41 protein-coding genes (1 of these 41 running past the window's edge) are annotated in these 57,671 nt (G+C 50.0%); 16 read left to right on the top strand and 25 right to left on the bottom strand.

From position 1 onward, the window contains the following. On the top strand, window positions 1-99 hold the 3' portion of the coding sequence (gene fabA, locus EHW58_RS05235) for a bifunctional 3-hydroxydecanoyl-ACP dehydratase/trans-2-decenoyl-ACP isomerase (protein ID WP_046073221.1). It extends 417 nt beyond the left edge of the window; the window shows 99 of its 516 coding nt (coding positions 418-516); its start codon lies off the left edge, out of view; the stop codon is at window positions 97-99. A gap of 231 nt (window positions 100-330) precedes the next feature. Here fabA and rmf read toward each other — a convergent pair whose 3' ends face one another. The 9 genes from rmf to pepN form a co-directional block, all read right to left on the bottom strand. Continuing rightward, a complete protein-coding gene (gene rmf / locus EHW58_RS05230; RefSeq protein ID WP_077458712.1) occupies window positions 331-501 on the bottom strand; it encodes a ribosome modulation factor in 171 nt (56 codons plus the stop codon). Window positions 502-691: 190 nt separating this feature from the next. Then, window positions 692-2,602, bottom strand: coding sequence for an ABC transporter ATP-binding protein (locus EHW58_RS05225; protein WP_152795158.1), 1,911 nt, complete (start codon window positions 2,600-2,602; stop codon window positions 692-694). Continuing rightward, window positions 2,589-2,843 (bottom strand): glutaredoxin family protein, encoded by a 255-nt coding sequence (locus EHW58_RS05220; RefSeq protein WP_077606192.1) that lies wholly within the window; start codon window positions 2,841-2,843, stop codon window positions 2,589-2,591. The genes EHW58_RS05225 and EHW58_RS05220 overlap by 14 nt, the downstream gene beginning before the upstream one ends. Beyond that, a complete protein-coding gene (rlmKL, locus tag EHW58_RS05215; protein ID WP_152795156.1) occupies window positions 2,840-4,969 on the bottom strand; it encodes a bifunctional 23S rRNA (guanine(2069)-N(7))-methyltransferase RlmK/23S rRNA (guanine(2445)-N(2))-methyltransferase RlmL in 2,130 nt (709 codons plus the stop codon). Before rlmKL ends, EHW58_RS05220 begins: the two co-directional genes overlap by 4 nt. 647 nt (window positions 4,970-5,616) lie before the next feature. Next, window positions 5,617-6,171: a cell division protein ZapC gene (locus EHW58_RS05210; protein WP_046073217.1), complete on the bottom strand. Its 555-nt coding sequence runs from the start codon at window positions 6,169-6,171 to the stop codon at window positions 5,617-5,619. 139 nt (window positions 6,172-6,310) lie between these two features. Then, a complete protein-coding gene (gene pyrD, locus EHW58_RS05205) occupies window positions 6,311-7,324 on the bottom strand; it encodes a quinone-dependent dihydroorotate dehydrogenase (RefSeq protein WP_152795154.1) in 1,014 nt (337 codons plus the stop codon). Between the two features lie 65 nt (window positions 7,325-7,389). After that, window positions 7,390-12,210 (bottom strand): NAD-glutamate dehydrogenase, encoded by a 4,821-nt coding sequence (locus tag EHW58_RS05200; protein ID WP_046073215.1) that lies wholly within the window; start codon window positions 12,208-12,210, stop codon window positions 7,390-7,392. 203 nt (window positions 12,211-12,413) lie between these two features. Beyond that, complete coding sequence (locus EHW58_RS05195; protein WP_046073214.1) at window positions 12,414-12,632, bottom strand: DUF2835 domain-containing protein; 219 nt, start codon at window positions 12,630-12,632, stop codon at window positions 12,414-12,416. A gap of 124 nt (window positions 12,633-12,756) precedes the next feature. Next, the gene (gene pepN, locus EHW58_RS05190; protein ID WP_152795152.1) at window positions 12,757-15,366 is read right to left on the bottom strand and encodes an aminopeptidase N; all 2,610 of its coding nucleotides are present in this window, start codon (window positions 15,364-15,366) and stop codon (window positions 12,757-12,759) included. 278 nt (window positions 15,367-15,644) lie between these two features. Here pepN and pncB point away from each other — a divergent pair, with 278 nt between their 5' ends. After that, on the top strand, window positions 15,645-16,817 hold the full coding sequence (pncB, locus tag EHW58_RS05185; RefSeq protein ID WP_152795151.1) for a nicotinate phosphoribosyltransferase: 1,173 nt from the start codon (window positions 15,645-15,647) through the stop codon (window positions 16,815-16,817). A gap of 97 nt (window positions 16,818-16,914) precedes the next feature. On the opposite strand, the gene EHW58_RS05180 is transcribed toward pncB, so the two are convergent. From EHW58_RS05180 to EHW58_RS05165, 4 genes are all read right to left on the bottom strand, one after another. Continuing rightward, complete coding sequence (locus tag EHW58_RS05180; RefSeq protein ID WP_152795149.1) at window positions 16,915-17,565, bottom strand: hypothetical protein; 651 nt, start codon at window positions 17,563-17,565, stop codon at window positions 16,915-16,917. Window positions 17,566-17,767: 202 nt separating this feature from the next. Then, window positions 17,768-19,777 carry a carboxy terminal-processing peptidase gene (gene prc, locus EHW58_RS05175; RefSeq protein ID WP_152795147.1) on the bottom strand — a complete coding sequence of 670 codons (2,010 nt, stop codon included), beginning with the start codon at window positions 19,775-19,777 and terminating at the stop codon, window positions 17,768-17,770. Window positions 19,778-19,794: 17 nt separating this feature from the next. Further along, window positions 19,795-20,451 carry an RNA chaperone ProQ gene (gene proQ, locus EHW58_RS05170; RefSeq protein WP_152795145.1) on the bottom strand — a complete coding sequence of 219 codons (657 nt, stop codon included), beginning with the start codon at window positions 20,449-20,451 and terminating at the stop codon, window positions 19,795-19,797. A gap of 114 nt (window positions 20,452-20,565) precedes the next feature. Further along, window positions 20,566-21,024, bottom strand: a complete 459-nt coding sequence (locus tag EHW58_RS05165; RefSeq protein WP_046073208.1) for a GAF domain-containing protein — start codon at window positions 21,022-21,024, stop codon at window positions 20,566-20,568. A gap of 76 nt (window positions 21,025-21,100) precedes the next feature. On the opposite strand from EHW58_RS05165, the gene EHW58_RS05160 reads away from it, so the two are divergent. From EHW58_RS05160 to EHW58_RS05150, 3 genes are read left to right on the top strand one after another with little or no spacing between them, the layout of a single operon-like run. Next, on the top strand, window positions 21,101-22,900 hold the full coding sequence (locus EHW58_RS05160) for an ABC transporter ATP-binding protein (protein WP_152795143.1): 1,800 nt from the start codon (window positions 21,101-21,103) through the stop codon (window positions 22,898-22,900). Between the two features lie 3 nt (window positions 22,901-22,903). Beyond that, window positions 22,904-24,157 carry a paraquat-inducible protein A gene (locus EHW58_RS05155; protein ID WP_152795141.1) on the top strand — a complete coding sequence of 418 codons (1,254 nt, stop codon included), beginning with the start codon at window positions 22,904-22,906 and terminating at the stop codon, window positions 24,155-24,157. Next, entirely contained in the window at window positions 24,120-26,756 is a 2,637-nt protein-coding gene (locus tag EHW58_RS05150) for a PqiB family protein (protein ID WP_152795139.1), read from the top strand. The genes EHW58_RS05155 and EHW58_RS05150 overlap by 38 nt, the downstream gene beginning before the upstream one ends. Window positions 26,757-26,997: 241 nt before the next feature. Here EHW58_RS05150 and EHW58_RS05145 read toward each other — a convergent pair whose 3' ends face one another. Further along, on the bottom strand, window positions 26,998-27,831 hold the full coding sequence (locus EHW58_RS05145; RefSeq protein WP_046073204.1) for a S1 RNA-binding domain-containing protein: 834 nt from the start codon (window positions 27,829-27,831) through the stop codon (window positions 26,998-27,000). A 182-nt stretch (window positions 27,832-28,013) separates the two neighbouring features. On the opposite strand from EHW58_RS05145, the gene EHW58_RS05140 reads away from it, so the two are divergent. The 3 genes from EHW58_RS05140 (at window position 28,014) to EHW58_RS05130 (ending at window position 31,259) form a co-directional block, all read left to right on the top strand. Next, the gene (locus tag EHW58_RS05140) at window positions 28,014-29,483 is read left to right on the top strand and encodes a YdiU family protein (protein WP_152795137.1); all 1,470 of its coding nucleotides are present in this window, start codon (window positions 28,014-28,016) and stop codon (window positions 29,481-29,483) included. 185 nt (window positions 29,484-29,668) lie between these two features. Next, window positions 29,669-30,724 (top strand): 3-deoxy-7-phosphoheptulonate synthase, encoded by a 1,056-nt coding sequence (locus EHW58_RS05135; protein WP_152795135.1) that lies wholly within the window; start codon window positions 29,669-29,671, stop codon window positions 30,722-30,724. A 52-nt stretch (window positions 30,725-30,776) separates the two neighbouring features. After that, window positions 30,777-31,259, top strand: coding sequence for a YajQ family cyclic di-GMP-binding protein (locus tag EHW58_RS05130; RefSeq protein WP_046073201.1), 483 nt, complete (start codon window positions 30,777-30,779; stop codon window positions 31,257-31,259). 116 nt (window positions 31,260-31,375) lie between these two features. Here EHW58_RS05130 and EHW58_RS05125 read toward each other — a convergent pair whose 3' ends face one another. Then, complete coding sequence (locus tag EHW58_RS05125) at window positions 31,376-32,113, bottom strand: ABC transporter substrate-binding protein (protein WP_077577797.1); 738 nt, start codon at window positions 32,111-32,113, stop codon at window positions 31,376-31,378. A 480-nt stretch (window positions 32,114-32,593) separates the two neighbouring features. Between EHW58_RS05125 and EHW58_RS05120 the strand changes: the two genes are divergently transcribed. The 4 genes from EHW58_RS05120 (at window position 32,594) to EHW58_RS05105 (ending at window position 37,882) form a co-directional block, all read left to right on the top strand. Continuing rightward, window positions 32,594-34,285 carry an NAD-dependent malic enzyme gene (locus tag EHW58_RS05120; protein ID WP_077577796.1) on the top strand — a complete coding sequence of 564 codons (1,692 nt, stop codon included), beginning with the start codon at window positions 32,594-32,596 and terminating at the stop codon, window positions 34,283-34,285. Between the two features lie 119 nt (window positions 34,286-34,404). Further along, window positions 34,405-35,076 carry an ElyC/SanA/YdcF family protein gene (locus tag EHW58_RS05115; RefSeq protein WP_152795133.1) on the top strand — a complete coding sequence of 224 codons (672 nt, stop codon included), beginning with the start codon at window positions 34,405-34,407 and terminating at the stop codon, window positions 35,074-35,076. 229 nt (window positions 35,077-35,305) lie between these two features. Then, on the top strand, window positions 35,306-36,676 hold the full coding sequence (locus tag EHW58_RS05110) for a DASS family sodium-coupled anion symporter (protein WP_077577794.1): 1,371 nt from the start codon (window positions 35,306-35,308) through the stop codon (window positions 36,674-36,676). 117 nt (window positions 36,677-36,793) lie between these two features. Next, window positions 36,794-37,882, top strand: a complete 1,089-nt coding sequence (locus EHW58_RS05105; RefSeq protein WP_370517832.1) for a ketoacyl-ACP synthase III — start codon at window positions 36,794-36,796, stop codon at window positions 37,880-37,882. A 44-nt stretch (window positions 37,883-37,926) separates the two neighbouring features. Here the strand turns inward: EHW58_RS05105 and nagK are convergent, their stop codons facing one another. From nagK to EHW58_RS05090, 3 genes are all read right to left on the bottom strand, one after another. Further along, window positions 37,927-38,829 carry an N-acetylglucosamine kinase gene (gene nagK, locus EHW58_RS05100; RefSeq protein WP_152795129.1) on the bottom strand — a complete coding sequence of 301 codons (903 nt, stop codon included), beginning with the start codon at window positions 38,827-38,829 and terminating at the stop codon, window positions 37,927-37,929. A gap of 107 nt (window positions 38,830-38,936) precedes the next feature. Further along, window positions 38,937-39,686, bottom strand: a complete 750-nt coding sequence (locus tag EHW58_RS05095; RefSeq protein ID WP_152795127.1) for a tRNA-uridine aminocarboxypropyltransferase — start codon at window positions 39,684-39,686, stop codon at window positions 38,937-38,939. A gap of 127 nt (window positions 39,687-39,813) precedes the next feature. Continuing rightward, entirely contained in the window at window positions 39,814-40,158 is a 345-nt protein-coding gene (locus EHW58_RS05090; protein WP_046073196.1) for a DUF3802 family protein, read from the bottom strand. Window positions 40,159-40,507: 349 nt separating this feature from the next. Here EHW58_RS05090 and EHW58_RS05085 point away from each other — a divergent pair, with 349 nt between their 5' ends. The 3 genes from EHW58_RS05085 to EHW58_RS05075 all read left to right on the top strand — a co-directional run bounded on the left by EHW58_RS05085 (window position 40,508) and on the right by EHW58_RS05075 (window position 46,317). Further along, window positions 40,508-43,651: an ATP-binding protein gene (locus EHW58_RS05085; protein WP_194163205.1), complete on the top strand. Its 3,144-nt coding sequence runs from the start codon at window positions 40,508-40,510 to the stop codon at window positions 43,649-43,651. 128 nt (window positions 43,652-43,779) lie between these two features. Continuing rightward, window positions 43,780-44,466: a DUF3334 family protein gene (locus EHW58_RS05080; RefSeq protein WP_152795123.1), complete on the top strand. Its 687-nt coding sequence runs from the start codon at window positions 43,780-43,782 to the stop codon at window positions 44,464-44,466. Between the two features lie 402 nt (window positions 44,467-44,868). Beyond that, window positions 44,869-46,317 (top strand): glyceraldehyde-3-phosphate dehydrogenase, encoded by a 1,449-nt coding sequence (locus EHW58_RS05075; protein ID WP_046073194.1) that lies wholly within the window; start codon window positions 44,869-44,871, stop codon window positions 46,315-46,317. A 69-nt stretch (window positions 46,318-46,386) separates the two neighbouring features. Here the strand turns inward: EHW58_RS05075 and fruA are convergent, their stop codons facing one another. Genes fruA through fruB form a run of 3 tightly spaced genes read right to left on the bottom strand, consistent with a single transcriptional unit; the run spans window position 46,387 to window position 50,264 of the window. Then, window positions 46,387-48,114 (bottom strand): PTS fructose transporter subunit IIBC, encoded by a 1,728-nt coding sequence (gene fruA, locus EHW58_RS05070; RefSeq protein ID WP_077606173.1) that lies wholly within the window; start codon window positions 48,112-48,114, stop codon window positions 46,387-46,389. A gap of 30 nt (window positions 48,115-48,144) precedes the next feature. Further along, window positions 48,145-49,098 carry a 1-phosphofructokinase gene (pfkB, locus tag EHW58_RS05065; protein ID WP_152795121.1) on the bottom strand — a complete coding sequence of 318 codons (954 nt, stop codon included), beginning with the start codon at window positions 49,096-49,098 and terminating at the stop codon, window positions 48,145-48,147. Continuing rightward, complete coding sequence (gene fruB, locus EHW58_RS05060) at window positions 49,095-50,264, bottom strand: fused PTS fructose transporter subunit IIA/HPr protein (protein WP_152795119.1); 1,170 nt, start codon at window positions 50,262-50,264, stop codon at window positions 49,095-49,097. The genes pfkB and fruB overlap by 4 nt, the downstream gene beginning before the upstream one ends. A 428-nt stretch (window positions 50,265-50,692) precedes the next feature. On the opposite strand from fruB, the gene cra reads away from it, so the two are divergent. Then, the gene (gene cra / locus EHW58_RS05055; RefSeq protein ID WP_046073190.1) at window positions 50,693-51,706 is read left to right on the top strand and encodes a catabolite repressor/activator; all 1,014 of its coding nucleotides are present in this window, start codon (window positions 50,693-50,695) and stop codon (window positions 51,704-51,706) included. Here the strand turns inward: cra and EHW58_RS05050 are convergent. The 4 genes from EHW58_RS05050 to EHW58_RS05035 all read right to left on the bottom strand — a co-directional run bounded on the left by EHW58_RS05050 (window position 51,703) and on the right by EHW58_RS05035 (window position 57,472). Continuing rightward, window positions 51,703-52,791: a lipocalin-like domain-containing protein gene (locus tag EHW58_RS05050; protein WP_152795117.1), complete on the bottom strand. Its 1,089-nt coding sequence runs from the start codon at window positions 52,789-52,791 to the stop codon at window positions 51,703-51,705. The two genes, cra and EHW58_RS05050, sit on opposite strands and share 4 nt — an antisense overlap. 39 nt (window positions 52,792-52,830) lie before the next feature. Then, the gene (locus EHW58_RS05045; protein ID WP_370517828.1) at window positions 52,831-55,296 is read right to left on the bottom strand and encodes an FtsX-like permease family protein; all 2,466 of its coding nucleotides are present in this window, start codon (window positions 55,294-55,296) and stop codon (window positions 52,831-52,833) included. Next, window positions 55,277-55,948, bottom strand: coding sequence for an ABC transporter ATP-binding protein (locus tag EHW58_RS05040; RefSeq protein WP_046073188.1), 672 nt, complete (start codon window positions 55,946-55,948; stop codon window positions 55,277-55,279). Before EHW58_RS05040 ends, EHW58_RS05045 begins: the two co-directional genes overlap by 20 nt. A gap of 150 nt (window positions 55,949-56,098) precedes the next feature. Next, window positions 56,099-57,472 (bottom strand): MATE family efflux transporter, encoded by a 1,374-nt coding sequence (locus tag EHW58_RS05035; RefSeq protein ID WP_370517130.1) that lies wholly within the window; start codon window positions 57,470-57,472, stop codon window positions 56,099-56,101. Between the last annotated feature and the right edge of the window lie 199 nt (window positions 57,473-57,671).

Raw genomic sequence — 57,671 nt, 5'->3', positions numbered from 1 at the left:
ATGGGTGTCGGTGATGGCCGCGTCTACGTTGATGATAAAGAGATTTACGTCGCTAAAGATCTGAAAGTGGGTCTTTTCCAAGACACATCCGCGTTCTAATCCTCTCTGTCGAGCCGGTGAGATGACCATCGCCGGCTTCTATTACCCCTCCCTTCCTACTTATCAAGTACTTCTCCGCTTTTGGACAACTAAGAAGGAAATTGTTAGTGATTGGATAAATTGATTGCTGTACTTATGTCTATTTAGTGGCAAATAGACAAAGTTATAGTGCATTACGATGTATTTAAAAAGGCCTTACCAAAACGATAAGGCCGTAAATATAAAAAGAGGTTACTTCATCATTTCCGATTTACTGGTTCTGCCTTCGCGCCATCCGCCAAGCCAGCTACTTCTCGCATCCGTTTGTTGGTAAGGACATAGTTCAGACGATCGACCGTTTATCCCAGCTTGAAAGCCCTTTGACTGTGCGCGTTCCAAACGATCTCGCTTCTGTCTTTTCATAGGGTCGCCCTCTTTATTCCATTTTGTTCAATGCTGCTTGCCATTTGCAAGGATACTTCCGTCTATGACGTTTTTATGAAGCATCCTCTACAGCTTCGATCATGATTATTTTTTAAGCAAGCACTATCGAGCAACGACTAAACAAAATGTGAGTCATATCCCTCTATATGTGACAACGTCACTAACACAATTATTGCATAGCCTCTAATTCTTCCCAGCGTTCAAAGGCTTGCTCTAAAGCTTGTTCAGCCTCAGCTAATCGAGTCAGTTTAGGTTGAGTAATGTCCTGACTTTTCGAGAAAAAATCAGGATCGTTCATTTCTGATTGTAACGCTTCAATCTCTTCTTCTAACGCCTCAAGCCGCGCCGGCAGGGCTTCTAGCTCACGTTGCAGTTTATAAGATAGCTTGCGTGGCTTACTCTTAGGTTTTGCCGTCTTTTGTTCCGTATCACCCTCACCACTCATTGAATGGTTACGGCTATTGGGTGTGATGGCTTTGAGATACTGCTCACGCTGTTGTTGGGCATCGTGATACCCCCCAACAAATTTATTAATGGTGCCGTCGCCTTCAAATATCCAGCTGTGCGTCACTGTGTTGTCGACAAACTGACGGTCGTGGCTGACCAATAACAAGGTTCCCTGGAACTGTGAAAGTAAGTCTTCCAACAACTCGAGCGTTTCGATATCAAGATCGTTGGTCGGCTCGTCAAGTACCAGTAAGTTGGCAGGCTTGAGGAAAAGCTTGGCCAGCAATAGGCGGTTTTTCTCTCCTCCTGATAGCGCTTTCACCGGGGTTTGCGCACGGCGTGGATGAAACAAGAAGTCTTGCAAATAACCCATGACATGACGTTTTCGGCCACCTACTTCAACTTCTGTTTTGCCCCCTGCCAGGTTGTCGATCACCGTTTTTTCTGGATCCAGTTTCTCACGATATTGGTCAAAATAGGCCACGTCGAGCTTGGTCCCCACGTGCAAGTGCCCGCTGTCTGGGGTAAGTTTTTCAAGCATCAGCTTCAACAGCGTACTCTTACCGCATCCGTTGGGGCCAATTAGTGCAATGCGATCGCCGCGCATCACCGTAAAGCTAAATGGCTTAATCAGTGGCTGATCTTGATAGGTAAAGGCAACGTTTTCGGCTTCAAACACAATTTTCCCCGAGCGGTTGGCGTCATCGAGCTGCAGGTTTGCGTTACCCTGTAACTCAACACGACTCGCACGCTCTTGCCGTAACGCTTTCAATGCGCGTACACGTCCTTCATTGCGGGTGCGACGCGCTTTGATACCTTGACGAATCCAGGCCTCTTCTTGGGCAAGTTTTTTATCAAACTCGGCATTTTGCTCGGCTTCTACACGCAGAGCTTCTTCTTTACCGTCCAGATAGGTTTGATAATCACCTGGCCATGAGGTCAACTTGCCGCGGTCAAGATCCACGATACGCGTGGCCATTGCCCCGATAAACGAACGGTCATGCGAGATAAAGACGATCGCGCCTTTAAAGTCTTTCAAGAACTGCTCCAACCACAGAATCGTCGAAACATCCAGATGGTTAGTTGGCTCATCAAGAAGCAACACATCCGGCTCGCAGACAAGTGCGCGCGCTAAGGCGGCTTTGCGTTGCCAGCCACCCGATAGGGCTTTAAGCGCGGTGTTACCTTCCAGTCCTAATGCCCCTAATACCACCATTATTTGATTGTCAAAGCGCCAAGCGTCAGCATGGTCCAGTGCTTCTTGCACTTTGGCCAACTCGGCTATGTTGCGATCGCTAGGATCTGTTTCGATCTTCGCGATCAGTTGGTGATACTGCTTTAGCTTGTCCCCTGCCTCAGCGAGACCTTCGGCCACATAGTCAAACACAGTGCCTTGACTATCTCGTGGTGGATCTTGCTCAAGCCGAGAGACTTTAAGTTCAGATTGGCTTTGAATACTGCCATCATCGAGCTGTACCTGACCATCAAGGACTTTCATCAGCGTCGACTTGCCCGCACCATTGCGTCCAACAAGACACACGCGCTCACCTGGCTGAAGAATAAAGTCTGTTTTGTCCAGTAATGGGTTGTCGCCATACGCCAACTGGGCGGAGGTTATTTTAATCAATGCCATGTTGCGTTAACCAAGCTTGTAATTGTGTGTGATCAAACGGCCATCCTAATTCAGCCCTCACCTTTCCAGACTGATCGCGGATTGCAATCACAGGGATTGTGACGCCGTAACGCTCAAAGAGCGCATCGTCAAAGGCAATGTCTTGACTGTTGAGTGGCGTTTGATAACCGAGAGATTGATAGAGTGCCCACGCTTGTTCACAAAGGTGGCACCCTTCCGTGCTAAACAATACGAGTGTCATGCTGATACTGCCTGATGACGGATTATCCAGCAATTATGGATATGTGGGTTGCGGGCAAAATCTTCAGGAATCGAACGCTTGCTAATATTCTCCGCACGTAAGCCGGCCGCGGCTAACCCCTCACTATCCATCTTAAAGTGCCGTTTGTTGTTGGAAAAAATAATTTCCCCATCGGGACGCAAACGGTCCTTCAGTGCTAAAAGCACATCAAGGTGATCACGTTGAACATCAAAAGTACTCTGCATTCTTTTCGAGTTGGAGAATGTCGGCGGATCGATAAAGATCAAATCAAATTGCTGGTTAGACTGGCGAATCCATTGTAGACAGTCTGCCTGCTCAAAACGGTGCTGACGCCCGACAATGCCATTGAGCGCCATATTGCGTTCAGCCCACGCTATATAGGTTTTTGACATGTCGACAGTCGTTGTAGACCGTGCACCACCTGCCGCAGCATGAACGGACGCGCTGCCCGTGTAGGCAAAGAGATTAAGGAAATCTTTCCCTTGTGCTTTCTCACCAATTAGACGACGGGTATAGCGATGGTCGAGAAATAACCCTGTATCCAGGTAATCATAGAGATTAACTTCAAGCGCCACGCCATATTCATCGACCGTCATCGTTCTAGATGCGCCGGCGAGTTTTTGATATTGGTTATTGCCCTTTTGCTTTTCGCGCGTTTTTAGCACCACTTTATTGGCATCCACACCGGTCACCGCGATGGCTGCGCGCACCATATCCAGCAAGCGACGACGTGCTTTTTCTGGCTCAATTGTTTTCGGTGCCGCATATTCTTGGATGACCAAAAAGTCGCGATACCGATCAATCGCGGCTTTATAGTCCGGTAAGTCAGCATCATAGAGTCGATAACACTCTAGCCCTTGTTTCTTTGCCCATTTATCCAGTTTGGTCATGTTCTTGCGCAAGCGATTAGCAAAATCTGGGGCGACGTCCGCCTTTGCCGCCTCACTCTCCGATTTTTCACCACGCGCGGTGACCGCATAGGTTTTCATCACACAATCTAACGCACCATTGCGTAGATTAAATTTGTCATCCGCACGCATCCGCAAGCAACTAAGCAACTCTTCCGAACCTGAATACAAAGAAACCGTGTTCCCCGCAAATGCCTCTTTAAGGTGATCACCGAGCTGCGTGTAGAGGGCTATCAAGCCAGGCGTGGTTCCCAAGCGCTCCCCATACGGCGGATTAGAAAGAATATGTCCCCCTGAGAATCCCTCAGGCGGCGTCACTTGCGTGGCATCACCCGTTTCAAAGTCAATCAATTCACCAACGCCAGCACGTCGTGCATTCGCACGTGCTGTCTCAATGATACGGGCATCGTTATCAGTGCCATAAAAACGTGTCTGGCACTGACTTACACCTCGTTTCGCCTTGACACTCGCTTCAGCTTTGATCGCTTTAAAGGCTTCATCATCAAAGCCCAACAATGATTCAAAGCCCCAACGCTTGCGCTTTAATCCAGGCGCAATTTTCGCTGCCATCATCGCCGCTTCTATCAGCAAGGTGCCCGAGCCACACATGATGTCCATCAAAGGCTGATCGGGCTTCCAGCCACTCCTTGCCACCAAAGCCGCGGCATGGGTTTCTCGTAATGGTGCCGCGCCAGCCTGGGTGCGATAGCCACGCTGATGTAGGCCGCTCCCCACCATATCAATCCCAAGCAGGCCTTGATCTTTCGATAACCGCATATGGATACGTAAATCAGGCTGCTCGCGGTCGACGCTTGGACGGGGCAAATTCGACTTTTCAAATTTGTCTACAATCGCATCTTTGACTTTCAACGCCCCGTACTGGCTGTTACGTATCTCGCGATTGGTACCATTAAAGTCCACCGCAATCCGCTGACTGGCGTGAAAATAATCTGGCCAGTTAATGGCCGTTGCACCGAGGTAGAGATCCATATCATCGCGCACCGCAAACTCGCCCAGCACCAAGACGAACCGTGACGCAATCCGACTCCATAAACAGCATTGATACAGTGTTGAATCGTCGGCTTTAAATTTAACCCCTGCATGGACTTGTTTGAGGCTAGATACGCCAAGTTGTTCAAGCTCTTGAGCTAGCATGTGCTCGAGACCTCGAGCGGTTATTGCGAGATAGTGTTTCATTCAGTCTCTACACCCTTTGGGCGTCGTTGTCATCATGGCGGCGATTATACATCAATCTTACGCCTATCGTTGACCCAAGCGGCGACAATCTCATTGAGTGATGAATAAATCGCCGGATTGTTGTTTCCACTAAGAAACAGATATCTAGGCACCCTTGTTTCCAGTGGGAATCAATCACCCTAACTTGATGCGCATACCTGTTTCCCTCAGGAAACCACTTTGCTTTGTCACTCATCTCACCTCGCCAAATCCGTTTTGAGCTGAACGCGTGTAAGCATTTACTGTGACTATTACGCACATTATGTCTGATACTATTAAAACGAAAATGGCTTATCTTTCCCTTTGGGAATGAATCGCAAATTGCGTAAACTGGACTATACCAGGATGGATTTATTCAAGCATTTTAACGGCAAAAATAGGAAGAAAGGCGTCATTCATTGGCCTTATAAGGGTGAAAACATCCCCAAATCAATGAAAAAATGCGCAGGCATGTGCACACTTTTCGCTCACAAAATGAACTGATATCACATTTTTTATGCACATTTGTTTGGTATAAGAAACGTCAAGATACAGCTATAGCGCTGTAGTCTGTACAAGAAACAAGAAAAGTGAGGGAAGAAAGGAGGCGTGGGCTGAGTGAAAACCACTCAGCCCACTAACGCAAAGCGACCTTTTTGGCTATTTGTTTGAAGTATTGGTTGCGATAGCCGGTCGTTCATTACTTTAATCGCACCACAAAACGCCATTGTTTTATTCGCGCTCAGTTCAAAATCAGCCTCACGTGCGAGCATGCAGAGCGAGGCAGAACCGGCGTTCTCTATGATAATAAACGGCGCCCTATCCCCTGTTTGGCTGGTGAGCTCGACTATTTGCCCCCACTCAGGGGTGGCGATAGTGTCTTGTTGTGGCTCGAAAAACCAGCTTTTAGGTAAGACAGGTTTGTGGAAGCGATAGGCTGCCACTGCGTTCAAAGCGAGTTCGGCCTGACGAGGGCCGGAAAGAGAGAGGTTTGACAGGGGATCGGTCAAACGTTGAAAGAGTGATGCATCCTCAACAGAAAATGGGGATGATGAGAACGCATCGGGGATGAGATGTTTGGCGTTGACCGCCACGCGAAAAACCATGTCGTCGCCTAAATCCAGCATTAGTGAATTCGACGTATTATCGAAATACCATCTCCATGCATTGTTAGGTTTTAACATACTTCAGCTCCCGCGATGACTCACTAACTGGGTGTCTGGCGATACCAAAACTGCCATTGCCTGAAGTGTAATGGGCTGAAGCGAAAAAAAAAGGGGAAGAAAACGCCCCCTTTTATACCTTAAGACTTTATTTCCTAACTTAAATATGACGCACGATTTGTTTTATGAGCCCAGGGCCTTGGTAAATCAACCCAGAGTAGACTTGCACCAAATCCGCCCCTGCCTCCAACTTTTCACGCGCCGCCGTGACTGAGTCAATTCCCCCCACACCGATGATGGGCATCGCCCCATCGAGCGCACGATGTAGTTGACGAATAACCTCGGTGCTTTTTAGTTGAACAGGACGGCCACTTAGCCCACCCGCTTCACGATAATGAGGCATACCATCTACCAATGAGCGCTCAAGCGTGGTGTTGGTCGCAATCACACCATCGATCTGGTGACGAATCAGTGCTTGCGCCACTTGTTGAATTTCTTCTTCACTCAAATCTGGGGCAATCTTAACCGTCAGAGGCACGTATTTATCGTGAGTGTCTGCCAACTGTGCCTGTTCGGCTTTCAGTGTGCTCAGAAGTTCGTCGAACATCTCGCCATATTGCAACGTCCGTAATCCTGGCGTATTGGGCGACGAGATATTAACCGCGATATAGTCGGCATATGGGTACACTTTTCGCATACAGACGACATAGTCATCGGTGCCCTGCTCGATGGGTGTATCTTTGTTCTTGCCAATATTAATACCCAACACACCATCGAAGTTTTTCGCACGATTGACGTTTTCTACCAACGCATCAACCCCCAGGTTATTGAACCCCATACGGTTGATGATCCCCTCGGCGGCTTTAATACGAAAAAGTCGAGGTTTGTCGTTTCCCGGTTGTGGCCGGGGTGTCACTGTCCCCACTTCCACAAAACCAAAACCCATCGCACCAAAGGCTTCTATGCACTCGCCGTTTTTGTCCAATCCTGCCGCTAGACCAACGGGATTATTAAAGTTGAGTCCCATTACGGTAACTGGACGAGGAGGAAGCTGTTGGGAATAGAGAAAACGAAGCGGGGTGTGATGGAATCGAGAAAGGGTGTTGATGGTTAGATCATGTGCTTTTTCTGGATCTAACTGAAAGATAGCCGGTCTGGCGAGGCGGTAAAGCATTATCCCTCCTAATAAAAAAGCCCCGTATAAACGGGGCTAGATTATTGCGTTATTGGCGCTTTAATTCAATTTAAATTTAACAGCGACAATTCGCGTAACGCGACGGAGAACTTGGCAAACTCATGCACTGAGCCCACTTTGAACTCATCAACAATGCTCTGCCAACGCCCGAGAATGACTACGTGCTCATCCATCCACTGGGCTAATCCCGTCTCAGCATCTTGATCGGTTGCCATTTCGGACACGATACGGGCGGTGAGTAATCGTTGCTGCCAATCCAGATCTTCGCGGAAAGACGCACGCGCCAACGCTTGCCAGTGGTTATCCACCGGTTGGTTGTTGATTTGTTTCAAGAACCAGTGCAGTGACAAGCTATCCCCTAGCACATAGTACAAGCGTGCCACCAGCTCGAACGGTTTATTCAGCTGCTCTGACACCTGTGCTAAGTCCAATCCAGAGAACACGCTGGTTAGACGACAGACTCTATTCGCCAGTGCATCCGGCACCCCAGCTTGTCGTAGCGTCTCCGCTTGTTGATCATGCTCTTTGATTTCACTCTCAACCAGATAGTCATCCAAGTGCTCGACCAAGTTTTGCAGCGCCGGACGATAAAAGGCCACTTGTGCCTCGATACTTTCCCCTTTGCGTTTGTTACGTAGCATCCATCGGGTTGCTCGGCGTAGCATCCGGCGACAACGGAACAAGATATCGTATTGCACCTTGGCGCTGACCTGATTATCTAGCGCTCGCACATCGTCAAACAGTTGTTCAAAACCAAACACATCACGGGCAATCGCATACGATTTGGCAATATCACTGACACTTGCTCCCGTTTCATCTTGCATACGCGTAATGAAATTGAAGCCCATGTCGTTCGACATCTGGTTCGCCAAGGCGGTAGCAATGATCTCGCCTCTCAATGGATGGGATTCCATTTCTTTGCGATAGTGACGCTGTAACTCTTTCGGGAAATAACTGGGGAGTAGCTGGCCAAAGTGTGCATCTTGCGTCACTTCATCAACCACCAGTTGCTCTTTGAGCACCATTTTCCCGTACGCCACCAGCACAGCAATTTCTGGGCGAGTTAGGCCCGTGCCACGTAAGTTACGCTCAGACAAGGTCTCATCATCCGGCAAATATTCAAGAGCACGATCCAGCTTGCCCTCTTTTTCAAGATAATGAATAAAGCGGATCTGCTCTTTTAATAACGCCGCTTGCTGATTGTGGGTTACGGAAATTGACTCGCTCTGACTGTACGCATCTTCAAGCACAATATCAGACACTTCATCTTCCATCCGCTCCAAAAGCTCGTTGCGTTTTTTCATGGTCAAGTCACCGGCAGCGACCAGCCCATTGAGCAAGATCTTGATATTAACTTCGTTATCTGAGCAATCTACCCCGCCGACATTGTCAATGAAGTCGGTATTGACGCGGCCACCTTTGAGCGCATACTCAATACGCCCCAGTTGTGTCATCCCTAAGTTACCGCCTTCACCGATAATGCGCGCACCGACTTCATTGCCGTTAACACGTAACCCATCATTGGCGCGATCGCCAACAGAGGTATGGGTTTCATCGGACGATTTAACATAGGTGCCAATCCCACCATTCCATAGCAGATCGACTTTGGCTTTTAAGATCTGTTTGATCAGATCGTTCGGCGCCATCGATTGCTTGCGTGTACCAAGCAGTTTTTGTATTTCTGGCGTTAAGTTAATCGACTTCGCTCGACGGGAGAATATCCCCCCGCCTTTGGAAATCAACTCGCTGTCATAATCTTCCCAACTTGAGCGCGGCAGGTTGAAAAGGCGTTGGCGCTCTTTCCAGCTTTTCGCGGCATCAGGTTCAGGGTCAATGAAGATATGCATGTGGTTAAAGGCTGCCACTAAGCGAATATGTTTAGAGAGCAACATGCCATTACCAAACACGTCGCCTCCCATATCGCCAATCCCCACACAGGTAAAGTCTGTGGTTTGACAATTGATATCCACTTCGCGGAAATGACGCTTCACCGATTCCCAAGCACCCGCTGCGGTGATCCCCATTTTTTTGTGGTCATAACCGTTGGAGCCACCAGACGCGAAAGCATCGCCCAGCCAGAAGTTATATTGCGCTGAGACACTGTTAGCAAGGTCGGAGAAGGTCGCGGTACCTTTATCTGCAGCCACCACGAGATAGGCATCATCTTCGTCATGACGCACAACGTGTTGCGGCGGTGTCAGGGTGCCTTCCACGATATTATCGGTAATATCGAGCAACCCTTGGATGAAGATCCGATAGCAGCGCTTCCCTTCTGCAAAAATTGCATCTCGGCCCGAGAGCTGGTGCTGTCGCTTGCATACAAACCCACCTTTGGCTCCGACGGGCACAATCACCGTGTTTTTCACTTGCTGCGCTTTAACCAGCCCCAGCACTTCGGTGCGGAAGTCTTCTTGCCGATCGGACCACCGCAAGCCACCACGTGCGACTTTGCCGCCGCGTAAATGCACCCCTTCTACATCCGGTGAATACACGAAGATCTCGAACGCCGGAACAGGTTTAGGCATATCCGGGATCTCAGAGGCCTCGAGTTTTAACGACAAGTAAGGCTTGTCTTGGCCATTGTCCGGATCTTTTTGGAAAAAGTTCGTTCGCGTGGTCGCCAACATGATTTCCATGTAGCGGCGAATAATACGGTCATCATCAAGACTCTCGACATTATCGAGGGCTTCTTCGATATCATTGATGATAATGTCTTGTGCCCGCTTCGTTTGTTTACCAACCGGGTCAAAACGCGTATTGAATAGTTTTACCAAGAAACTGGCAAGTTGAGAGTGTGACGCTAGCGTCTCTTCAATATAGGCCTGGCTAAATGGAAAGCCAATTTGACGCATATAACGCGCATACGCACGTAAAATCGTCACTTCACGCCCCGACAAACCGGCATTAAGCACCAGGCGGTTGAAGCCATCGTTATCCAGACGGCCATGCCAGATATCCGCAAAGGCATGCTGAAAACGATCCCGGGCATTACCAAGATCAAACGCCGATCCAGCACTGTGCAACATCGAAAAGTCGAGGATCCAGTATACATCCCCTTGACTGGTTTCTACTTCATAAGGTGATTCACCAATCACGCGTAAGCCAAGGTTTTCTAGCATTGGCATCACATCAGACAAGTGAATAGGTTCGCCTTTTTGGAAGAGTTTCAGGCTGATCGCGTTCGATTGATGGCTTACCTCTTGGGGGCGATAAAGCAGCATATCGAGCTTGTTATCATCACTGAGTCCCTCAAGGCGCTCAATATCCGCCACCGCTGATCCAGGCAGCATGGCCTCTTTGTACGAACGTGGAAACGCCCGCAGGTAACGCTTGGCGATCGGTGTGCCTCGGTTTTCACCAAAGTTTGCGATCACAGCCTCTTGCAGACGATCGTCCCAAGACGAAGCCGCTTCTGTTAGATTGTGTTCGATCTTCTTCACATCAATATCGAAATTGTTGTTTTCTACTCGGACGATATAGTGCGTCCGCGCCAAGGGGCTTTCCGAGAAGAAAGTGGTAAATTCTACCGTCTGATCAGAGCCAAAGTACTGCTGAAGAATACGTTGGGTTTGACGACGGAACTCGGTGTTATAGCGCTCACGGGTGATATACACCATGCACGAGAAAAACCGCCCGAATGGATCGCGACGAACAAACACGCGCAGCATGTCACGATCTTGCATTTGCACCACGCCCATGCCAACGTCGCGCATTTCTTCTTCGGTCGCCTGAAAAAGCTCATCACGGGGATAGTTTTCCAAAATATTCGCCAGTGCTTTCCACGAGTGTGATTCACGATAAAAGCCACTGTTATCAAGAATGCGACGCACTTTGTTACGCAAGACGGGAATACTGGCGGTGGATTGGTTATACGCTGAAGATGCATAAAGACCGGTGAAACGGTGCTCACCAATCACATTGCCATCTTGATCAAATTTTTTGATCCCGATGTAATCCACATAAGCCGGACGATGAACACGAGATTTGGCATTGCTTTTCGTCAACACCAGTAATTCTTTTTTCAGCGCCTCGGCGCGCGCTGACTCTGGCATGTCTGATAGGCTAAGGACGGCGGGCGATTTATGCTTTTTGGCTAAGCCGAGTGCATTGCAATCTGCGCTAGCACGAAGCTCGTAATCCCCTTCCACCGCGACTAAGTCAAAACACTTATACCCCATAAAGGTAAAGTTGTTATCGGTAATCCAGCTCAAAAACTCGATCGCTTCTTGGCGACGTTCATCATCAATGGGTAACGGTGTATCTTTCAGCTCCGATACCAGCGCAAGCATTTGCTCACGCATCGGCTTCCAGTCGTTTACCACCATCACCACATCCATCAAGGTTTCAGACAATTCCGCCTCTAATGCAGCCATCTCTGACTCATCGGACATTTTGTCGATTTCGATGTGGAACGTACTTTGGAACTGCCCGTTGTCACCGCCAATCGCAATCACGTTACCCTGATCATTTTTTTGTGATTTTATCGGGGTATTAAGCATTAGGTGGGTCGTGATCCCCAAACGGTTGAGGGCCATGCGCACCGAGTCGACCAGGAAGGGGGCATCTGGTGCTAAGATCTCGACAATGGTGTGGGTGGACTGCCAGCCATTACCACTTAGGCTCGGGTTAAAGACTTTTACAAACACTTTGTCTTGTTCGAAGGTGTTTAGATGGTGCCACAAACTCATCACAGCACCATAAAGATCTGACTCATTGCGTTCCTGCAAGTCATCATCAGAGATTTGACCCAATATCCTTTTGGCTAATGCATCGACAAGTGGTTGTTGAGTATCATCCAGTTTATCGGCAATCAGCTGATAAACCTTCTCAAGTAACACAGGTACTATAGGGTCACGCGAGGTCATTCTGGAGCTCCGTTGTCCTTTTTAGAACATTATCGTTGTGAGTATTCAGAGGTAAACATTGCGTTAACAAACGCACTGTCTAGTGTAAGGCTTGGCAGGTAAAAACGTTATAGGTAAACGGCTGGATTTACGCGAATTTCGCCAGAATGTGACTGGTGTGGCTATTTAAACAGAAGAATTGGCGAGGCATCACTCGCGCCCCACTAGGCAACCCGCATTAGCGACTGGAACTTATGGTTGGCGTCGGTCACCAGTTTAAAACGCCCGCGTATACCAAGTTGCGATAGGAAAGGACGAAAACGCGAAGCCGGGATCTGAAGACGCAGACCCTGATCGGTCGTCACCACCACATTGGCCGCGGCACCACTGTAGTAGTGTTGATACTCTGAGTAAGCAATGTAAACGTTAAAATAGTACTCCATCTCTTCCGCTCAACCTATCACCGTGACACCGCAAACCAATCAACCACCGAAAACAAAAAGCCGCCCAAGGTGGACGGCTTTTCACACTTGTTAACGCTTGGCTGATTTTATCCCAAATCGTTTCTTACTGCTCAAGTGTTTTTTCTACTTTTTCATAGAGATCCGCAGCTAAGTTATCCATATCTGCCAACTCTTGCAGTACCTGTCGCATTTGCTGCTGGCGATGGTGATCGTAATAGGCCAGCTTGAGCATAGGATCAATCAATCGTGATGCCACCTGTGGATTCGACTGATTCAAGGTCACCAAGATCTCTTTTAAAAAGCGGTAGCCGCTACCATCTTGGGCATGAAAACGCGCCGGATTACGATTACAAAATGCCCCGACCAAACTGCGTACACGGTTGGGGTTTTTGAGCGTAAAGGCAGGGTGCGCCATCTGTGCTTTCACCTGCTCTAAGGCAGTCTCGGAAGGGTTCGCACCTTGGAGCATGAACCATTTGTCCATCACCAGTCCATCATGCTGCCATTTATCACTGAAATCTTTCATCAGTGGTTCACGACACGGTAATTGCGCATTGTTAGCGGCATTCAATGCTGCCATGGTGTCAGTCATATTGTTCGCGGCTTGGTAATGACGCTCTACATGCGTGTTGCCGTTTTCCGTGTGCGCGAGATAGCTCAAACAGGCATTACGTAAAGCGCGTTCACCGATCGCTTTGTGGGTGATCTGATATTCAGGTTGCGCATACTGCCGGTATACCGCGTCAAACTCATCAACCATATGATCGGCAAATTGTTGCTTGAACGCCGCCATGACTTGATGAATCGCATCAACGTCGACAATATCAAACCAGCCAGCCACTTCCGTCTCGGTCGGTAAGTTGATCACTTCCGCAATCAATGCCGGATCCGTGTTGTCGCTGAGCAATACGCCACGAAATGCATCAATCACTGACAAGGGCACATCAATAGGCTGTTCGTTTTGTACCCGTGCGACGTTCTCCTTAATATGCTTAGCCAGTAGACTCTGACCCGCATCCCACCGCGCGAAATCATTGCGCGCATGTTGCAGTAAGAATGCCAATTCATCGTCTTGATAGTCATGCTCAAGCTTCACTGGCGCGGAGAACTCCCTGAGCAGGGAAAGCACAGGTTGCTCATCCACCCCATCGAAAATAAAGGTCTGCTCAGCATCTGTCACCGCCAGGACGTTTGAGACCGACTCACCGTGACGTTGTAACTCAATCACACTGCCGTCGCGACGATAGAGTGCAATATCCAGTGGAATATATAGCGGCAACTTCTCTTGCTGATCCGCTGTTGGCGGCGTGTGCTGCGTGACATGTAACGCCAACTGTTTGCTATCGGGGTCATAGGTCGATGATACATTCAACACCGGCGTCCCAGATTGGCTGTACCAACGGCGGAACTGAGTCAGATCGACCCCAGACGCATCTTCCATTGCTTGAACAAAATCATCACAAGTGGCTGCTGTACCGTCATGACGTTCAAAGTAGAGTTTGACCCCTTTTTGAAACCCGGTTTCACCCAAAATGGTATGCATCATACGAATAACTTCACTGCCCTTTTCATACACCGTCAGGGTGTAAAAGTTATTCATTTCGATCACTTTTTCTGGCCGGATCGGATGAGACATAGGGCTGGCATCTTCAGCAAACTGGGGGCCACGCATAATACGCGCATTGCTGATACGGTTGACAGAGCGCGAGCCTAAGTCGGAGGAGAACTCTTGATCACGAAAAACAGTTAACCCTTCTTTCAGGCTAAGTTGGAACCAATCACGGCATGTCACTCGGTTCCCCGTCCAGTTATGGAAGTACTCATGCCCAATGACCGCTTCGATACCGAGATAATCGGTGTCGGTGGCGGTTTCGGCGTTTGCCAATACATACTTGGAGTTAAAGATGTTTAAGCCTTTATTCTCCATGGCACCCATGTTGAAGAAGTCAACGGCGACGATCATGTAAATATCTAGATCATATTCAAGATCAAACCGCTCTTCATCCCATTTCATTGCGTTCTTCAGTGAAGTCATCGCATGATCGGCACGATCTAAATTCCCTTTATGAACAAAGATTTCCAGTGCCACATCACGTCCAGAGCGGGTCACAAACGTATCACGTAACACATCAAAATCGCCGCCGACCAGTGCAAATAGGTAACTGGGTTTCGCGTACGGGTCATGCCATTCTACCCAGTGGCGGCCACCTTCCAACTCACCCGACGCAATCTTATTGCCGTTACTGAGTAAGTATGGGTATGTAGATTTATCCGCAATCACCTTGGTGGTAAAGCGAGCTAACACATCGGGACGGTCGAGATAATAAGTGATCCGGCGAAATCCTTCCGCCTCACACTGAGTACAATAAGCCCCGCCCGAAATATATAGCCCCTCGAGAGCGGTATTGTTTTCAGGATCGAGCTGAGTTTGGATGGTTAAAGTAAATGCGGCTGGGACGTCTCGGACAATCAATTTGCCCGCCTCTTCACTATAGGCTGTCCAGGGGTCGCCGTTGATATCTAGGCGCACTAACGTGAGCGCGTCCCCGTCTAACACCAGATCGGTGGCGTGATCATTCAGGCGTTTCACCTGGCTAACCGCCGTGACTAGGGTGTTGTTCGGATCAAGATCAAATTCAAGGTTGATATCCGTAATGGTAAAGTCCGGTGCACGGTAATCATCACGGTATTTGGCGGTGGGTTGTTGAGACATGTCGTTTCCTTTTTATCGAGTGTACCTCAGCCAACGAACTGTATTCATTCGCCCAAGGGCGATTTTGCATGCCATACCATACCGCGGCTCGGCATTAATGACTATAGATTTAACAGTTTGTTATCAAATGTTTGCGTTTACATTCAATAAGCGCAGTATAATGTCAACGCAGCCTGCCAATCCCGACTGAAATATAATGTGACGACGGTTAAATTTTCTAAAAATTGCGGTACTATGACGCTCATTTCGTTTTGTAACCCGTAAGGCGTTCACCACGCATGCACAATCCGATCATTACATCACTCTTGGATACTGATGCTTATAAAATCAACATGCAGCAGGCCGTATTTCATCATTATCCTGATGTCCATGTTACCGCTGACTTTTACTGCCGCAGTGATGAAGACCTCTCCTACTTATGTGAACAGGTGGTGGATCATGTCCACCATCTCGCGACATTACGGTTTCGTGAAGACGAGCTCAGCTATCTGGACTCACTAGGTCTGTATCAAGCAGACTTTCTCGCCTTTTTGTCAGGTTTTCAATTCGATCCTGACCAAGTCACTGTCGGTGTCGAAGACGGTCAATTGGCAATTCATATCGCCGGCCCTTGGCAAGAGGTGATTCTATGGGAAGTGCCGCTACTGGCAATTATTTGTGAGCTGAGAAACCGCGCTTGTTATGCTCAACTAAGTATCGATGACGCGATTGCACGTCTGGACGATAAGTTAGCCCACCTCCCTAAAGAGGGGTTTGCCGATGGGTTCCAGCTCGTTGACTTTGGCACGCGGCGGCGTTTTTCTCGTGAGGTCCATCAGGCGATAGTGACACGTCTGCACGCGGTCTATCCGCCTTTAAAAGGCACCTCTAACGTATGGCTAGCCAAACAGTTAGGGCTTGTGCCTGTCGGCACCCAAGCGCATGAGTGGTTTCAAGCCCATCAGCAGCTTGCAGGTCAGCTCGCTGACTCCCAGCAGCTTGCGTTACAAATGTGGTTGCAAGAGTATCCCGATAGCCTAGGGATAGCGTTAACCGACTGTATCAACATGGATGCCTTTTTACAGGACTTTGATCGTTCGCTCTGTCACGCCTTTAGCGGATTGCGTCATGACAGTGGTGACCCGATTGCATGGGGTGAGAAGGCGATCGCGCATTATCGGTATCATGGTATTGACCCCAAAGATAAGACACTTGTCTTTTCCGATAGCCTCACGCTGGCGAAAGCCGTGCACATCTATCAATACTTTGCCGACAAAGCTACGACCTCATTCGGTATTGGCACGCAGCTAACCTGTGATCTCCCTAATGTGAAAACCCTCAATGTGGTGATCAAATTAACCAGCTGCCAAGGGAAACCTGTTGCCAAAATTTCTGATGAGCCTAACAAAGCGATTTGTAAAGATGAAGCGCACCTCTCTGCACTAAAAGCCGCGTTCAAGTTGTCAGACTAAACGCTTCCCCAATAGAAAAGGGCCAGTTTATTTATCACCGGCCCTTTTCATCAATGTTTTATTGATGAGTTTTTATGATAACACGCTCTGTCATTGCTCACCGTTGCCGTTGTAACACCGCCTCCATACCAAACACCTCATTGGTCAAGCGCAAGGTATCTGAGACAAGTTGGTACTGGGATGAATGGCGTCCTTCTTCATAAATAAGCATCAGGTTGTCACCTTCCACCAAGTAAACGCCTCGGTGAGTAATTGAACGGCCGTTGTTGCCGCGAACTTGCATCGCAAAAAGAAAGTCTGGGCGAAGCTTCAGCGAGACACCATCCACCTCTTCACTCACATCTTCCCCTTCTATGCTGTTTGAACGCCACACCCCGGAGAGATCGTCAGGTAGCAGTTTAGTAAACACGGCTCCCTGAAGCTGCAATTGATTATGATTTAACTGGTAGGCATGCACTTGATCCGCCCCCTGCCCATCGTACAACCGCAATGCTTGATGATTCACCGCATAACTGCCTGCAGCCGTCTCGAGCTGCCCATCACGACGTAGCATATCAATACGGAACTCATAGTGAGAGTTAAACGAAAGATTAATCGCTTTATACGGATGGCTCGCCTCTGACTCTTCCTCAGCACTAAACCAATACCATTGACCAAGCAGTAACGGGACATCAAATCGTGCTAAATCGTCACCGCGCACTGGCAAGGCCATCACTAAGGCCAGAAAAACACCCAATAAGCAACGCATACCTTCCCCCTCATTGGCAGTGATGCCTTAACGATAAGGTTAGACTGACTTATCAGTTTTATGCAGTTTTTTGAGCAAGATCTCGTTTCATGTAGGTTGAATCCGCCTAGTCGTCACCATAACGTCATAAAAAAAGCCTAGGCGAATTGCCTAGGCTTGGGGGTGCGCTAACGTGCTAAAAGACCGTATGCCGACCTGACATTTAACGGTTGGCTGAAAGAAGGTTAGCCAAATCTTTTGTGATGCTCGCGGCTTCATCTAAGTATGCATCTGGCTCTTCATAGTCTTTAGGCACATCATCGAGCGTTTTGAAGGGCGGTTCACCCAACGCCTTCTGACGTACATTTAATCGCGCCAAGCGTTCTTGATCTTCTCGCTCCATTTCCTTGCGCCGTGCGTCTTCATTCAAGGAGATTGTGTTTTTATCTTTCTCTTCTTGATAGCGCGCAATGTCTTGGCGGATGAAATCAAACTCTCGATCATCTTTGATCCGCGCTTTGTGCTTTTCACTTATCGTATTAAGCACCGAATCAGGCAAGGATCTAGGCTGATAATCCGCTTTCTCAATTCGATCCCATGGCAAGGCATTTTCTTCCACACTCTCACCTGTTTCATCCGGTGAAACGGGAGAAGGGAAGACAATATCTGGCACCACACCCTTATTTTGGGTACTGCCACCGCTAATCCGATAAAACTTTTGGATCGTGTACTGCACATAACCTAACGGCTTATCAAATAAATCGTAGATATGATTCAAAGAGCGGTGCTGCTGTACGGTCCCTTTACCAAAAGATTGTTCGCCAATCACCACCGCACGCTCATAATCTTGCATGGCGGCCGCGAAAATCTCCGAAGCGGAGGCACTGTAGCGATTAATCAACACCGTCATCGGGCCATCATAGAAACGTTTACCGTCCGTATCACTGTTGACTTTCACTCGCCCATAGCTGTCTCTGACTTGTACAATGGGGCCTTGGTCAATAAACAACCCACTGAGCGCGGTTGCTTCACTCAGTGCCCCCCCTCCGTTATTTCGCAAGTCCACGACGATACCGCTAATGCCCTTTTCTTTCAGACTCGCGATCTCTTTTTTGGTGTCATCGGCCAGCCCAACATAGAATCCGGGGACCGTCAGTACGCCAACTTTTTCGTCACCGCGCTCAATCACTTCAGATTTTACTGCGCGATCTTCCAAACGAATCTTGTCACGGGTTAGCGTGACATTGTAACTTTTGGCATTTGCCCCTTCGGGCAAGATTTTCAGTTTAACTTCACTGCCTTTCGGGCCTTTAATCAGCTCGACCACATCGTCAAGTCGCCAGCCAATCACATCGACAATCGCTTCGTCTTCTTGGCCCACACCAATAATTCGATCACCGGGTGACAACTGTTTGGACTTGGATGCAGGGCCACCCGCAACGAGAGAACGAATCACTGTGTATTCATTTTTTATCTGCAATACCGCCCCTATCCCTTCGAGGGATAAATTCATTTCCGACTGGAATTGCTCAGCATTGCGTGGTGATAGGTAGCTAGTATGTGGGTCAACTTCACGCGCGAAGGCGTTCATGTAGACCTGGAACACATCTTCGCTATGGCTTTGCGTTAAACGCTTTAACGCGCTGTTATAACGCTTGCCCAAAGTCTCTCGGATTTCTTCATCCTCTTTCCCCGTTAAGCGCAGGTTCAAGGCATCATTTTTTACCCGCTTGTCCCAGATAGCATCCAGTTCAGCCTCGTTAGCCGCCCATGGCAGCTCAGTACGATCCAGCACCATGCTTTCGTCAGCAGAGAAATCAAAGGGTTTATCCAACACGTGCAGCGCGTACTGATAACGCTCAAAGCGTTTTTTCAGCACACGGTTGTAAATCGCATAGGCCGCTTGTGTCTCACCTTCTTTGAGCTGATCATCTAAACGCGTTTTCCAACGAGATAGACGTTCGACATCATCTTGGGTTAAAAACACACGATTATAATCCAGTGTTTCCAAGTAACGATCAAAAATCGCCGCCGAGAAGGCATCGTCGAGCGCGAACTGCTTATAGTGGGATCGAGTGAAACGAGAAGTTACACGCTTGGAAGCGGTTTCGTGTTGGGGTTCAGCGGACAGTGAAGGTAGTTCACTGAGTTGAAAATTGGCTTCTACGGCCTGGGCAGAGGCTGCCAGCATCAAGCTGGCAGCGATAGCCGAAACGCGGCGTCGACAAAACATGCGTCGAGGAGTCTCCTTTAGGCGCTGAGGTGCTCCGCTTTTACTAACATGGTTAACCCGTTAGTCAGGCGAACACGCACCTCATCCTTATTAATTTCAACAATGGTCGCTGGCAGATTACCGTTGCCCATGTTCACATTCACGTCTTTACCTACGACAACATCGTTGGCGTTGAGTTCGCGACGTGGCTCACTCTCTTTCTTAGTCATTTTAGCGGGCTTTGGTTTACTCGTACGGCCTTTCGCTGATTGCGCGGCCGCCTTCTTGCCTTTTGGTGCAGTCTTATCCGCACTTTTCGCCTGGCCTTCTGACTTTTTCGCTTGTTGCTGCTTACGACGCTCTGCCGCACGCGCTTTGCTTTCTGACAAGGTCTGCGCAGCATGGTCGATATGCTCTTGCTCAAGCTCGCCACACGCATTGCCATCAAGGTCAACACGTGACGCCCCTGGTTTCACGCTGTGCAGATAACGCCAGGAAGACGTGTACTGACGAAGCGCGGCGCGCAATTGGGTCTTGCTTACCTTGGGATCGCCTTCAAGACGTGTCGCAAGATCTTGAAAAATACCAATTTTTAATGGCTTGGCTTCGCCTTCAACAGTAAAACATTTAGGGAAACGTTCAGCAATGTAGGCAATGACTTCTTTGCTGTTCGCGAGCTTTTCAGTATTTTCCATGTTTTTTCCTGGCCTGCTGCGAGAAACCACAGCAGCGTATCTACGTGTATTTAAGTATGAAAGTGGTGCGTATTATAGATACCTGATATGAAAAAACTACCAAGATTGGCGAAATCACAAGTGTTTTTGCATTTCTTTGACCAAGGTAGCGAGTCCATGTTCATCTTCTTGGTCAAAGCGACCGATACTTGGACTATCAATATCCAGTACTGCCTGCAATTGATTATTGACCCGAACAGGCACCACAATTTCCGAGTTACTCGCCGCATCACACGCAATATGTCCTTCAAAGGCGTGCACATCTTCTACTCGCATTACGGTATCTTGACGATAGGCGGCCCCACATACCCCTTTATCATAGGGGATGCGTACACAGGCTGGTTGACCTTGAAACGGGCCAAGGACTAACTCTTCTCCCTCGTCGAGATAGAAACCCACCCAGTTAATATCTTCAAGCTGGCTATTGAGTAACGCACTTATATTGGCCAGTTTTGCAATAAGGTTGGGTTCCCCTTCGCACAACGCAACCGCTTGTTGGGTTAACAAGCGGTAAAAATCAGCTTTGTTTTCCATAAATCACTGCATCTCAAACAACAAGACCATTACAATAGAAATAATCCAAAGACTTTTCAATTGAGTATCCCTATTTATGATCACCTGGCGCTGGCTTCTTGACCAAGCTCGACCCCATCGCACCCGGCTCATTTGGGCTAACGTGGTAGCCATTGCCGCCACCTTGGTCAGTGTGCCTATCCCGTTGCTCATGCCGTTATTGGTCGATGAGGTGCTATTGGATAAGCCAGACTGGGGACTTGCGGTACTCAACACCCTCCTGCCTATAAGCTGGCAACAGGCGAGCGTTTACATTGCCGCTGTGCTGATCATTGTTGTTATCATGCGCATCGTCAGCCAAGGACTTAACATTCTACAAAGCCGCCAATTTACCCTGGTTGGTAAGGCAATCACCTACAAAATCCGCCAACACTTGATCGCCAAACTTGGGCGGATCAGTATGCGTGAGTACGAATTACGTGGGAGTGGCGGCCTCACCTCTCACCTTGTCACCGATGTCGAAACCATCGATAAGTTTATTGGTACCACACTAAGCAAGTTTATTATTGGTCTGTTGACGGTCACCGGCACCGCGGTCGTCTTACTTGGGATTGATTGGCGACTCGGCTTGTTCATCTTACTGATTAACCCTATTGTCGTGGCGTTAAGCCGCACCCTTGGCCAACGAGTTAAGCACCTTAAAACACAAGAGAATCAATCTTTTGAGCGCTTCCAGCAACGTCTCGTGGATACGTTAGACGGTTTGTATCAACTTCGTGCTGCCAATCGAGAACGTGAGTATTTGCGTCAGCTTGACCACAGTGCCAGTGAGATTAAAGACAGTGCTGACAAGTATGCCTGGCAGTCAGAAGCCGCGGGACGCTTATCATTTTTAATGTTCTTGATCGGTTTCGAGCTCTTTCGCGCTGTAGCAATGGGAATGGTCTTTTTCAGTGATTTGTCGATTGGTCTGATGTTCGCGGTGTTTGGTTATCTGTGGTTTATGCTAGGCCCAGTCCAAGAGCTGCTCGGGATTCAATTTGCTTGGTATAGTGCTAAAGCCGCGATGACGCGTATTAATGAGGTTTTACAACTGGCCGAAGAGCCGCGTCGACCCGCGGGCATTGACCCAAGTCGTATCGCCGCCCACACACAGGCCTCGGGCTTAACGGTCGAGATTGATAATCTATGTTTCTCCTACGATGAGGATAAGTCGGTACTCAATGGTTTAAGCATGCGTATCCCTGCCGGCCAGCGTGTGGCATTGGTTGGTGCCAGTGGCGGCGGAAAATCAACCCTTATTCAGTTGCTGTTAGGACTGTATCCGGTAGAACAAGGTGATATACGCTTTAACGGCCACTCGATTAACCATGTCGACATGGATGCTCTCCGTCATCAAATTGCCGTGGTATTGCAACAGCCAGTGCTGTTTAATGATACGTTGAGAAATAACTTATGCTTAGGCCGTCACCTTGCCGACACCGCGCTTTGGCAAGCTATCGAGCACGCCCAATTGGGGGATGTGGTGACACAACTCACCGACGGGCTAGATACACCGCTTGGACGACAAGGGATCCGTTTATCTGGCGGTCAGCGACAACGTGTGGCGATTGCACGAATGCTCCTGAGTGACCCTAAACTGGTTATTTTGGATGAAGCCACGTCCGCCCTAGACACGGCCACTGAGCGCGCGCTACATCAAGCAATGCAAACATTTTTGGCGGGACGGACGACCCTTATCGTGGCTCACCGCCTCTCTGCGGTTAAAGAAGCCGATGTGATTTATGTGTTGGATGAAGGACAAGTGACCCAACAAGGCACGCACACAGAGTTAGTCAATGCGCCCGGGGTATATCAAACCTTGTATGGGCAAATACAACAGGCGGCGGGAAAGTAGACCATGACACAGTCACCAGACAAACCGTTTGCGGCGTCCCCACCTGTAACGAGGTGCTCGGGGTGCGATCTGGTGTTACAACCGTGCCAAACTGACTCCGATCACCTTGCTATCTGCCCACGTTGCGCGACCAAGCTCGCGCACGGACGACGGCTGTCTTTTAATGGAGAGATAGCCTTGGCACTCACGATTTTGGTGCTGTTTCTTCCCGCTCACCTTCTGCCGCTCCTTTCCATCGATTTGTTGGGAAAAACCATCACCACATCCGTGCTTACCGGCGCCAAGATTCTCTGGTCTTCATTCCCGTTTGTCGCTAGCCTCGTCGTATTCTGTGCTTCATTTGCGCCGCTTTTGTTCACCTGTGCGTTATTGGTGATGCACCTGTCTCGACGCCAACAATCCATCCGCTGGTTTCGCCCAGCGGTACGCGTGATTGCGCACAGCCGACACTGGGTGATGGCGGATGTTTTAATGGTCAGCTTAGCCATCGCCTGTTTTAAAATTCAAGACTACGCCACCTTGCACTTTTCCGTGGGGCTTGCCTGCTATGCGACGATACAAATACTACTATCGGTTTTACTGGTGCGGGTAAACACGCAAAGATACTGGGATGCCTTTACTCGCCCAGCACCACAATCCGAGCCGTCCCCTCTTATCCGGTGCAGCCACTGCGGCTTAACACAAGGGCACCAGAAAAGCGCTCACTGTCGTCGATGTCATTTACCGCTTCACCGCCGAATGGTTCGAAGCGAGCAAAAAACCTGGGCCTGCTTAATTACCGCTACCATTTTTCTGTTTCCGGCCAACCTGTTCCCAATCTCCATTTTGTTCTCCAACGGCATTCGACTTGAAGACACCATTTTTTCGGGCGTCGCGAGTCTGATTAATAATGGGATGCCAGGCATCGCTGCGATCATTTTTACTGCCAGCATCGTCGTGCCCGTAGCAAAGATACTAGGGCTAGGTTTGATATTAATAAGCTTACGGTGCACCACCGCCATCACACCACGTCAGCATATGTGGCTATACCGAGGCGTGAAATGGATTGGAAAGTGGTCGATGATGGACTTATTTGTGATTGCGTTTATGGTCGCCTTAGTCGATCGTGGTCGCATTATGGACTTTATGCCTGGACCGGGTGCCATTGCATTCGGCTTGGTCGTGGTATTAACCATGCTTGCCACTGAATTTCTTGATACGCGTTTGATATGGGATCATCATGAGCGACAAACAAGACATACCCTCACCGATCGTTAAAAGCAGCTATGGCTTGTCTCCCCTATGGATACTGCCTGTATTGGCCTTGCTGATGGCCGCTTGGCTCCTGTTTCAATCCATCAGTGAAGCGGGGCAACGGATTCAAATTGTGTTCAGCGATGCGCAAGGCTTGGAGGCTGGCCAAACCACGATCCGTTACCAAGGGTTGGAAGTGGGTAAGGTGCGAAATATTACACTCGCGGATGACTTGGACGGCATTTATGTTGACGCCAATATCTATCCAGAGGCGACGCAACTGCTCACAAGTGGCACCGAGTTTTGGCTTGTGAAACCACGCGCCTCGATCACTGGGATCAGCGGCCTCGAAACCTTGGTCTCAGGCAACTATATTGCCTTACAGCCTGGCAGTGGTGACCCTAGCCTATCCTTCGTCGCGCGTGACGAACCACCGACAGATATCGCAGAAAAAGCCGGCACAACCGTCAAGCTACACGCACCGACATTAGGCTCACTGAATGTCGGTTCGCCGATTTACTATCGGAAAATTCGTGTCGGCGAAATTTACAGTTACCGGCTTGATCAAGATTCGCAAGGGGTGACGCTCTCCGCGTTAATTGAGCCGCAATTCTCGCATTTACTCAAACAAGACACACGCTTTTGGTCGATCAGCGGTGTAAAAGCCAATGTTGATGTGTCGGGTGTTGATGTGCAGCTCGAGAGTGTGGCGAGCTTGATTGCCGGTGGCATTGCATTCGACTCCCCGAAAGCAAGCCCAACACTTGAGGACAATCGCCCTTTTCAGCTCTACCAAAGCCTTTCGCAGGCCGCACGCGGTCAATCGATACAAATAGCGCTCCCTGAACAACATGGGCTGCCCGGCGCGGGGACGAAGATCACCTATCAAGGATTAGAAGTCGGTGAAATTACCCACATAGACGTCGCGGCACAGCAACAACGCCCAGTCGCGACCGCACACATTGACCCCAGCATGACCTGGCTGCTCAACCAAGACACCTACTTTCAGATAGAGCAGCCCCAAATTGGTTTTGATGGACTAAAGAACCTGGGTAATTTAGTCCTCGGCAACTACTTGACGATCCAACCTGGCTCGGCAGATGCTGATCCCGCGATGCCTGACAATGTGTTTACCGCCCGAACCTGGCACCAACAGCAAAAGCAACTGACCGGTGCCCTCACAGTAACCTTAACCGCAGACGATGCATACGGCTTAACCCCCCACACCAAAGTATTGCATCGCGGCATTCAAGTGGGCTTTATCGACCGTGTCGCGCTCAATGAAAGTGACACCGTCACTTTAAAGCTATTGATTTATCCAGAATACCGCCACTTGGTGAAACAACAATCGCAGTTTTTTATTCTCGGTGGGATCACGGGCGAGCTCAGTGGTGACGGTCTCAATGTGGTCGTGCCAGCGATGGAACAAATCGCCGACCCGGCTTTAAGCTTTACCAGCGAAGGGGCGAAAGGCATCAAGGAGACGTATCCACTGTACACCTCCCCTATTCAAGCGAAGCACGCCAAGCAAGATGCACGCGGTGAAACACGCTTTACCTTAGTGGCGAGTCGTATGCCTGGTGTGAGTGAAGGCAGTCCCGTGATGTACCGCAATTTTGTGGTCGGCCAAGTGGAAGGATATCAGCTTAACGGCAACACTGTCTCCATCGCCATTGCGGTGAGTAATCGCTATAAGCATCTGATTAATCCACAAACCGTATTTTGGAATCAATCTGGGCTGGATATCAAAGCCAACCTCAGCGGCGTCGAAATTAATACAGGCTCGTTGCGTTCACTGGTTAACGGCGGTATCGCCTTCGGCACCATGCCTGGTATTAGTAATAAACGAAACGGAGATTGGAAGCTTTACCCCTCAAAGCAAGAAGCCGCTCAGTACGGTGTAGATATTAGGCTAACGGTTGACCAGGCTAACGGGGTAAAAGTGGGCAGCGCGATCCGTTATCAAGGAGTCGATGTTGGCGAAGTGATCACCCTAAGCCCCGACTTCGACCACGAAAACGTGACCATTCAGGCTCGTCTCTACCCTGAATACAAAAATGCGCTTGCGCGCACCGGCAGCTATTTCTGGCTCACTCAACCCGTCCTCAGCCTGACCAAAACAGAGAACTTGGACTCACTATTTGGCACCTATATCTCGGTGGTCCCCGGCGAGGGTGACTTCACCCAACAGTTCACCCTCCATGACTCGCCCAAGTACCCAAAAGGGCTGACACTCATCCTGGAGAGCGACGCTCGCCACTCTATCGCCCCTGGCACACCGGTATTACATCGCGATATCGAAGTGGGTATTGTCTCTAGCGTTAGATTAGGCGAGCTGTCTGACCGAGTCATTTTCGAACTACAAATCGCGCCTCAATATGCACACCTAGTTCGTGAAAACACGGTCTTTTGGAACGAGTCCGGGGTCGATGTCTCCATTGGGCTAACGGGTGCAGATCTCAAAAGCGGCACGATTGATAGTTTGCTGAAAGGCGGTATTGCTTTCTCAACCCCGGACGATCAACCTTTGCAGCCAGTGGCCAATGATCATCGTCACTTCTTGCTGCACAGTGAGAGTAAAAAAGTATGGCAGGAATGGCGAACGGCTATTCCAACACCCTAAGCTGCTTGTACTAAGCGACTCTCGATACGCTCGCTAAAAAATCAGGGACCTCGATGCGCTCGCTAGGTCCCTGATAATACTTACCCTTTAACAAAATTGTGTCACAAACTGGCATGTCTTTATTGATAGACTACACTTTAGTAATCACAACCTAAATATTGGCATATGGCTCCTTGAGCCTTTTCCCTGAACCCGGAACAGGACGTTCCGGGTCTTTTTTTATCGGGAATTTGTGACACCGTCACTTGTTCAGGTAAATGCCGTCCTGTTCAATACGAATTTTACGTTGCTTATAAAGCCCACCCAGTGTTTTCTTAAAGGTCGCCTTGCTGGTACGAAAGAGAGAAAAAATAGCGTCAGGTGAGCTTTTATCATTAAGTGGTAAAAAGCCCCCTTTGCTCTCTAGCATCTTAATCACTTTGTCACTGAGATCGTCAACCCGCGCTTTACCATGTTTTTGTAATGCCAGATCAACTTTGCCATCCTCACGAACGGTTTTTACATAGGCACTGAGTTTTTTGCCGATAAACAGCTTACCGAACGCTTCAGCGCGATAGATAAGCCCCCAATGCTGGTTATTCACCACGCACTTAAAGCCAAGGTCGGTGATGTCAGTAATGATCACCGAGACCTTATCGCCGACTTTTACCTGAGGCGGCTCCTCACTGATAAACTTATTGAACTTGCGGCTCGCAACAATACGCCCGGATGCCTTGTCGGTATAAACCCGCACCACATAGGGTTTTCCCTCCTCCATGCGCGTACGTTGCTCGCTAAAGGGCACCAACAAATCTTTGCTTAACCCCCAGTCGACAAACGCCCCGACCGTATTGACGCCAACACAGCGCAATGATGCAAACTCACCCACTTGCGCATAGGGCGTTTCAGTCGTGGCAATAATCTCATCTTCGGAGTCAAAGTAGATGAACACATTGAGCGTATCACCAACACGGGTATTCTCAGGGACGTAACGGGTCGGCAGCAAAATATTGCCAAAGTCATCGCCATCAAGGAACACGCCAAAGTCTGCCTGTTTCACCACTGATAGTTTGTTGTATTGCCCTAGTTTAATCATTGTCTCAGCGCTGTAGAAAATAATGCCCGTGAGTATACGCAATTTGTCCTTTAGATGTGGAAGAAATACGGTTCGGGTGAGGAAAAAAACACCAACCCATGTCAACCAATACCCCTACATTCTATCCCTTGTTAGCGGCAGCCAGGCTGTTAGGCTTAAATGATTAACCTAAAGGGGGATGCATGGCAGTATTTGATGGTGAACATATTCGGTTTAGCTTTAGCCAATTAGGAAACGCATTGGGTAAAGCAGTGACCCCTACGCCTTTGGACAACGGCCGGCTTCTAACATACAACGCCGCGCTAGCTGATGAACTCGGCTTAACGACGGCAGACATTCACAGTGAACGCTTTCGTGCAATTCTGTCTGCGGAGACGCCGCTTGCGGGCCGCAAACCCTTTGCAATGAAATACACAGGGCACCAATTCGGCCAATACAACCCTGAGCTCGGTGATGGTCGTGGGGTGTTATTGGGAGAGTGGCGTGATGATAATGGCACACTCTGGGACTGGCATTTAAAAGGGGCGGGAAAAACCCCCTATAGCCGCCACGGCGACGGGCGAGCGGTGTTACGCTCCACCCTCCGTGAGTATCTCGCGAGCGCAGCCATGAAGGGACTCAACATCCCTACCACGCAGGCATTAGCCATGGCCACCAGCGATACCCCGGTGATGCGCGAGCGCATCGAGACGGCCGCAACCTTACTTCGGGTCTCGGAAAGCCACGTGCGTTTCGGCCATTTTGAGTACTTGTTTTACAGCCAACAGCACGATGCACTGGGTACGCTGGCCGACTATGTCATTGCACGCCATTTTCCTGAGCTTGCCGAGGCCGAGAAACCTTATGCCGCATTGCTACAAGAAATTGTCGAGCGCACAGCAGAAATGATTGCCAAGTGGCAAGCGGTTGGTTTTAACCATGGTGTCATGAATACCGACAATATGTCGATTTTAGGCCAGACCTTCGATTATGGCCCCTATGCTTTTTTGGATGATTTCAACCCGAGCAATATTTGTAACCACACTGATTACACGGGGCGATATGCCTTTAATCAGCAGCCTGCTATCGCGCTATGGAACCTCTCTGCGCTTGGCTACGCCTTTACCCCACTGCTTGAAAGTGACGTGATTAACGACATTCTAGGCGGTTATGAACACCATCTCCAGGTAGCTTACAGCAAAGCCATGCGCGACAAACTAGGGTTGTCCGATGCACAGCAAGGGGACAGTGATTTGTTCAACGCGCTTTTTTCATTGCTCGAATCTCAACAAGTCGACTACACCCTTTTCTTTCGCAGGCTCAGTGACATCAAGCAAGAGGCGCTATTAAGTGCAAAGACACTCAGCCAGTTTAACGACCTCGTATCAGATGCCGATGCCTTAACGGCTTGGTTAAGCGAATACCACCAACGGGTGGCAGATCATGACGACAACACTCGCCTCGCTGGCATGCAGGCAACCAATCCTAAGTTTATTTTACGTAATTATTTGGCCCAGCAGGCGATAGAGGCGGCAGAACAAGGTGACATGCAGCCAACTCACAATTTGATGACAGTACTGGCTTCTCCGTTTGCGTCACATTCCGCGCTTGACTCCCTCGCTCGGCGTCCAGCCGATGAAGAGAAAGATATGACCCTTAGCTGCTCCTCGTAACCTAAACGTGCGCCTGAGTCATGTGCCACTGAGGCGCTCATCATCACTTCACTAAAATACGCCTCGGTGATCACCGCTCTGACAAGAAAAATCCAACAGATGTCACATTGATGCTTTCATAGGCGGCGTTTTTTGCTATCTTACTGGCTTCGCAACAGAATAAGATGTGAGGAAGGCTGTCCTCTATGCCACTGAAAACCGATGAGCTTCGAACACGTGTGGTTGATACCATGCCTACGCCTGCAGAGGTGGAAGCTGCCCACCCCATCAACGACAATGTTGCTCACCATATTACCGCCGCACGACAGGCGATCAGTCGTATTCTCAATGGCGACGATACGAGGCTGCTAGCGATTGTTGGTCCCTGCTCTGTTCATGATCCCGACGCGGCCCGTGATTACGCAGCCAAGCTTAAACCGCTCGCCGATAAGTACAGCGACCAATTATTGGTGGTGATGCGCACGTATTTTGAAAAGCCACGTACGGTTGTCGGTTGGAAAGGCCTTATCAATGACCCGCACCTTGACGGAAGCGGTGATATTCGTGCAGGCCTGTTTACGGCGCGTGAGCTCCTACTCGATATCAACAAAATGGGACTGCCGACCGCTACCGAGTTTCTCGACATGATCACGGGTCAGTATATCGCTGACTTGATCAGCTGGGGAGCGATTGGCGCCCGCACGACAGAATCACAAATTCATCGTGAAATGGCCTCTGCACTCTCCAGCCCTGTTGGCTTTAAAAATGGCACAGACGGCAATATCCGTATTGCCGTCGATGCCATTCGCGCGAGTAGAGAGTCCCACCTTTTCTGCTCACCCGACAAAAATGGCAGCATGACCATTTATCGAACCGCAGGCAACCCAGATGGGCATGTCATTTTACGCGGCGGTTATCAGCCGAACTATTACGCCGACGATGTGAAAGCCGCCGCGCAAACGCTAAGCGATTTCAAACTGCCTGGTAAGCTTGTGGTAGACTTCAGCCACGGTAATTGCCAAAAGCAGCATCGCCGCCAGCTTGATGTATGCGCGAATGTTGCTGATCAGATCCGCCATGGCGAGCAAGCGATTGCCGGTATCATGGCTGAGAGCTTCTTACAAGAAGGCAGTCAAACCATGGGTGACGAGCAATCACGCGTTTATGGCCAGTCGATCACTGACCCCTGTCTGGGATGGGCCGATACCGAGCGCTTGCTCGAGCAACTGGCTGATGCCGTCGCGGCGCGCAACACCCCATAATGACTGACGATTTATCGGCGTGACTGGCTCACGCCCCAATTAGGAAAAGACTATGCCTTCATTTGATATTGTCTCTGAAATTGACAACGTTGAGCTAAAAAACGCAGTGGACAACGCCAACCGAGAGCTTGCAACTCGCTTTGATTTTCGTGGTGTTGAGGCCAGCTTCGAACTCGATAAAGAAACCGTGAAAGTAACGGCTGAAGCGGATTTTCAGGTTAACCAAATGATGGACATGTTGCGCAGTAACCTCGCCAAGCGTGGTGTTGATGCACGCGCAATGGATATCCAAGACATGGTTCACTCTGGCAAAACCTTTTATCAGCAGGTGAAATTTAAAAACGGTATTGAAACGCCTGTCGCGAAGAAGATCACCAAAGCGATTAAAGATGCCAAGATGAAAGTGCAAACCCAGATTCAGGGCGAGCAAGTGCGTGTCACCGGAAAGAAACGGGATGATTTGCAGGCAGTGATTCAATTAATCAAGGAAAGTGACTTTGAGCAGCCTTTCCAATTTGAAAACTTTCGCGACTAGCCCCGAGCACTTGTTATCAATAGCATAAAAAAACGGGCCTGTTAGACTTAGGCCCGTTTTATTCGGCAGCGCGTGTCAGTCGCTAAGCGCTTTTTCGTGACAACACTCGCGTCATACTACTTGTACTTGCTTTTGATTTCCTCAAGCGTGCCATCGGCGGTCGCTTGATCAATGCCCGCTTGTAGCTTTTCAACATAGCTATCTGGCGTGTTGTTACTAAAGCTATAGTAGAGCTGAGACTCATCCAAGACATGAACCACTTCAAACTGGCTAGTGTCAATATTGTTTTGGCTCATAATGAAGGCACTGACGTTTTCCTCGTACGCCCACATATCAACACGGCCCGCCGCCAATTGTTTGGCGAGTAAATCCGCTTTTGGCGAGAGGCGTAGCGCGCCTTCATCGACACCCATTGAGCGTAACAAGTGCTCACCGACGTCATCGCGTACAACGCCGACTTTATAGTTGGCAAAGTCACTCGCATTGTCGATAGTGATCCCTTTGCTTTTAGGGGCCCAGACAACAATTTTTGTGTCTGTAATCGGCCCTACCCATTTAAACTTATCTTCCCGTTCATCCGTCCGTGTGGTTGAAAACAATACGGTATTGGGCTCAGACAGTGCCGTGGCATAGCCACGTGCCCATGGCTGAATCTTCACTTGATCTCGGCTTACCGGATCACCTGCTGCTTCTGTTGCAGCTTCGAGAAAATCAACCGCAATTCCCTTTAACTCACCGCGCTCTTCATAGTTAAACGGCGGATACACCTCAGTGATATAATCAAGATCGCCTAAGTTTGCAGCGACTGTGGTGGTTGAGAAAACCAGCAAGCTGGCGGCAATGAGTGACTTCATTGGACTACCTCTTTTAACCTTCCATTAAATGTGCTCAGCCAACATTATTATTATTAGCTCATACCAAATTGGGGAAGCTGAATAGGATAAGGCGTGGCCTTGTCACTATTCGCTCACCACCTCTAGTGTAGTCAGCTTCCATGTCCCGTGCGCAGTTTTGCCGGAGGTTGTGATCTAACTTCCGTTTTTTCTATGTACAAACGTTTGAATAATCAGACAAAAATGAGCCGTTCAGCGCCGATAACAAATTTAAACGCTCTCTCAGATACCTCTGCCGATCCCGCACAATCAAGTAAAAAAGTTGAATTAGGTCACCATTCATGCCTAAACTTTGTCCCCAATTACAGCGTAATTATGGGCTATCGCAGACTGACGCCTTTAAAGCGTTTCGCAAGGGATCATTTTTGCCACGAAGGCACCAGATAACGCCCAATACTCATCATCGACCTAATTAAAAGACAACATCGAGTCTGATCATTCATGAATAACCAAAAACGTCCTCTCTATATTCCCTATGCGGGACCAGCCTTGCTAGAAACGCCATTGTTGAATAAAGGAAGCGCATTCAGCGTCGAAGAGCGTAAGTTTTTTAACCTCGAGGGCTTATTGCCTGACGCCATCGAAACGATTGAAGAACAAACTGAGCGTGCCTACCAACAGTATCAGCGCTTCGAGAACGATATCGACAAGCATATTTATCTACGCAACATCCAAGATACCAACGAAACGCTTTTTTACCGGTTAGTTTCCAACCATATTACCGAAATGATGCCCATCATCTATACTCCGACGGTAGGCGCAGCCTGTGAGAACTTCTCCAATATCTATCGCCGAGGCCGCGGGCTTTTCATTTCTTATCCTAACCGCGATCGCATTGATGATGTACTTAATAACGCCTCTCGTCATAACGTCAAAGTGATTGTTGTCACCGATGGGGAGCGTATTCTCGGACTCGGCGATCAGGGGATTGGCGGCATGGGCATCCCGATTGGTAAGCTATCGCTTTACACAGCTTGTGGCGGGATCAGTCCAGCCTACACACTCCCTATTGTGTTGGATGTCGGTACCAATAACCCACAACGCCTTTCTGATCCCATGTATATGGGCTGGCGTCACACCCGCATCAGCGGACAAGAATACGATGCCTTTATTGAAGAGTTTATCCAAGCGGTTCAACGCCGCTGGCCAGATGCCTTGATTCAATTTGAAGACTTTGCACAAAAAAATGCTATGCCGATCCTGGAGCGATATAAGGATAGAGTCTGCTGCTTTAATGACGATATTCAAGGTACTGCCGCGGTGACTGTTGGCTCTTTGATTGCAGCGTGTAAAGCCGCAGGTACTAAGCTCTCCGAGCAACGCATCACATTTTTAGGCGCTGGATCAGCCGGTTGTGGTATTGCCGAAGCGATCATCGCGCAAATGGTATCTGAAGGTATCTCCGATCAAGAGGCGCGCGCACGTGTCTACATGGTCGACCGTTGGGGGCTATTAATCGATGCCATGCCTAACTTACTCGACTTTCAGCAACGGCTGGTGCAAAAGAGCGAGGCGCTCAACCACTGGCAGTTAGAAGACAGTAACATTTCGTTGCTCGATGTCGTGCGGAATGCGAAACCGACCGTATTGGTCGGCGTCTCTGGCGCACCTGGATTATTTACCGAGGATGTGGTGAAAGAAATGCATGCCAATTGCCCACGTCCTATCGTTTTCCCTCTCTCTAACCCTACCAGCCGTGTGGAGGCAACGCCCTTTGATATTTTGCGCTGGACTGACGGCCAAGCGCTGGTTGCAACAGGGAGTCCGTTCGAGCCTGTTCGTTTAGACAATGGCAAGACCTTTCCTATTGCACAGTGTAATAACAGCTATATTTTCCCAGGTATTGGGCTGGGCGTGTTAGCGGTTGCTGCATCCCGGGTGACAGATGGCATGCTGATGGCCTCATCGCGCGCTTTAGCTGAGTGCTCGCCATTAGCCAAGCGTGGCACAGGCGCCCTGCTACCGTCGTTGGAAGATATCACGCAGGTATCAAAACGCATCGCGTTTGCGGTTGCGAAAGAGGCTATTGCTGAGGGGGTTGCCTCAGAACTGTCTGACGAGGCCCTTAAAAAGCGTATTGAAGAGAGCTTCTGGTCACCACAGTATCGTGCTTACAAACGGACCTCTTTTTAACGCGAGCCTAACAGAAAAAAGCGTCTACCCAGGCGCTTTTTTTGCTATTATTCCACCTACTTGCCCGCACACGTGACCCCGAGTGCGGCTTAATTCGCGCAAAGGTAATAAAACGCACCATGGCTCTCCAGCGCCTTTTTCGTCGGGCGATTTTCACATTGATTGGTTTTACTGTGGTCACCGCTATCGTGATGGCTGCCAGTGATATCGCGATCACAGTTAACGCTAAAGGCCGGGTTTATCAACACGCTGAGACGCTACCCGCTCGGCAAGTCGGCTTGGTTCTGGGAACCAGCAAGTACATTGGTAAAACCCCCAATCCCTATTACACCTACCGGATTGAAGCGGCGGAGTCGTTATACCATGCAGGTAAGATTCAGCACCTTTTGCTCAGTGGCGACAACGCGCACCGCTCGTATAATGAGCCCTGGACGATGAAGCGAGATTTACGTCAAGCAGGGATCCCGGAAGAGACAATTCACCTAGACTATGCGGGCTTTCGAACGCTGGACTCTGTTGTCCGTGCGAAAACCGTTTTCAGTTTGGCGCGCTACACGGTGATCAGCCAACAATTTCATTGCGAGCGTGCGTTATTTCTCGCCGATGTAAACAATATTGATGCTATTTGTTACGCCGTACCGAGTCCGCAAGGCTGGGCAGGTGTCAAAATTCGCGCACGTGAAGTATTAGCAAGAACCAAAGCGGTACTTGATAGCTTTATTCTCAACGTCAAACCCAAGTTTACCGGCCCAAAAGAGCCAATCAGTGGCGTCTCAACGTCGAACGACTAACCCCAATATTGACCAGTGCCGACCCAATCACAATTTTCACATTACTTTAATCATTTGTTTAAAAACCTGCCTGCAATCGATTAACACGCGGACTATTTAGGCGTATATTAGCCGTCGCTTGGAGGCCCACTGTCGCCCAAATGGCAGTAACCCTACCCCTATCAAGCACCTAAAAACTCAAAGCAAAACATTATAAAAATACTCAATAACGTTTAAAAAAGGACGCCCTATGGATGTGCAAACCCTTTCCTCCCGTGCGTCGGGGCTGGATAGAAAAGCGTGGATCTTGTTTGCTGACATTGCCCTGTTTTTCATCTTGTATAACACCCTGCCGTTTGAAACAGATGTCACAACCGGCCTAAGCTTACTGATATTCATTGCCGTGTTATGGCTTACTGAAGCGATTCATGTCAGCATCACCGCGATCCTGGTTCCCATTATGGCCGTCGCGCTTGGTGTGTTTGAAACACCGGCAGCGATGTCAAATTTCGCCAATCCCATCATTTTTCTCTTTCTCGGTGGTTTTGCCTTGGCAGCCGCGCTGCAAGCACAAGGCCTCGATCAAGCCATCGCCAATAAAGTGCTCACCATTGCCCAAGGCAAAATGTCGGTGGCCGTCATGATGTTATTTGGGGTCACGGCCGCTCTATCCATGTGGATCAGTAACACCGCGACAACCGCTATGATGCTGCCACTGGTGTTAGGCATTTTACACAAGGTGAATAATCAAAAAGATCATGGCACCTATGTGTTTGTGCTGTTGGGTATTGCCTATTGCGCGAGCATCGGCGGCATAGCGACCATTGTCGGTAGTCCCCCAAATGCGATTGCGGCGGCTGAAGCTGGGCTTAGCTTTGCAGATTGGATGAAATTAGGCCTGCCTGTCACTCTGATATTGCTCCCCATCGCCGTTGCCGTCTTGTATGTGCTCACCAAGCCGAACCTTAACCATAGTTTTAAAGCGGATCAGCGTGACTTCACCTGGAGCAAACCTCGCGTGATCACGCTTGTGATTTTCGCACTGACCGTCAGTGCCTGGATATTCAGTAAACCATTGAATGCCATGCTTGGTGGCCTTAGCAAGTTTGACTCTATTGTGGCGTTATCCGCGATTGTCTTGCTGGGGGCAACGCGAGTGGTGAAATGGAAAGAAGTCGAAAAAACCGCTGACTGGGGCGTGCTGCTACTCTTCGGTGGGGGAATTTGTTTGAGCAATGTCCTCAAAGCAACCGGCACGAGTTTGTTTCTCGCCAACCACCTGAGCAATGCACTGACAGGATCTGGGCTGTTTTTCACTATGCTAGGCGTGGTGGCATTCGTCATTTTCTTGACTGAGTTTGCGAGTAATACCGCCAGCGCTGCACTCCTAGTACCGGTTTTTGCTACCATCGCCGAAGCATTGGGTGTGTCACCCGTTGCACTCTCTGCGCTGATCGCTATTGCCGCGTCATGTGCCTTTATGCTGCCGGTCGCCACGCCACCAAACGCCATTGTGTTTGGTTCAGGCCATATAGAACAACGTGATATGATGCGTGTCGGCTTATATCTCAACATTGTTTGTATTGCTGTCTTGGCGATTTTCACTCGCCTGTTCTGGTAATCACTCTCCCACTACCTGGTGTTTGCGCCAGGTAGTGTTTTTCACGCCTTATCAACCATCAAAATTGTTTCATCCGAGTTTCAGGTTTACACTAGCGCAACGCTAAACAACCCGTAAATTACTATGGCATTTGCAGAAATTACAGGCTGGGGGAAGTGCCTTCCGCCCGCGGTGTTGAGCAATGACGATCTCAGCACAATTTTAGAGACCAATGATGAATGGATTCGCTCACGCACAGGTATTGAAGCGCGCCGAGTGAGTCATGTAGAAACCTCAGAGCTCGCCACCGTTGCCGCCCAACGCGCGTTAGCGGCAGCAGGCATTGAGGCAAGCCAGCTCGATCTGTTGATTGTAGCGACCTGCTCACCAGATACCCTGATCCCTAATATTGCCTCCAAAGTGCAAGGCAACTTGGGGGCACTTCGTGCCGCGGCATTTGATATGAATGCCGCTTGTACCGGTTTTTTATACGGGTTAGAGACCGCAACCAAGATGCTCCAAGCTGGCCATTATCAGCATGCGCTCATTATCGGCGCAGAGCATTTAACCTGGTATTTGGATTGGAGCAAACGCGATACCGCCGTGCTATTTGGTGATGGTGCCGGCGCCGTCGTGGTAAGCAAAAGCGAGCAGGAAGTGGGGTTACTTGATGCACAACTTGGTTGCGACCCAGCAGGCCGTGACGTGTTAGCGATCCCCGCTTTCGGGACGGCAATGGATCGCTTCGACCCGGATAATGGCTATTTTGCGTTTGATTTTATCGGCCGTGATATTTTTAAGCGTGCGGTCAAAGGCATGGGATCAGCGGCAAATCAGGTATTAACACGGAATCAGCTCAATGCCGACGGTATTGATCTGGTCGTGCCGCATCAAGCCAACAAACGGATTATCGAAACCTTATGTGAGCACGCTGGCATCGAGTTAGACAAGGCGTTTATTAATATCCAGCGCTATGGCAATACCTCAGCAGCCACCATCCCTATCGCCTTGTGCGAAGCGGTTGAGCAAGGGGCCGTTAAGCCACATAGCCAGCTGCTCACCGCGGCATTTGGCGCTGGCCTGACATGGGGCGCAGGATTAATCCGTTGGGGCGAGCGTACAACACCGATCACCGAGTCTGATGCGGCGTTACCGCCAACGGACAAAACGGCACTGGAATTACTCGACAACGCCATCCGCCATTGTCAGAACAAAAAACCAGAATAAAATCGCTCACACAAAGCCGACGTTCGTCGGCTTTGTTATTGCCATCAGGTTAAATGTAAGAAGGCAGCGCCACGCACCCCTCCCGCATCACCGTGCTGCGCTTTGACAATATCAGGGGCGTTAGCCGCAGACAGCAGATGTGCCGGTAAGCGCTCAGGCATCGCTTGATACAGCTCATCAAAGTTAGAGAGACCGCCACCAAGCACGACCATGTCTGGATCAAACGCGGTTAATACGCCTCCCAGTGCCATGGCTAATACATCAAAAAAGCAGTCAACAAATGCCACCGCATCCGGTTCACCTTGGCGATACTTTTCGATGATTTCGATCGCTGACAACGGCTGATAGAAGTGAGCATAAAGCTGTTCAAACCCACGCCCAGATAAATAATTGTCCAGGCAGCCTTTATTGCCACAGCCACAATCAAACATCGGCGGGTTATCACCCAACCGTAACCAGGCATCAATCGGCATACGCATGTGCCCGACTTCGCCCGCCATTTGGTTTTTACCATTAATGACCTTGCCATTGATCACCAAACCACCACCGAAGCCGGTGCCCAAAATTAACCCTAAAACGGTTTTCGCCGATTGCGCTTGCGCATCCCATGCTTCCGACAACGCAAAACAATTGGCGTCATTGCTAATCCGCACTTCTCGCCCCACACGTGCTTGTAAATCATCTCGCAAAGACTGTCCATTTGCCGCGGGAACATTGACCGTCAGCACCGTTCCATCTTCTGCTTGAGAGCCTGGAATACCAATACCAATGGTTCCTTTTTGCCCTAACTCCGCATCATACTTTTCCACCAACCGCACCAATGTGTCGATTAATGCGGGGTAATCTTGCGTTGGTGTTGGGTGACGCTCGGTCGCAACACGATTGAGTTGTTTATCGAAGGCGCCAAATTCAATTTTTGTGCCGCCCACATCAAAGCCGTAATACATGGCTAAGTCACCTTAAATTGTCGTTATTTAACCAGATTATTCAGCAAACCAAGGCAAAAGTCCGTGATTAGCCCCAAGTTTCGTTGTTTTCCAACCAGACTTTTCACTCAGGTGTTGGCATCACTCACAAGGGGTCGGTCATCAAGAAAGCGCGTCAACGCATTGTCTTCCGCAAGGTGTTTTTGTCGTTTGCCTGCGAGGTATCGCTCACGAAAGACATCGAACCATTGGTTTAAGTAATCTGCCGCCTTGTGCTCTTGATTGACAGCAAGCACTTCCGCAGCCACTTCTGCTGTCGCCAGTTGGTTTTCACCGTGAGCATCGCGCACGCGATACCGAGATAATGCCTGAGGTTCAATACTTAAAACCGGAAAGTGATCAAGCCAAGGGCTTTTACGAAAGATTTTTTTCGCCTCCCGCCAAGTGCCGTCAATGATGATAAATAACGGCCGCTTCGCGCTGTCATGGATACGTGCTGGCGCCGTCATACGCGTCGGGGTTGTGTACTGAGCAGGAAAGACAACATAGGGTTGAAACGCTGAGCGGGATAACAACGCCAACATATCAGGATCAGGTTGCGTACGTGACCAGATAAACGCGTAGGTATCCGCGACGCAGTCAGCAATCAAACGCCCTGTATTACTGGGTTTTAGCACCTCATCATCGTACATGAGTAACATGAACGCGGCATGGGTCTGGCACGCTGCTCGGTACTCACACACACAGAAATGACGAACTAACATGCATGATGGGCAGCGGTCTACACCGGCGCCACGTGCGAGATAGGGACGCGTTGCACGAGCCAAACGGGCGGAATAAAGCGCATGAATAGCGTGACGCGGGGCGGATTGGCACATGGTAAAATCTGAGGTTGTAAATGGACCGCCTAGTATACCGAACTGAGGTTTGCTGTCAGTATCGCGCGGCCAAGATCACAAAAGCAGAGGAAGACAGGCATTAAACGGTAACCGCCAGGGCTTGTCACTAGCGCAGCTCGACCATGGCACCATCAAAAAGGTTTTTTACCAAGGCAACGTACTCTTCGAGAAAGCCTACCTGCTCTGCGGTCACTGGTTGCTCCCACCGACCCGCCAGCACTTCTTCCATATCTTCAACCACACGGTCAGCCTCTCGTAATATGGTGAAGCGCAATGCAGACGAAAGCCCAGGATTTTGCTCGCAAATGGTCATAATATTAGAGGCGACCAGATCGTGCACAATATCGGCAATGGTATCATCGCCAATGGCTTCACCCGGTTTTTCAAACACAGAGAGATTAAACGCAAAATGTTCGATCAGTGCTTGATACCCGTCTGAGTCTACTACCATGATTACTTGTCCTTAGACTATTCAACTATCGCTATTGTACCGTGCCCGTCGGCTATTTGCGCCTATTGAAGGCGAAATTAGAAAGCGAGTCACGCTTCGCAGTGCTTAGCGCACTGTATACTATAAACTGATCATCGTTCTATGACATGGTGTCTGCTCACATCGTCCTCTTCCCTTTTAGTCTGGCTCGAATAAGGGGGCCGAGTGGCAACGTCAAATCATACAAACGACTGACGCCAGTCTCCTTGCAGTATAGTCTGGCTTCACTGTGATGAAAGCAAACAACACAACGCGCAATTTAACACGGATCACGCCCAAATCAATCGTTGACAAGGATGTAGGAATCGTCATGAAGGTAAATCACCCTCGCCCATTTGGTAAGAGTATCGTCAGCAAGATTGGGTTGATCATGACCTTCATCACCTTGATGGTGCTGGGCCTGTCAGTCTCGAGCTACATCATGCAGGAGCGCGTCAACCGCGATGTTGGCCGCGCCACTCATCAAGAAATCCCGAGCGCAATTATCACCATGCGCATGCAGCGTGCCGCCAGTGATATGAATGCCAGCATGCTCAAATATGTCATGGGCCGTCATGAATCACTCGCGGTTTTTCTAGAAAGTCAGCAAGACTTTGAACAATTGCTGGCTCGCCTACGTGAGGTAAAACCCGACGCAGAGCAGCGACTTTCATTGATCAGCCAGCTTTATGAGCGCTTTCAACGTATCGCTCATCAAAAAGTCTTAACAGAGTTTGATCCGGTCGCTGAGCAATGGGCACGTAAACAGGTAATGCGACTATCCATTGATGTGGTGCGACCGATTGATAACTTGATTGCCGAATTAAAGGCCTCACAATCGCTCACACAGCCCGATAACCTGGCCGTGTTGCAATACCTTGATGAGCTGGTCGATGAAAATGGCGATATGCTGACTGAGCTTAACCAATATCTAGATGGGCGAGAAAGTAGCCGACAACGCTTTATGGAAGATATGGCAACATTCGAGCGCTATCTTTCCTTGGCGCAGTTCGAGCTCAACGACCCTGCCTCATTGAAAAAACTGTCCAACATCCGCCACCATTTCACCAGTTTAAAGCGCAGTGGTATCGCCATTTTTAATAACTATCAGCCCAGTGCCAAAGTCGGCGCCATGACCGCAGTGCGAACCTTGAGTGATCAAGAATACCAAGCGCTTGAGGATGCGCTCTCAACGTTCGCACAACAGACAGGAAAAGTGGTTACCCGCTCAATGGTTGATTTGCGTTCAATACTCCACTCAAATCAGCTCAACCTTGGCTATTTACTGATTTTTATCTTGTTCGTCAGTGGCGCGATGTACTTTTATATTTACCGCACATTCACTCAGCCGATTGCCAAACTCGCCGATTCCATGCAGCGCCTAGTGGCTGGCGATATGACCCCACCGGCCAGTAATTTTCAAGATCGGACGGATGAAGTTGGTAAGATCGCCCATGGTCTGGTGATATTTCGTGCGCATATCATTTCTCGTAATCAGGCTCGAGAGCAATTAATGGCCGAAAAAGAGCGCGCAGAAAGTGCCTCTCGCGCCAAAGCGCAATTTCTCGCCACCATGAGTCATGAAATCCGCACACCAATGAATGGTGTGATTGGGATGCTCGATATGCTCCGTCGCTCGTCGTTAACGCCCTCTCAGCAAAGCCTGATTAGCACGGTGCGCGAATCCGCTCTTTCTCTGCTCTCCATCATTAACGACATCCTCGACTTTTCACGCACCGAGGCCGGAAAGCTGCAATTTGAACGTGTCACCTTTTCTTTGTCCGACACCGTAGAGCAAGTGATGGACACCGTCAGCCATCATGCCAATAAGCGAAAGGTGACACTGTCACTATTCATTAACCCTCACCTCCCCGATCAACTGGTGGGCGATCCCAACCGATTAAAACAGGTGCTGTTTAATCTGGTTGGTAATGCGATTAAGTTCTCTGGTGGCCAGCACCGTCAGCCTGGTTTTGTAACAGTTAATATTGACGCGATAGATAACCCTCAGGCGCAAAAAGCACAGCTGGTGTTTACCATCACCGATAACGGGATCGGCATTGCACCAGATAAACTCGACACTATCTTCCAGCCATTCAGCCAAGCGGAGTCGTCTACCACCCGAGAGTTTGGAGGCTCAGGGCTCGGCTTAGCCATTTGTAAGAATATTATCGATCTCCTCGGCGGTGAGATTGACATTGAGAGTGAGCAGGGAAACGGCACACGATTTACCGTGCGTATCGATTATACGGTAAACCCATTGGCAGAACCTGCAGAGCGACCGATTAGTCGCGAGCATGCGCAACAATTATCAGTTGCAGTGCATATTCCTCAAGACGCACTCAATCACGCGGTGTGCCGCTATCTGGAGCACTTGCATATCGCTTATCACCATGATTCATCGCCGTCGAAAATGGACAAGCAACTGGCCACACACCGGTTATTGATTACCACCCACGCCGAGCCAAGTACATTAATCGCTGAACGCGCGGTCGATCATGTGATTGCGCTCAAACATACCTTATCGCTGGCAACCCACCCTGATAAACGCATCGTAGAGCTGTTTGCCTCACCATTAACCTATCGTCGTCTGGTCCACGGTCTACGAGTATGCCTTGGGCTTGAAAGTCCCGATATCAGTATGTTGGCGGAATCTGACGCTATGTTGCCTCTTCCTGACGAGGCAGAAGCCAAAGCACGAGATCCCGAACGCACTCGCGGGTGTATTTTAGTCGCAGAGGATAACCCCACGAACCAACAGGTACTCACCCAGCAACTCCATTATCTTGGCTATGAGGTGGTGATGGCGGATGATGGTGACCAGGCACTCACAGCGTATCAACACCATCAGGTGGATCTTGTCCTGACCGACTGCCATATGCCCAACAAGGATGGCTATGCGCTCACCGCGGCTTTACGCGAGATCCAAGGGGCATCGGGTTGGGTGCCTATTATCGCCATTACCGCCAATGCGCTCAGTGGTGAAGAAACACGGTGTTTTGAAGCAGGCATGGACGATTACATTACCAAGCCCATTGAGCTGGATCCGCTTGACGAACGCTTAACCTATTGGATTAACCGTCCACACGCGACGACGCGACCTACTCCATCCCCTGTGACAGCCAGCGCCGACGCGCCATCTATACTCGATCCAACGGTGGTTGAGCGTTTATATGGCGGACAGCAACACGCCTATCAAGACATTGTGAATGTTTTCCTCAAACGTAGCGTCCCTGGCCTACGCGCCCTCGCGCAATCGCAACCGCCTTTTGAACACTGGCAAGCATTAAAAGAGGCGGCACACAAACAAAAATCTGCCGCAGGCAGCATTGGTGCGACAGCGCTTCACCAAGCCTGTCTTGAGGCCGAACAAGCCGCTAACAACCAGCAAACAGAAGCACTTGTTCAGGCATTAACCCGTATCAACACGGTACTTGATCATTTGCTGGAGGTATTACCGCGTGATCCTCAATGACCCAATATACGCGGTCACAGACAGATGAATGTGATCCCTTATCCGGATATCCGGAAAATCGGTGTACAAATCGCGCAATCCAGTGCCACACTGACAGTAAGTTTTATCAACCATGACGGTAGTGAATAATGAGAAAAACCAAAGTAGTCACCTCCGAGGACATTCTGCTCAAACTGTGTCAGTCCGCCACGGCAGTATTAACCAAAGCGACTGACTCTCCCGTACACCATGCTGCTATGGTACAAAAGATTGCCAAAACCAGCCTCAAGCCTGACCTCGGCTGTTTTGTGCTGTTTGATGGTGGCTTCTCTGGCCTTGTTGTAATCAACTTCTCCTCCGCCGCGGCGTTAGAAATTTACCGCAATTACATGCAGCATATGGGGATCCCCGAAGAAGAGTTAGCCAGCTTACACACCGCAGATGAAGTGGGCGATGTGCTCGGTGAGCTCATGAACCAGATTATTGGCGATTTCACCGGTAAGGTTAAGCGTTCAATCCAAACCTCTATCACCCAAAACCAGCCGAAGATGATGGCGGTCAACAAAAATCTTACGGTGTCAGTCGATAGCAACATCGACAAGCCACAAGCGCGCCGCGTGAGCTTTACCACTGAGCACAACAATATCTTCTATCTTGAGCTTGCCATGGAGCGTACCGAATTTATTCAGCTTCAGGACTTTGAAGAAGGGGAAGAGGTTGATCCTGATTCCATTCTGGAAGCAGAAACGGTTCGCCAATTAGAAGAAAAGTCTAACGACAAAAGCGATAAAAAAGACAGCGGTAGTAATGACTTACTTGACGAACTAGGGATTTAAACCTCTCTCCTCTTACTGTCGCTAAGACATAAACACAAGTTGCTATCGATTTGTAACGCTTCGCTGCAAAGGCGAGTGTAACTTGTGTTTTTTCTTCTTTGCTTGCTTTTTTCTTGACGATTATTAAGACAATTCAACGGACACAGCACTTCACAGTTATAAGTGCCCAATTTGATTTGTTTCATATGAGTTACAATCTTGATCACATTTGATAGATATTGTGGTCGTCGTTTCCCCACCTCTCGCCCTCATAAGTTTTTATCTCTGCCCACTTTTTTTTAGTAGGTGAATAATTCCGCATCATTTAGACTGCGCGGCAAAATCAAAAGGCTGGCGACGATCAGCCAAATACCCTACTGGGCACCCTGCCCACCCACTATCATTCGTGAAAAAGGTCGATTCATGAGTCCAGAAAGCTACCTACTCGATTGGCAAACCAGTCAAACTCACTCTGAAACCATGTATCCGCTGCTTAGCCAGCTTTACCGCCAAAAAGGCGTTGAAATTCAACTGTTCGGTCGTCAACTGATCAACGCTAGCACCATTGATATCATTAAGGCACACCGCGTGGCGCGCCGCTATACGGGGGGCACCTTATCGCCCAGCCAAACGTTGCCGTTGATCGAAGTGATGGCTGAATTAGATCTTGCTCCCAGTAAAATCGATATCGGTCAGCTCGCATGGACCTACTGGCAACAGCATGACAGTGAGAACGGCATTCCTGATTTTCTACATCACCAATTGGGGCATTTATTGGGAACGGGTAATCGAGTCGACCCTAAAGACGTAGTACTTTATGGCTTTGGTCGTATCGGTCGCTTACTCGCGCGCTTACTGATTGAAAAAAGCGGTCCCGGCTATCCCTTACGTTTACGCGCGATCGTGGTGCGTGGCGGAAAAGAAGGCGACCTGGAAAAGCGCGCCAGCCTGCTGCGTCGCGATTCTGTCCACGGCCCATTCAATGGCAGCATTACCGTTGATGAATCACGCAATGCGTTGATCGCCAATGGTAATTTTATCCAAGTCATTTATGCCAATAACCCAACAGAAGTCGATTACACCCAATTCGGTATTCATGATGCACTGGTGGTCGATAACACAGGCATGTGGCGTGATGAACAAGGCTTGCGTCAACACCTTGACAGCAAAGGCGCCAAGAAGGTGCTACTCACCGCGCCGGGCAAAGGCGAACTTAAAAATGTCGTATTCGGTGTTAATCATGACGTGATTAACGAAGATGATCGAATTATTTCTGCCGCTAGCTGTACCACCAATGCAATCACACCCGTGCTCAAAGCCATGCACGATAAATTTGGTATTGATGGCGGACACATTGAGACAGTTCACTCGTTTACCAATGATCAAAACCTCATTGATAATTACCACAAGGGCGATCGCCGTGGTCGTTCTGCCTCATTGAATATGGTTCTCACGTCCACCGGTGCCGCCAGTGCGGTCGCGAAAGCTTTGCCTGCGCTAAAAGGTAAGTTAACGGGGAACTCTGTACGTGTACCCACGCCAAATGTCTCCATGGCTATCGCCAACCTGAATTTAGATAACCCAACTCACAAAGACGAAATCAACGCCTATTTGCAAGATGTGGCCTTGTACTCACCACTTTCTGGGCAAATAGACTTTACCCAGTCGACGGAGTTGGTATCAAGTGACTTGGTGGGATCGCGCTTTGCCGGCGTGGTGGACAGCCAAGCGACGATCGCCGAGGGAAACCGTTGTGTGCTATACATCTGGTATGACAACGAATTTGGCTACAGCTGCCAGGTTGTTCACTGCATGGAACAAATGATGGGAGTACGCTATCCGATGGTTCCCGAGCCAGAAGCGCTTTCTTAACCCGTTTTACCGCCATAAAAAAGGCCCTGATGGGCCTTTTTTATTACGTGTCCGTCACTCAATGTAAGGTTAAGATTGTTCAGCCGCCGTCAAGGGTGACGGTTGGCTGACGGGCTTAAGCACCGCATAAACCAAACCAGTTACCAGCGTACCTGCGGCAATGGCGGCTAAATACATCAACACCGGACTGATTGCATTCGGGATCAACAGCACAAAGAGGCCACCGTGTGGCGCCATCAGTTTTGCACCAATTAGCATAGATATCGCACCTGTCAGTGCACCACCTGCGATGCACGATGGGATCACTCGCATTGGGTCTTTGGCCGCAAATGGAATCGCCCCCTCCGAGATAAAACACAGCCCAAGCACAAACGATGCTTTACCCGCCTCTTGCTCTGCATCATTAAATTTACGCTTGGCTAAGAACGTCGATAGCCCCATCCCTAGCGCCGGCACCATACCTGCCGCCATGATCGCTGCCATCGGCATATAGGTACCACTCTCAATCAGGCCGACGCCAAAGGTATACGCCGCTTTGTTGACGGGACCGCCAAGGTCAAAGCACATCATCGCGCCCAAAACGACGCCAAGGATCACCGCATTGGTCGAGTTCATACCCTGCAAGAAGCTGGTAAGACTTTCCATGGCAACAGAGACAGGCCCGCCCACGACATAGATCATCACCAAACCGGTAAACAAACTGGCTAATAAAGGGATCACGAGAATGGGTTTAAGGGCTTCCATTGAGGCCGGCAAACTGACTTTGTCTGCCACAAATTTAGCACTGTAACCGGCGATAAAACCTGCCAGTATCCCCCCTAAGAACCCAGCACCGGTAGACGCGGCAAGCATACCACCAATCAAGCCGGGCGCCAGACCAGGGCGATCTGCAATTGAGAAGGCAATAAACCCGGCCAATACCGGTACCATCAGCGCGAATGCACTGCCGCCACCAATTTGCATTAATGCCGCCGCAAGCGTCCCTTCTTCTTTGAACGCCTCGATGCCAAAGACGAACGAGAGCGCGATAGCCAACCCGCCGGCGACGACCAGAGGGAGCATATGTGATACGCCTGTCATCAAGTGCTTATAGACACCGGTACGTTCACCTTGGTTAGCACTGCTGTTCGATGAACTCGCTTGCGTTGTTTGATAGACCTCTGCGTTAGCAAGCGCATCATCGATCGTCTGCGACGCTTTTTTCAACGCCGTGCCCGTACTGGTTTTGTATAAACGTTTACCCGCAAACCGGCTCAAGTCGACCTCAATATCCGCCGCGATAAAGACGAGATCCGCCGCTTCAATTTCCTCATCTGTTAATGCATTTTTCGCACCTACCGAGCCACGTGTCTCAATTTTTACCTGATAACCTTTCGCTTTAGCCGCTTCTTCAACCGCTTCCGCCGCCATAAAGGTATGCGCAACACCGGTAGGACACGCCGTAATACCCACAATGCTGACGGTGCTGCTCTCGCTTTGAGTCTGCGCGTGATACGGCTGTGCATGATTCGCGGCGGCATCCAATACTGCTTGGGTATCGGCCATCACTTCATTCAAGCTTGCTTGATAGACAGGCTTGCCGTTAAAGCGAGCCGACTCTTTTGGCTCCCCCACCAAAAGAACACGGTCAGCGTTTTCAATATCAGTTGTCGATACCGCCTGGGTTGGTTGTACACTGGACTGACACTCGATCTGTGCCGTCCATCCTTTTAACATCACGGCCTTTTCTAACAGGCCAGCCGCGATAACGGTATTGGCGACGCCACTTGGGCACGCCGTCACAATCACCAGATTCATACCTTTTACCCCACTCATGGATTGGTTTTATTACGCGTGCACTGACAGCTCAACAGGCGACACGCTGATTTTTTCGATTAATTGGTTCACGTCTTTACGATTGCGCACACCGACCCCCACTTGGGTGACAGCAAGCGCAGAGATAGCGACCGCGCGACACAGCGCCGCCTCTTTGCTTAGGCCGGCCTGGCATCCTGATACCAGCCCTGCCACTAAAGAATCCCCCGCCCCAACGGTACTCACCACTGATTGCTCAGGCGCCACAGCCTTAAGCCAGCCTTCCTTATCGCGCCAAAGCACCCCATCGACGCCGCGAGAAATAACCACATTCGCGATCCCCTGGTTAAACAATTGCTCACCGCGCGCCAGCAACACGGCTTGCTCATTGCTAATCGGCGCGTTGAGGCATTGAGCCAGTTCAGCTTCATTAGGCTTAACCAACCAAGGGGTTGCCTCAACGGCTGCGCGTAAGGCATGCTGACTGGTATCAACAACCACTTTTTTCCCTGCATCGCGCAAGGTGGTTATCCAAGTGGTCAACTGCTCGGTCGAGACACCGGGAGGTAAACTGCCCGCAAGCACGATCCACTCATGGTGCTCAGCCAGACTAAGCAAGCGCGCCGTCAATGCCTCAATATCGGCCTGTTCAACCGCCATACCAGGAAAATTCAAATCAGTGACACGTCCCGCTTTTTCAACCAGCTTGACGTTGGTGCGGCTAACGCCCGGCACACGCAAAAAGTGATCGGCAATGCCGTGCTCGGTAAAAAGGTGGGCAAACGGGTCTTGGTTATCTGCGCCAAGAAAACCTGACGCTGCGACCGTCGCGCCCAAATCCGTTAAGACACGTGCGACATTGACGCCTTTTCCCGCCGGGTGCAGTGTATAGTTTTGCACCAAATTGACATCACCAGGCTGCAACGCACTCACTGAGCCTGTCATGTCGAGTGCGGGATTGAAGGTTACGGTCAGAATGGCACTCATGCGTTCTCTCCCAACCCATCTTTAATAGCATCACCCAGTGCCGCAATCGCTTGTTCGGCGTCGCTTCCTTGGGCGGAAAACTGTAACTGGTGCCCATGTTTCACCCCAAGCGCGATCACTTTCATCAAGCTTTTTGCGTTAACCGGCTCCGACTGGGTGGAAGCGTTGGCAACCTGTATATCAGCACTGAATTTTTTCGCCGTATTGACCAACATCGCCCCAGGACGAGCGTGCAAACCATGCGCATTCGTCACCGTATACAGGCCTGTTGGCCCCTCTGCGGTGGACGCTTCAGACGGCGCCGCTGTATGAGGTTGTACAGGGGCGGGTTCAGCAGACAACGCATCAACCAGCGCTTGTGGCGAGTAACGGCCAGATTCCGCCAGTTGTTTATCAAGCTTCCATTGCATCAAGGTATTGAGCACAGGAAGATGCGCACGGTTGTTGGCTGCGACACACCAAAGCGCACTGACCGACAGGGATTGGTGAGACAATGACGTCGCAGGCATCACCAACGACAACCCGCTCTGCAGCACACCGTCTCCCACACCGAGCAACCAATGCCCTTCACCAAGGTGCACCGGCTGGCCAGCGACGGCTTGGCTTACGCCATCGCTATCTAAACAGTGATGATTTTTGAGCAATCCCGCGCCCACGGCTTGCAAGGTGGTGATATCTGACGCTGGAAAGCCAGTTAACACCATGTCGCTGCTAAACGTGAAGGTCTGAGTATCCGCCGTTTGCCCATTGAGCAAAGCAACCAGTTGCTCTGCCGCCGACGCCGTTTTTAGTTGTTGCTCTATGCCGTCTTGTGACAGCACACGCGTCAACTGACGTAAGATACTCAAGTGTTCATCTGATTTAGCGGCGATACCAATGGCCACGTAAGCGAGGTTTCCCTCTCCCCAGTCAACACCCTGGGGAAAATGAAACACTTGTACCCCTGTTTGTTTAACTTGATCGCGGGTATCCGTTGTGCCATGCGGGATGGCAATACCGTTGCCCAGATAGGTACTGGTTTGGGCTTCTCGCGCCAGCATACCGTCTTGATAGCCCGCTTCGACTAGCCCTTTTTGGGTGAGTGCTGCGGCCATGGCTTTGATAGCCTCGTGCTTAGACGCCGCGTGTTGCTGCATATGAATATCGTGTACGTTAAGTGCCAACATGAGGTCGTTCCTCTTTTTTCAGTGCCGCGGCACGGGTTGATGTTGTCGTCGGCCACATCAGTATCACTTAGACATGGCGGACATATTGGTTGGTCGCAAGTCACCGGTCATTGGCCGTGTTCGCGTTTGACTTGCCACATTCGCTTTACCTAAAAACTGAAACGATTCAGCTTTTAAGTAAAGCGATAGACGTTGCTCCCGGCGTTTGGTCAATCTCTTCCACTTATAAGCGCCGGAAGAGATAAGCCGCATCGTCTTTACAGCATCTTGAGATCAGCCGCCAATAATTGACACAAGCTGAAACCTTTCAGCTTTAAGGCTGAATCGTTTTAGCTTATAATGCAAATAAATTATGGATCTGAAGTGCGTAAACTTTGATCGCATTCACAAAGCCATCAGTAACGATCGGCCTACTTAAGGATCGCTTTATGAAGCTTGATGAAATTGCCCGTCTTGCCGGTGTATCACGCACAACGGCAAGTTATGTGATTAATGGCAAAGCCGACCGTTATCGGATCAGTGAAAAAACGCGAGCACGCGTGATGGCGGTGGTCGAACAACACAATTATCAGCCGAACCGCGCCGCCACAGCCTTGCGTGCAGGCACCACACAAACGCTTGGTTTAGTCGTTCCTGACTTGGCGAACACCAGTTACGCCACGTTGGCAAAACTCTTTGAACGAAAAGCCCACGATCAGGGCTATCAGGTTATTATCACCGGCTCTGATGACGACCCAGAACGAGAAAAAATAGTGGCTGAGACCCTCGTCTCCAGGAAAATTGATGCGTTAATCGTCGCTTCTTGTTTGCCTGCAGATAATACCTTCTACCCCAAATTACAACAGCAAGGCACTCCCATCGTTGCCATTGACCGCGGGCTGGATGCCAACCAATTCGCGAATGTGCTAAGTGATGATGAAAAAGGCGCTTACCAGCTCACCGAGATGTTAATTGCACCAACGGATGTCTATCAAGCAGGACTGATTGGGGCCGTCCCATCGCTGGCCATCTCACAAGACAGGGAGAACGGCTTTCGTGGTGCATTAGCGGCACAAGGCGTAGATGGACAAGTGCGTTACGGCCAAGCTTTCAGCCGTGCTGAGGGACAAAGGCTCATGACAGAATGGATTGAAGCCGGTGACTTACCCGATGCTTTGCTCACCACGTCCTTCACGCTGTGTGAAGGGGTGCTGGACGCCATTAGGCAAACAGGTATCGCCCCTACTGCACTGTATTTTGCCACCTTTGGTGATAGCCGCATCCTCGATTTTCTTCCTTTCGGCGTGCAGTCTCTCCCTCAACAATTTGAAGCAATTAGCGACGCGGCGCTCAGTCTCGCGGTGTCGGCCGCGCAAGGAGACAACCATCCTGGGGTTATCACGGTTGAACGCCAACCGATTTGGCGCCCCCATCAAACACAAGCCTGGGTCGGGCTGGGTTAATAGCCTGTCGCTTCCATAAAGCCTCGGCCTGTGGCACTGCCATGCACTTCCACAGGCCCTTCCCAATAGGGAAAACTCAAGTCCATCCAGCTCTGTGGGTTAAGTGGTTGAGTGATAAGGCTAATGTCCTCACTGGGCACTTTGATCTGCCAACGAATCGGCAAGTTAGCGCCCTCCGCCATCTTGGCATGACTGACCGGCAGCATACGAATATCATCCTGGCTCAGCGTCACGACTCGGCCATCAGGAAACAGTAATGAACCAAACATAAACGGCTCGGTGCCGCGTATTTGGGTAACCATTAACGCACGGCCATCATCTAAGTTAAGCCCAAACCAATCCCATCCCGTTTGTTCGGCGGCCATCGCGCCACTCGACCACTCCTTATCAAACCAGCCTTTTCCTGTCACGGGAATGGTTTCACCCGCAATGGTTAGCACACCCTTGACGGTTAGCTGTGGCAAAGAAAAATAATACGAAGCCGACGGCTGACTGGCATGACGGACACTATATCCCTCTTCACCGTGCTTGACCTGTTGTCCATTTTCGCGCACCTCCAACGTAAAGCCTACTTGCTTACCTTGCGCAGGCCACATTGCACGCACATTGGCAGGAAAAGGTTGTTTACCGCCCTGCCATTGCCAGTCGTCTAACCAAGCCTCAAAAGGTGACAGCGTCACTCCCGCTTGATCAATCCCACCACGGGCAAAGCGCTCCGACTCCCATTGTTTACCATCGCTCGTGATAGCGACGTGCGCCATATACAGCTGCTGACTCGCCCATCCTTCTTTACGATCCGGTGCTAATGCGCGGCGAAACAATGTCCATTGCACGCCATACGCTTGTCCACTAGCGTCGGTTAAGGTCGCGGTCAAATACCACCATTCAGTAGCAAAGCCTGAGTGTGCCGCCATGTCTTGGGGATAGGAAGGCGTATGGTCTGGGGTTACAGGGGCAAAGCCACTTTGCGAATCAAAAACGGCAAAATTTCCACTGGTATCAGGAGACGATGCGGACTGCTGACCCCACCATACCAGCGCGCCGAGCGCGATGATCACTCCGCCTCCTAACAATGAACGTATCATTTTCCGCTTCCATCGCTGAATCACTTCACTGCCTCTTTTTTACTGCGCATCACGCAACGACGCCGCCGCGGTGCGTTTTAGCATGCGATAAACAGGCCAAGCCCCTGCGACCATAAGCGCCAACATGGATAGCCCGATCGTGGTGGCATAGCTGATCGGGAAGACACTCATGGTCATGGTCCACCCAAACGATGCTTTCAGGACAACATGGATCAACATGCCCGCCAGCACAAGCCCCAACGGGATAGCAATCAGCGCACTGGTGAGACCAAGCAACACTAACTGTCCTCCCCCGAGCGCAATGAGCTCACGCCCTGACAGGCCAAGGTAACGTAGCAAGCTATATTGCCGTTGGCGCGATAGCTCAGTCGCCAAGGTCGAAAAGAACAACCCACATATCGCGACAACCAACATCAGTGCACACAAGCTTTCCGTCACAGTAAACGTGCGATCAAAGATACGCATTGCATAACGCATGATATCCGCCTGGTTTTGCACCTGCCCGGTGGTCAGCAAAAAACGGTGATTGATGCGATCAACGAATTGCTCAGTTTGCGTGTCCTGATTCAAGACCACCGCCAGTGATGATCGGCCTTTCTTTAGCCATTGTCCCGCATCACTGCGTGTAGACACCACAAGCTGGCCGTAGGGGTTACCATAATCGTAATAGATCCCAGCGACCTGCCAGCGCTCGCCCATCGGCGCAGGAAGATTGATGCTCTCCCCCACGCCCACGCCAAATTTAGCCGCTAACGCCTCGCTGAGTAATACGACACGCTCTTGGTGCACTTGTGCCCAATAATCAGGCTGAGCCGCCTTCATCGCCAACGTTTGTTTCTCAGACGGACGGTTTCCTACCGACAGCACTTCAAGCCGTCCTTGGTTTGCCGTCAGCTCACGCCGGTAGTTGGTCCAAAATTGCGCCACGTCTTTATTGTTGACCAACCATGTTTCCATCTCATCGAGAGCGGCATGACTCGGCCGAACATAAACGTCCGCAGCCAAGCGCTGCTGTAGCCAAGTTTCAGTGCTGGTGCGAAAGCTACCGACCATGGTTTCCATACCAATATGCGCCGAAATCGCGAGCATAAATGCCATCGCCGCCACACCACGGTAACTTAAACTTGCCGCCGCATCGGTGAAAAACCATCGCCATCGCGCGCCCGCATAGGCTGCTGCGCTGGCATGAAACAGCCAGCCACACAAATAAGGCAGCGCTAAAGCAGCACTTAACATGGTAAAGGCAATCAAGGTAAAGCCTTGCCATTGGCTGGTCTCCCAATACGATACGCCCCACGCCGCCACGCCAAGCAACACCGCTAAAATCGCCTGCACGGCATACTCTCGATGTGTGCCACGCATCAAGGTCATCCGTTGCGATAAGCGCCCTGGTGAGGTGCTGACTAAGCGCACCAGCGGCCAAGCGGATGCCATCGCCGCCCCCAAAATAGCGAGGAGTAAACTGTAGAGTCCCCATTGCCACTGCCAATGCATGACTAAAGTGATATCTGCGCCGTACAAATCAGACAAGGTCGTAGCAACCGCGGGGAGTAATTGGTTGGCAAGCAACATACCCAACACATTGCCACTGACCACGCCAAGTAGCACCCAAAGTAATAACTCTGTCGCCATAACACCAGAAAGCTGGCGTCCATCAACGCCTAGCTGCCGAAGGGTACCGACCAAGGGCTGGCGCTGGGTCATGGAAAGGGAAATCGCCTGATAAAAAATAAACAGCCCCACCACAAAGGCCAACAATCCCATCGCAAGCAAATTTAAGTGAAAAGCGCGGGTCAGTGGGCCTAGTTGGGTTGATTGGGTTTTGGTCAGCGTCAAGGCTGAAGGTAAATTGTCACGAATCGTTTGTCGTTCCGCTTGAGACAAATCCCCGCATAACACCTCGGTAAACCCAGTACGAGGCGAAAGCTTCCGCAGTAGCGCCATATCCGCCACCAAGTAGGTGCCCATACTCAGCGCATCATTATCGATAATACGCAAAGGGCCGATCGGCGGGTAATCCAGCAAATCGATCATTTGCCCTTCTTCCCAGCCTTTGTGCTCAGCCATGGCTTCTCCTACATAGACAGGATAAGGCACTGAAATGGCATCCATGGGAGACAATGAGGGGGCGTCATCTGTACGCTGATTCGCGATAAATGGCAGCATCGCGATCGCATCCACTCCCATCAGATGAATATCGCTAAGTGACGGTGTCACAACGTCGAGACGATCAATTGGCACACATTGCGTCAAGCCTTGACGGCGCAAGCCAATGTAAAAAGCATGCGGCACGCGCTGTGTTCGCTCGGTATGATGAATGCTAAACGGGTACGGATTACTAAAAAGCTGTGCACCTTGGCGATAGCTTTGCTGCGCATGCTGGTTTATCGATAACACGCCAACCAGCAAAGAGACCCCCAGGGTTAACCCAAGCCAGACGAGAAAGACTTGAAACGGATGGCGGCGATAATGCCCCCATAAAGCGCTAGCGACGGGCCCGAACACTGAGCACGCCTCCTTGTAGCCCCACACTACCTTGCAAGTAGCTGGCCACGGTATCACTGTGTGTCACCAATAGCAGCCCAGCTTCCTGCTGACCGGTTAGCGTGATAAGCAGGCGCATCACCGCGTCCGCATTACGCTCATCCAAACTTCCCGTTGGCTCATCGGCAAGTAGCAGTTTGGGCGACATATATAACGCGCGTGCGATGGCGGCGCGCTGCTGTTGACCACCAGACACTTCTTCTGGGTAACGATTGAGCAATGGCATCAAATCAAGCTGAGAGACAATTTGTCGCCACAGACAACCGTCCTCTTTCAAGCCTTTTAATTGGCGACAAAAGCGAATGTTATCCGCAATAGAGAGGGTGGGAAGCAGGTTAAATTGTTGGAAGATCAAGCCGATGTTTTGACGTCGAAACTGCGTGCGTGCCGCCTCGCTCAATCGGTGAAGGGGGGTATCGTCAAACCAGATCTCGCCACTGTCGGGTTTATCCAGTCCCGCAATCAAATTTAACAAGGTACTTTTACCCGACCCACTTTCGCCCATCAACGCCAATTGGCTAGTCGACGACAGCGACATCGCGGCGCCTTGCAGCACAGGGTGGAAATCGCTCCCATCCTGATAACCTTTACACAGCCCTTTAATTGCTAACATGCCAATGCACACCCTTATAGTGTCTTAAAAACAGCAATAAACGAGAACTAGGTCACACTGTTTGATTAATTTGGCAATGTACCCCAATTAAGAGGCTGAGAAAAGCGTTAAAACCGATGGGCAGCTTCCCAATTTATATTTCGTTTATCCTTAGCCATCATTAACAAGATTATTTAGCCAAACGCCTGACTTCACCCGAATCAAGGACCCTATCCATTTGACCACTTCTTCCACTCCCAGCAACACATACACCCAATAAACCGGCCACTCAAAAACCGCCGCGGCGGCCAATACGACAGGAATGCCGATGAGCCACTGTGCAACAAAATCTTGCCCCAAGCAGTAGCGCACATCACCACCAGCACGTAGTACCCCAACAATCATCGCCATGGGGATCGTTTTCACCACAATCAACGCACACATCGCCCAGTAAAAATAAGCCGTGATCTGTGCGGTCTCACCCGTTAATGCAGGGAAGAAACTTAACACCCAGGGCTGAATCATCAGCATCAAACAGGCAATTGCCACGCCGGCAATAAAATTAAATACCGCCACCTGCCAGGCTTGGTGGTAAGCGGTGTCCGTTTGTTGCGCCCCAAGGTTATTGCCGACCAAAACGGCGGCAGCATTGGCGGTGCCAATCAAAAACGACAGTGAAAGTGACTCGACGGGCGTGATAACCGCAATAGCCGCCAAGCCTGATTCGTTAACGTGACCGATAATCGCGTGGTAAACGAACAAGCCTGACGACCACATTAAAAAATTAAATGCCGTCGGTAACGAAAGTGATAAAAAGCGCTTTACGGCGAGTAGCGTTAATGACGCACGCCAATCAGCCAAAGAGAAGGCAACCAAGTGTTGACGGCGATACAAATAGACATACAAGGCAACAACCTCAACCATACCGCTAAGTACAGTCGCCACCGCTGCCCCTTTCGAGCCCAGTTCAGGCGCGCCCAGATTACCGAAGATAAATACCCAGTTGAGCACCACGTTGACACTGATCCCGACCCCACTAAAAAAGGTGCTGATCCCTGGCTTATGCATGGCACGAAGCCCGGCAGCCAACCCTGATACACTGGCCAGACAAAACAGGGATAAACCGGCAATTTGCAAGTAGTCTTGGCCCAGCGCAATAACGGTGGGATTATCACTGGCAAACCCCACAATGACATCTGCATAAGCCCAAAAGACAAACGCACTTAACGCCGCCGTGGCATTGGTTAAAGTCACAGTCAGCGCCGTTTTTTCACGAAAGCCTTGCCGATCACCCGCGCCCCAATATTGTGCCACCAGCATAGAGCCGCCGGTCATGGCGCCGAGAATCAGTAAGGAGGAGACAAACATCGCTTTACCGGCAATACCAATGGCGGCGACATCCGCTTCACTCAACTGTCCCACCATCAGGATATCGACCAAACTGCGGCTCGAAAACATCATGGTTTGCAGCGCAATCGGTACCGCAATTAAAAGTAAGCGTTTTAAAAACACAGGATCAAAGAAAGGACGGGAAAGTACGGTCACACACGACTCCAACCTATAGGTAACCTAGTTAGTTTACGTGCCTTTAAAACAGAAAAAAACGCCCGAGGGCGTTTCAGATTGCTGACGAACCCCGCCTTTTTAGGCGGGGTTCTTTTTGATAAGCGGCCGTAGGCCGCGATCGCGATATTTTTTTGTTAGAGAGTGGTCGCTACCGACCAACGCCCAAATTGGCGGATAG

Source organism: Salinivibrio sp. VYel1 (assembly GCF_009377945.1).
Lineage (GTDB): Bacteria > Pseudomonadota > Gammaproteobacteria > Enterobacterales > Vibrionaceae > Salinivibrio > Salinivibrio siamensis.
This window is presented reverse-complemented; position numbering and strand designations above follow the sequence as displayed.

Coding starts and splice junctions, on each gene's coding strand:
- rmf (WP_077458712.1), bottom strand. CDS start 501: ATGAAAAGACAGAAGCGAGATCGTTTGGAACGCGCACAGTCAAAGGGC.
- EHW58_RS05225 (WP_152795158.1), bottom strand. CDS start 2,602: ATGGCATTGATTAAAATAACCTCCGCCCAGTTGGCGTATGGCGACAAC.
- EHW58_RS05220 (WP_077606192.1), bottom strand. CDS start 2,843: ATGACACTCGTATTGTTTAGCACGGAAGGGTGCCACCTTTGTGAACAA.
- rlmKL (WP_152795156.1), bottom strand. CDS start 4,969: ATGAAACACTATCTCGCAATAACCGCTCGAGGTCTCGAGCACATGCTA.
- EHW58_RS05210 (WP_046073217.1), bottom strand. CDS start 6,171: ATGTTAAAACCTAACAATGCATGGAGATGGTATTTCGATAATACGTCG.
- pyrD (WP_152795154.1), bottom strand. CDS start 7,324: ATGCTTTACCGCCTCGCCAGACCGGCTATCTTTCAGTTAGATCCAGAA.
- EHW58_RS05200 (WP_046073215.1), bottom strand. CDS start 12,210: ATGACCTCGCGTGACCCTATAGTACCTGTGTTACTTGAGAAGGTTTAT.
- EHW58_RS05195 (WP_046073214.1), bottom strand. CDS start 12,632: ATGGAGTACTATTTTAACGTTTACATTGCTTACTCAGAGTATCAACAC.
- pepN (WP_152795152.1), bottom strand. CDS start 15,366: ATGTCTCAACAACCCACCGCCAAATACCGTGATGATTACCGTGCACCG.
- pncB (WP_152795151.1), top strand. CDS start 15,645: ATGCACAATCCGATCATTACATCACTCTTGGATACTGATGCTTATAAA.
- EHW58_RS05180 (WP_152795149.1), bottom strand. CDS start 17,565: ATGCGTTGCTTATTGGGTGTTTTTCTGGCCTTAGTGATGGCCTTGCCA.
- prc (WP_152795147.1), bottom strand. CDS start 19,777: ATGTTTTGTCGACGCCGCGTTTCGGCTATCGCTGCCAGCTTGATGCTG.
- proQ (WP_152795145.1), bottom strand. CDS start 20,451: ATGGAAAATACTGAAAAGCTCGCGAACAGCAAAGAAGTCATTGCCTAC.
- EHW58_RS05165 (WP_046073208.1), bottom strand. CDS start 21,024: ATGGAAAACAAAGCTGATTTTTACCGCTTGTTAACCCAACAAGCGGTT.
- EHW58_RS05160 (WP_152795143.1), top strand. CDS start 21,101: ATGATCACCTGGCGCTGGCTTCTTGACCAAGCTCGACCCCATCGCACC.
- EHW58_RS05155 (WP_152795141.1), top strand. CDS start 22,904: ATGACACAGTCACCAGACAAACCGTTTGCGGCGTCCCCACCTGTAACG.
- EHW58_RS05150 (WP_152795139.1), top strand. CDS start 24,120: ATGAGCGACAAACAAGACATACCCTCACCGATCGTTAAAAGCAGCTAT.
- EHW58_RS05145 (WP_046073204.1), bottom strand. CDS start 27,831: ATGATTAAACTAGGGCAATACAACAAACTATCAGTGGTGAAACAGGCA.
- EHW58_RS05140 (WP_152795137.1), top strand. CDS start 28,014: ATGGCAGTATTTGATGGTGAACATATTCGGTTTAGCTTTAGCCAATTA.
- EHW58_RS05135 (WP_152795135.1), top strand. CDS start 29,669: ATGCCACTGAAAACCGATGAGCTTCGAACACGTGTGGTTGATACCATG.
- EHW58_RS05130 (WP_046073201.1), top strand. CDS start 30,777: ATGCCTTCATTTGATATTGTCTCTGAAATTGACAACGTTGAGCTAAAA.
- EHW58_RS05125 (WP_077577797.1), bottom strand. CDS start 32,113: ATGAAGTCACTCATTGCCGCCAGCTTGCTGGTTTTCTCAACCACCACA.
- EHW58_RS05120 (WP_077577796.1), top strand. CDS start 32,594: ATGAATAACCAAAAACGTCCTCTCTATATTCCCTATGCGGGACCAGCC.
- EHW58_RS05115 (WP_152795133.1), top strand. CDS start 34,405: ATGGCTCTCCAGCGCCTTTTTCGTCGGGCGATTTTCACATTGATTGGT.
- EHW58_RS05110 (WP_077577794.1), top strand. CDS start 35,306: ATGGATGTGCAAACCCTTTCCTCCCGTGCGTCGGGGCTGGATAGAAAA.
- nagK (WP_152795129.1), bottom strand. CDS start 38,829: ATGTATTACGGCTTTGATGTGGGCGGCACAAAAATTGAATTTGGCGCC.
- EHW58_RS05095 (WP_152795127.1), bottom strand. CDS start 39,686: ATGTGCCAATCCGCCCCGCGTCACGCTATTCATGCGCTTTATTCCGCC.
- EHW58_RS05090 (WP_046073196.1), bottom strand. CDS start 40,158: ATGGTAGTAGACTCAGACGGGTATCAAGCACTGATCGAACATTTTGCG.
- EHW58_RS05085 (WP_194163205.1), top strand. CDS start 40,508: ATGAAGGTAAATCACCCTCGCCCATTTGGTAAGAGTATCGTCAGCAAG.
- EHW58_RS05080 (WP_152795123.1), top strand. CDS start 43,780: ATGAGAAAAACCAAAGTAGTCACCTCCGAGGACATTCTGCTCAAACTG.
- EHW58_RS05075 (WP_046073194.1), top strand. CDS start 44,869: ATGAGTCCAGAAAGCTACCTACTCGATTGGCAAACCAGTCAAACTCAC.
- fruA (WP_077606173.1), bottom strand. CDS start 48,114: ATGAATCTGGTGATTGTGACGGCGTGCCCAAGTGGCGTCGCCAATACC.
- pfkB (WP_152795121.1), bottom strand. CDS start 49,098: ATGAGTGCCATTCTGACCGTAACCTTCAATCCCGCACTCGACATGACA.
- fruB (WP_152795119.1), bottom strand. CDS start 50,264: ATGTTGGCACTTAACGTACACGATATTCATATGCAGCAACACGCGGCG.
- cra (WP_046073190.1), top strand. CDS start 50,693: ATGAAGCTTGATGAAATTGCCCGTCTTGCCGGTGTATCACGCACAACG.
- EHW58_RS05050 (WP_152795117.1), bottom strand. CDS start 52,791: ATGATACGTTCATTGTTAGGAGGCGGAGTGATCATCGCGCTCGGCGCG.
- EHW58_RS05040 (WP_046073188.1), bottom strand. CDS start 55,948: ATGTTAGCAATTAAAGGGCTGTGTAAAGGTTATCAGGATGGGAGCGAT.